General features: G+C 50.9%; 42 protein-coding genes, 1 tRNA gene and 2 pseudogenes. 29 read left to right on the forward strand and 16 right to left on the reverse strand.

Annotated features, from left to right (window positions below; translation table 11 throughout):
- Positions 1 to 489: 489 nt before the first annotated feature.
- The 5 genes from IEX86_RS25415 (at position 490) to IEX86_RS15460 (ending at position 7,621) form a co-directional block, all read left to right on the forward strand.
- Positions 490 to 621 (forward strand): hypothetical protein, encoded by a 132-nt coding sequence (locus tag IEX86_RS25415; RefSeq protein WP_268239866.1) that lies wholly within the window; start codon positions 490 to 492, stop codon positions 619 to 621.
- Between the two features lie 270 nt (positions 622 to 891).
- On the forward strand, positions 892 to 2,040 hold the full coding sequence (locus tag IEX86_RS15445; RefSeq protein WP_188867040.1) for an acyltransferase family protein: 1,149 nt from the start codon (positions 892 to 894) through the stop codon (positions 2,038 to 2,040).
- 1,393 nt (positions 2,041 to 3,433) lie between these two features.
- Complete coding sequence (locus IEX86_RS15450; RefSeq protein ID WP_188867041.1) at positions 3,434 to 4,102, forward strand: ABC transporter ATP-binding protein; 669 nt, start codon at positions 3,434 to 3,436, stop codon at positions 4,100 to 4,102.
- A 2-nt stretch (positions 4,103 to 4,104) separates the two neighbouring features.
- Positions 4,105 to 6,573, forward strand: coding sequence for an ABC transporter permease (locus IEX86_RS15455; protein WP_188867042.1), 2,469 nt, complete (start codon positions 4,105 to 4,107; stop codon positions 6,571 to 6,573).
- On the forward strand, positions 6,563 to 7,621 hold the full coding sequence (locus IEX86_RS15460) for a lipocalin-like domain-containing protein (RefSeq protein ID WP_188867043.1): 1,059 nt from the start codon (positions 6,563 to 6,565) through the stop codon (positions 7,619 to 7,621). Before IEX86_RS15455 ends, IEX86_RS15460 begins: the two co-directional genes overlap by 11 nt.
- 38 nt (positions 7,622 to 7,659) lie before the next feature.
- On the opposite strand, the gene IEX86_RS15465 is transcribed toward IEX86_RS15460, so the two are convergent.
- The gene (locus tag IEX86_RS15465) at positions 7,660 to 10,485 is read right to left on the reverse strand and encodes a LysM peptidoglycan-binding domain-containing protein (protein WP_229685366.1); all 2,826 of its coding nucleotides are present in this window, start codon (positions 10,483 to 10,485) and stop codon (positions 7,660 to 7,662) included.
- 531 nt (positions 10,486 to 11,016) lie between these two features.
- Between IEX86_RS15465 and IEX86_RS15470 the strand changes: the two are divergent.
- A pseudogene (locus IEX86_RS15470) lies at positions 11,017 to 12,369 on the forward strand (glycoside hydrolase family 5 protein); the annotation flags it as partial.
- A 351-nt stretch (positions 12,370 to 12,720) separates the two neighbouring features.
- On the opposite strand, the gene IEX86_RS15475 reads toward IEX86_RS15470, so the two are convergent.
- Complete coding sequence (locus IEX86_RS15475) at positions 12,721 to 14,016, reverse strand: hypothetical protein (protein ID WP_188867044.1); 1,296 nt, start codon at positions 14,014 to 14,016, stop codon at positions 12,721 to 12,723.
- A 596-nt stretch (positions 14,017 to 14,612) separates the two neighbouring features.
- Between IEX86_RS15475 and IEX86_RS15480 the strand changes: the two genes are divergently transcribed.
- A complete protein-coding gene (locus tag IEX86_RS15480) occupies positions 14,613 to 14,885 on the forward strand; it encodes a hypothetical protein (RefSeq protein WP_188867045.1) in 273 nt (90 codons plus the stop codon).
- A 660-nt stretch (positions 14,886 to 15,545) separates the two neighbouring features.
- Complete coding sequence (locus IEX86_RS15485) at positions 15,546 to 15,791, forward strand: hypothetical protein (RefSeq protein WP_188867046.1); 246 nt, start codon at positions 15,546 to 15,548, stop codon at positions 15,789 to 15,791.
- Between the two features lie 47 nt (positions 15,792 to 15,838).
- Here IEX86_RS15485 and IEX86_RS15490 read toward each other — a convergent pair whose 3' ends face one another.
- The gene (locus IEX86_RS15490; protein WP_188867047.1) at positions 15,839 to 17,950 is read right to left on the reverse strand and encodes a hybrid sensor histidine kinase/response regulator; all 2,112 of its coding nucleotides are present in this window, start codon (positions 17,948 to 17,950) and stop codon (positions 15,839 to 15,841) included.
- A 272-nt stretch (positions 17,951 to 18,222) separates the two neighbouring features.
- Here IEX86_RS15490 and IEX86_RS15495 point away from each other — a divergent pair, with 272 nt between their 5' ends.
- From IEX86_RS15495 to bcsR, 3 genes are all read left to right on the forward strand, one after another.
- Positions 18,223 to 19,641, forward strand: a complete 1,419-nt coding sequence (locus IEX86_RS15495; RefSeq protein WP_188867048.1) for a short-chain fatty acid transporter — start codon at positions 18,223 to 18,225, stop codon at positions 19,639 to 19,641.
- A gap of 634 nt (positions 19,642 to 20,275) precedes the next feature.
- The gene (locus IEX86_RS15500; RefSeq protein WP_188867049.1) at positions 20,276 to 20,419 is read left to right on the forward strand and encodes a hypothetical protein; all 144 of its coding nucleotides are present in this window, start codon (positions 20,276 to 20,278) and stop codon (positions 20,417 to 20,419) included.
- Between the two features lie 231 nt (positions 20,420 to 20,650).
- Entirely contained in the window at positions 20,651 to 20,878 is a 228-nt protein-coding gene (gene bcsR, locus IEX86_RS15505) for a BcsR/BcsP family cellulose biosynthesis protein (protein ID WP_188867050.1), read from the forward strand.
- A 128-nt stretch (positions 20,879 to 21,006) separates the two neighbouring features.
- On the opposite strand, the gene IEX86_RS15510 is transcribed toward bcsR, so the two are convergent.
- Entirely contained in the window at positions 21,007 to 21,789 is a 783-nt protein-coding gene (locus IEX86_RS15510; protein WP_188867051.1) for a sulfite exporter TauE/SafE family protein, read from the reverse strand.
- 208 nt (positions 21,790 to 21,997) lie between these two features.
- Between IEX86_RS15510 and IEX86_RS15515 the strand changes: the two genes are divergently transcribed.
- On the forward strand, positions 21,998 to 22,264 hold the full coding sequence (locus IEX86_RS15515) for a ParD-like family protein (RefSeq protein ID WP_188867052.1): 267 nt from the start codon (positions 21,998 to 22,000) through the stop codon (positions 22,262 to 22,264).
- Positions 22,261 to 23,052 (forward strand): type I methionyl aminopeptidase, encoded by a 792-nt coding sequence (map, locus tag IEX86_RS15520; protein ID WP_188867053.1) that lies wholly within the window; start codon positions 22,261 to 22,263, stop codon positions 23,050 to 23,052. Before IEX86_RS15515 ends, map begins: the two co-directional genes overlap by 4 nt.
- Positions 23,053 to 23,396: 344 nt before the next feature.
- Here map and IEX86_RS25710 read toward each other — a convergent pair whose 3' ends face one another.
- The 4 genes and pseudogenes from IEX86_RS25710 to IEX86_RS15535 all read right to left on the reverse strand — a co-directional run bounded on the left by IEX86_RS25710 (position 23,397) and on the right by IEX86_RS15535 (position 26,626).
- Positions 23,397 to 24,260: a methyl-accepting chemotaxis protein gene (locus IEX86_RS25710; RefSeq protein WP_373290450.1), complete on the reverse strand. Its 864-nt coding sequence runs from the start codon at positions 24,258 to 24,260 to the stop codon at positions 23,397 to 23,399.
- Positions 24,255 to 25,070, reverse strand: a pseudogene (locus IEX86_RS25715) (MCP four helix bundle domain-containing protein); the annotation flags it as partial. The gene IEX86_RS25710 and the pseudogene IEX86_RS25715, both read right to left, overlap by 6 nt.
- Positions 25,071 to 25,549: 479 nt before the next feature.
- Positions 25,550 to 25,626 (reverse strand) — tRNA-Arg (locus IEX86_RS15530).
- Positions 25,627 to 25,840: 214 nt separating this feature from the next.
- Positions 25,841 to 26,626, reverse strand: a complete 786-nt coding sequence (locus IEX86_RS15535) for an IclR family transcriptional regulator (protein ID WP_188867054.1) — start codon at positions 26,624 to 26,626, stop codon at positions 25,841 to 25,843.
- A 543-nt stretch (positions 26,627 to 27,169) separates the two neighbouring features.
- Between IEX86_RS15535 and IEX86_RS15540 the strand changes: the two genes are divergently transcribed.
- Positions 27,170 to 27,610 (forward strand): MarR family winged helix-turn-helix transcriptional regulator, encoded by a 441-nt coding sequence (locus tag IEX86_RS15540; protein ID WP_188867055.1) that lies wholly within the window; start codon positions 27,170 to 27,172, stop codon positions 27,608 to 27,610.
- A 38-nt stretch (positions 27,611 to 27,648) separates the two neighbouring features.
- On the opposite strand, the gene IEX86_RS15545 is transcribed toward IEX86_RS15540, so the two are convergent.
- Together IEX86_RS15545 and IEX86_RS15550 are read right to left on the reverse strand one after the other, a co-directional pair.
- On the reverse strand, positions 27,649 to 30,375 hold the full coding sequence (locus IEX86_RS15545; protein WP_188867056.1) for a beta-glucosidase: 2,727 nt from the start codon (positions 30,373 to 30,375) through the stop codon (positions 27,649 to 27,651).
- Positions 30,376 to 30,396: 21 nt separating this feature from the next.
- A complete protein-coding gene (locus IEX86_RS15550; protein ID WP_188867057.1) occupies positions 30,397 to 30,648 on the reverse strand; it encodes a hypothetical protein in 252 nt (83 codons plus the stop codon).
- A gap of 630 nt (positions 30,649 to 31,278) precedes the next feature.
- On the opposite strand from IEX86_RS15550, the gene maiA reads away from it, so the two are divergent.
- The 4 genes from maiA to fahA all read left to right on the forward strand — a co-directional run bounded on the left by maiA (position 31,279) and on the right by fahA (position 35,790).
- Positions 31,279 to 31,911, forward strand: coding sequence for a maleylacetoacetate isomerase (gene maiA, locus IEX86_RS15555; RefSeq protein WP_188867058.1), 633 nt, complete (start codon positions 31,279 to 31,281; stop codon positions 31,909 to 31,911).
- Between the two features lie 129 nt (positions 31,912 to 32,040).
- A complete protein-coding gene (hppD, locus tag IEX86_RS15560) occupies positions 32,041 to 33,117 on the forward strand; it encodes a 4-hydroxyphenylpyruvate dioxygenase (protein ID WP_188867059.1) in 1,077 nt (358 codons plus the stop codon).
- A gap of 61 nt (positions 33,118 to 33,178) precedes the next feature.
- Positions 33,179 to 34,489 carry a homogentisate 1,2-dioxygenase gene (hmgA, locus tag IEX86_RS15565; protein WP_188867060.1) on the forward strand — a complete coding sequence of 437 codons (1,311 nt, stop codon included), beginning with the start codon at positions 33,179 to 33,181 and terminating at the stop codon, positions 34,487 to 34,489.
- A complete protein-coding gene (gene fahA, locus IEX86_RS15570) occupies positions 34,486 to 35,790 on the forward strand; it encodes a fumarylacetoacetase (RefSeq protein ID WP_188867061.1) in 1,305 nt (434 codons plus the stop codon). The genes hmgA and fahA overlap by 4 nt, the downstream gene beginning before the upstream one ends.
- A gap of 51 nt (positions 35,791 to 35,841) precedes the next feature.
- Here fahA and IEX86_RS15575 read toward each other — a convergent pair whose 3' ends face one another.
- Positions 35,842 to 38,547 carry an EAL domain-containing protein gene (locus IEX86_RS15575; protein WP_188867062.1) on the reverse strand — a complete coding sequence of 902 codons (2,706 nt, stop codon included), beginning with the start codon at positions 38,545 to 38,547 and terminating at the stop codon, positions 35,842 to 35,844.
- A 762-nt stretch (positions 38,548 to 39,309) separates the two neighbouring features.
- Between IEX86_RS15575 and IEX86_RS15580 the strand changes: the two genes are divergently transcribed.
- The gene (locus tag IEX86_RS15580) at positions 39,310 to 39,531 is read left to right on the forward strand and encodes a hypothetical protein (protein ID WP_188867063.1); all 222 of its coding nucleotides are present in this window, start codon (positions 39,310 to 39,312) and stop codon (positions 39,529 to 39,531) included.
- 715 nt (positions 39,532 to 40,246) lie between these two features.
- Here the strand turns inward: IEX86_RS15580 and IEX86_RS15590 are convergent.
- Positions 40,247 to 41,923, reverse strand: coding sequence for a Na+/H+ antiporter (locus IEX86_RS15590; protein WP_188867065.1), 1,677 nt, complete (start codon positions 41,921 to 41,923; stop codon positions 40,247 to 40,249).
- A gap of 782 nt (positions 41,924 to 42,705) precedes the next feature.
- Between IEX86_RS15590 and yghX the strand changes: the two genes are divergently transcribed.
- The 6 genes from yghX to IEX86_RS15620 all read left to right on the forward strand — a co-directional run bounded on the left by yghX (position 42,706) and on the right by IEX86_RS15620 (position 49,419).
- Positions 42,706 to 43,593, forward strand: coding sequence for a YghX family hydrolase (gene yghX / locus IEX86_RS15595; protein WP_188867066.1), 888 nt, complete (start codon positions 42,706 to 42,708; stop codon positions 43,591 to 43,593).
- Between the two features lie 306 nt (positions 43,594 to 43,899).
- Complete coding sequence (msrA, locus tag IEX86_RS15600) at positions 43,900 to 44,445, forward strand: peptide-methionine (S)-S-oxide reductase MsrA (protein WP_188867067.1); 546 nt, start codon at positions 43,900 to 43,902, stop codon at positions 44,443 to 44,445.
- Positions 44,446 to 44,689: 244 nt separating this feature from the next.
- A complete protein-coding gene (locus IEX86_RS15605) occupies positions 44,690 to 45,823 on the forward strand; it encodes an RNA ligase RtcB family protein (protein ID WP_188867068.1) in 1,134 nt (377 codons plus the stop codon).
- A complete protein-coding gene (prfH, locus tag IEX86_RS15610; RefSeq protein WP_188867069.1) occupies positions 45,823 to 46,437 on the forward strand; it encodes a peptide chain release factor H in 615 nt (204 codons plus the stop codon). Before IEX86_RS15605 ends, prfH begins: the two co-directional genes overlap by 1 nt.
- Positions 46,438 to 46,699: 262 nt before the next feature.
- Positions 46,700 to 47,740, forward strand: a complete 1,041-nt coding sequence (locus IEX86_RS15615) for a LacI family DNA-binding transcriptional regulator (protein WP_188867070.1) — start codon at positions 46,700 to 46,702, stop codon at positions 47,738 to 47,740.
- A 320-nt stretch (positions 47,741 to 48,060) separates the two neighbouring features.
- A complete protein-coding gene (locus IEX86_RS15620) occupies positions 48,061 to 49,419 on the forward strand; it encodes an MFS transporter (protein WP_188867071.1) in 1,359 nt (452 codons plus the stop codon).
- Positions 49,420 to 49,512: 93 nt separating this feature from the next.
- Here IEX86_RS15620 and IEX86_RS15625 read toward each other — a convergent pair whose 3' ends face one another.
- Positions 49,513 to 49,965 carry an Hsp20 family protein gene (locus IEX86_RS15625; RefSeq protein WP_188867072.1) on the reverse strand — a complete coding sequence of 151 codons (453 nt, stop codon included), beginning with the start codon at positions 49,963 to 49,965 and terminating at the stop codon, positions 49,513 to 49,515.
- 159 nt (positions 49,966 to 50,124) lie between these two features.
- Positions 50,125 to 51,033, reverse strand: coding sequence for a DMT family transporter (locus IEX86_RS15630; RefSeq protein WP_188867073.1), 909 nt, complete (start codon positions 51,031 to 51,033; stop codon positions 50,125 to 50,127).
- A gap of 135 nt (positions 51,034 to 51,168) precedes the next feature.
- Between IEX86_RS15630 and IEX86_RS15635 the strand changes: the two genes are divergently transcribed.
- Together IEX86_RS15635 and IEX86_RS15640 are read left to right on the forward strand one after the other, a co-directional pair.
- Complete coding sequence (locus IEX86_RS15635; protein WP_188867074.1) at positions 51,169 to 52,056, forward strand: AraC family transcriptional regulator; 888 nt, start codon at positions 51,169 to 51,171, stop codon at positions 52,054 to 52,056.
- A gap of 163 nt (positions 52,057 to 52,219) precedes the next feature.
- The gene (locus IEX86_RS15640) at positions 52,220 to 52,609 is read left to right on the forward strand and encodes a response regulator (protein WP_188867075.1); all 390 of its coding nucleotides are present in this window, start codon (positions 52,220 to 52,222) and stop codon (positions 52,607 to 52,609) included.
- 379 nt (positions 52,610 to 52,988) lie between these two features.
- On the opposite strand, the gene IEX86_RS15645 is transcribed toward IEX86_RS15640, so the two are convergent.
- Positions 52,989 to 53,735 (reverse strand): sulfite exporter TauE/SafE family protein, encoded by a 747-nt coding sequence (locus IEX86_RS15645; protein ID WP_188867076.1) that lies wholly within the window; start codon positions 53,733 to 53,735, stop codon positions 52,989 to 52,991.
- A gap of 125 nt (positions 53,736 to 53,860) precedes the next feature.
- Here IEX86_RS15645 and IEX86_RS15650 point away from each other — a divergent pair, with 125 nt between their 5' ends.
- The gene (locus tag IEX86_RS15650) at positions 53,861 to 54,772 is read left to right on the forward strand and encodes a LysR family transcriptional regulator (protein WP_188867077.1); all 912 of its coding nucleotides are present in this window, start codon (positions 53,861 to 53,863) and stop codon (positions 54,770 to 54,772) included.
- Between the two features lie 691 nt (positions 54,773 to 55,463).
- Here the strand turns inward: IEX86_RS15650 and IEX86_RS15655 are convergent.
- Positions 55,464 to 56,618, reverse strand: a complete 1,155-nt coding sequence (locus IEX86_RS15655) for a hypothetical protein (RefSeq protein WP_188867078.1) — start codon at positions 56,616 to 56,618, stop codon at positions 55,464 to 55,466.
- A 645-nt stretch (positions 56,619 to 57,263) separates the two neighbouring features.
- On the opposite strand from IEX86_RS15655, the gene IEX86_RS15660 reads away from it, so the two are divergent.
- Positions 57,264 to 57,530 (forward strand): hypothetical protein, encoded by a 267-nt coding sequence (locus IEX86_RS15660; protein ID WP_188867079.1) that lies wholly within the window; start codon positions 57,264 to 57,266, stop codon positions 57,528 to 57,530.
- Positions 57,531 to 57,671 lie beyond the last annotated feature (141 nt).

The following is a 57,671-nucleotide window of genomic DNA, read 5'->3' on the forward strand; positions in this document are numbered from 1 at the left end:
GGGAGGCGTATTCTACACAAGCCCAGGGGCTTGTCAACCACGCTTCCCTCCTCCGCTGCCATCAGGCCTGGACCTGAACGCTACCGGACAGCTAAGTCATTGATTTACAAGACTTTTTGCCGTTCCGTTGTAGCGGAAGTGGGGCGCATTATAGGCCTATGAATCAGCAGGTCAAGCTTTATTTTCCTGATTAAACCTATGTCAGGTGAGGCCTCAAGGCAATCTTTATAAATGGCTGAGATGGGCGATGCGATCTATTTAGAAAAAGATGAGAGTCATTTCGCATGAGCATAGCGGAATACTCTATGTCATGCGGCTGAAGCTGACTCAGTTCTAATTTTGTAACTGTTAGAAGGAACGGCTTTTAATCCAGTCAGTCCCTACTCCAGCCTCTATTGGTTTGAAAAATCTACCTTATGTATAGCGGCTGGTTGTTTGAACTTATAAAGACAGGACTCCTAGATGGCTCTCTTCTCAAGTAAAAGCAGAATGGCAACCACTACTACAAGAGACTGCGCCAAGAGCACCGCCAAGGCAGATGGCCTTGGTGCCTATCGTAAAGATATAGGAAACCAACCGCTGCCCATTCTCGATCAGCCTACAGGAACCTTTGGTATCTAAAAGTCAAATTGGCTTGGCCGCAACAGTCAATGCTTTGTCATTCGGCTGCTTGTTTTCCCTTGATGATACTCAACCTAGTGTGTGAGGCCTCATCATCATTCATCTCTTGGTCTTTACAGCTGATACATTTGTGTATGTCTTATAAATCTAGTCGATCGCTATGTCACTTGCTTTGCTGCAAGCACATGAACAACCCTTTCATTTCGACTGAAAAATTTGATAAGCACTGAAAAGGCTGAAAGAGCAACGCTATTACGACTTAAATCTGCTATGACTGCAACACTGGAATTATTGATTATTTATGTGCTGTCTATGGTTTTCTTAGACAGATTATTCAGACGCCTCAACATTCTTTCAGAGCAGGCATTGACCAGGTCCTCTCCAATCGACGCATTACGAGGCTTGCTCTCAACTACAGTGGTCTGTTGCCACTTTATGGTGACCTATCAGTGGAAAACTACAGGTGAATGGGCAGGCTCAGATAGCAGCGCATTGTTAAACAATATGGGAGCGGTCCCTGTAACGTTATTTTTCATGATTACAGGATTTCTGTTTTTTGGAAAAATTTACCAGCGCAAGCCCGACTGGCCACAAATATTTCAGTCAAGGTTCTGGCGAATCATGCCGCTCTATGCATTTGTTGTGGCAGTCGTTGTATTTATTAGCCTGTATCGAACTGAATTCGATCTCGTTTCACCTCTTCAATTAGTTAAAGAAAGCCTTAGATGGGCCGTTTTCTTAGGCGCCTCTTTTAATGGCTTTCAGGAAAGTCGTCTTATTACGGCTGGAGTCCAGTGGACGCTTAAGTACGAGTGGTTCTTTTATCTGGCTCTTCCTGTGCTTGCAGCACTTATTAACCGCGAGAGCTATGGCCGCTATCTTGTCTTGTCGCTCATTGCAGTAGTAGCTGCCCTACCGGCAGCACAGCTGGAAGTATTAAAGCTACATTTCTTACTGTTTTTTCTCGCTGGCTTCATTCCTGTACTGATCAAGCGACACCGACCCGTCTGGATTGACTATATGAAAAAACCTATCTTTGGCGCTCTCGCAATAGCGCTCATTACCTATAGTATGACTATGCCAGATTACTTTTCTCTACCCCAGATTTTGTTGCTGAGCGTAGCATTTGCCATTATTGCTTTAGGTAATGATCTATTCGGCATGCTAAGTAGTTATGGTCTGAAAGCCCTTGGTGAAATCAGCTACAGCGTTTATCTAATTCACGGTCTTGTACTTTACAGCCTTTTCTCCTGGCTAAACGTTTATCCGTTTACAGGCAGTAATATTAATCACTACATTATGCTTTTACCTTTAGTGCTACTAGTAGTATGCGGGATTTCCCTAATAACTTTCTTAGGGATAGAAAGGCCTTTTATGCTCAAACCTAAGAAAGGTTTAAATACTATCCCTCCTCTATAAGCAGTCCAGGCGCCATAGCTTAAGCTATGGCGCCTTCATATCTGCCTATAGCGAAAACAACTCCATTAGACATGGCCGGATAAAACTTCATAAAATTTGTCACCCTAGAGTATAATTACTAGATTTATTGAAATACCATAAGCAAGCCGTTACAGAAAAGATAATCAAAAGGCGACATTTGATGTTTGTTAGCAGACACTAAAAATAGTGGCCAGACAGAAAGGACAAATAATGAAAACTATTACACTATTTATAGTTACCCTATTGCTTAGTGGGTGCGGGCACTATAGTGGATCAAGAAATACTACGGGCCCTTATGATCCCATTCGCCTGAGATGCAATGATACGCCGATTAATCAACCTGGCTGTCACCCCTAAAATTTTGGTTGCCGAGACTCCGTCATAACGCGCCCAAAGCTTTGCATGGTCTTTACCTAGAATTGACATCATCTTTACAGAATCATCTGAAAACCAGAAGAACTAGGTTCTGTGAGTATCACGCGTGCAAAGCTAGCTGCCAGACAGCAGCCTTGCCACGATAGGGTGGAAACCGCTTACCTTTAACAATAGGTGACGCTGTACGAGGAGCGCCAACAACAGTCCATATACCACTTTCTGGACAGGTCTGGCCTGTTGTGCACTGAGTGCCAACAGGTATCGCCGTAGGCGTATCTACTACTTCCGCAGTACTACTTCTCATGACAATACAAACGTAGCTGACTAGGGTTTGGTGAGATTAACGCAGCGCTTACTTTTTGCAACTGGCATACATCGACTAACTTACCGAAGTGACTAGCGGCATAGCATTTAAACAGGAAAAGTATGAAATGTGTTTATCTTGTTAGCGCAAAAGTCAAATGTAGAACGTTACGATTCATTTCTACCAAAGCACCATGATATCATATTGATATTAAACTCTATGAGATTAATTGCTAACCAGAAATAGTTGCTAGAGCATTCCTAGGGGGTTTCTTCTGACCTCTTAATAAACTTCATATCGGATTAAGCGGAACTCTATTCTGAGCTATGCGGCGCTAAATAACTGAAGGGTATGAGGAAAGCAAACCTAAAGAAAGCCAAACTGTTTTCGAGTGAGCCAAGAAAACATTGAACGCTAACGCCTTCTCGCAAGGTAAGGTTGCAGGTTTCTGCACAAGCAGACTATGCACATCAAACCAAATCTGTCTCTAGACTTTGTTGATCCAGAGCCGTACTACCTTTAGTTCGACAAGCAGTGTTTTACTCGTTTTTGGTTACATTCTTCCAACTATCGAAACCAGCTCAAGAACCAATTCGCTGAGCTAGGGTTCGATATGTCCTCGTCGCAGGCCATCCCACGCTGCCTCTTAGTGGTGGTTTGCTTTGCGTTTACCAGACATGCCAAGGCTCAGTTATGCTTCATGTACGACAGCTTTATAAAAGCTACTCCACCCCTCAAGGCTCTCTGCCAGTCCTCCGTGGAATAGACTTGACGCTACAACGTGGTAGCAGTCTGGCTTTGATGGGCGAGTCGGGAAGTGGAAAAAGCACTCTACTTCATCTAATTGCTGGACTCGATAAGGCAGACAGCGGCTGCATTAATGTCGATGGCAGGGCCTTACACACGCTTAATGAACGTGAGCTAGCCGATTGGCGCCGTTGCGAAATAGGTTTGATCTTTCAACAGTTCAATCTTATCGGAAGCCTAACGATTGCAAACAACCTGGCGTTTCAAGCACGTCTTGCCGGACGATATGACCCACTATGGCAAGCTCAACTCGCTGAGCAACTAGGCTTGAGTGAGTTATTACAACGTTATCCCGAGCAGCTTTCAGGGGGACAGCAGCAACGCGTGGCGCTAGGTCGAGCATTGGCATCACGTCCTACATTGGTACTGGCTGATGAACCTACGGGCAACCTAGATGAAGCAACTAGTGCCCAAGTGCTAAAGCTGATCTTAGAGTTGGTAGATCACAGCGGTTGTACATTACTGATGGTGACGCATAGCCCACATGTTGCAGAGCAGTTACAAGAGCGTGTCGTACTGCGTGCAGGACGAATTCTCGATAACGAAGGGAATTGACCATGAGCGTCGTGTATTGGACCTTAAGCAGTCTAGTCAGTCACTGGCGCAAGCATCCTATACAGTTTTTTAGTTTGTTCACTGGGCTCTGGCTTGCAACGGCATTGCTGACAGGCGTTCAGGCTCTTAATAGTCAGGCAAAACAAAGTTACTCGCTGGCGAGTCAACTGATTAGTGGGCTGCCACAAGCAACGCTCTCTGCACGTAATGGTGGGTTAATCTCCCAAGAAAGCTTCGTTCTCCTACGACGCCTAGGGTGGCCTGTGTCACCTGTGCTACAGGGTAGCGCCATCATACAAAGCCAAACACGCCGATTGCAGATCATGGGGATCGAGCCAGTAAGCCTGCCAGAGGGTTCGTTTATCGCAGGTGAGCCGACTGACATACAAGAATTAATGGATTTTATTAGCCCATCTGGGCAAACCTGGATAGCCAGTCAGACGCTTCGTGAGCTTGGACTAAAGACAGGTGAGCAACCCTATCTGGCTAACGGCCAACGACTCCCGCCTTTGGTAGCCAAACCACGCATGGCCCCGGGTATGTTACTAGTAGACATTGGTGTTGCCCAACGCTTGCTTGAGGCTCCAGAGCAACTTTCGCGGCTTGTTCTCCCAGCGGAGTTTCAAGCACCTCTTCCATCTCCTTGGAACGAGCAACTGCAATGGCAGCACGATAATAGCGAGAACGATCCAGGACAGTTGACCGAAAGCTTTCATTTGAACTTAATGGCGCTGGGACTACTAGCATTTGCAGTAGGGCTATTCATTGTGCATGCAGCTATTGGGCTAGCGCTGGAGCAAAGGCGACCACTTCTGCGTACATTACGCGCCAGCGGCGTGAGCGTTCAGCGCCTCCTGATAGCCCTTACTTTAGAGCTAAGTGCGCTAGCATTGCTGGGCGGTCTGGCCGGTGTTGTCAGCGGTTATGTTCTTGCTAGCCTACTCCTACCAGACGTAGCCGCTAGCTTGAGAGGTCTTTATGGAGCCGAAGTTTCTGGAGAACTCACCCTTACCCCAACATGGTGGTTAGGTAGCCTAGGTCTAAGTCTGCTAGGTGCTCTGCTCGCCGGTGCGAATAGTTTATGGCGTGCTGCACGATTGCCTCTGTTAGCGCTTGCCAACAGCGAAGCCTGGCATCAGGCACACCTCGCATGGCTTAGACGCCAGGCGTGGGTTGCGGCTATTGCTGCTAGTGTAGCGCTCCTTGCTTGGCTAACCGGCGCTAGTTTAGCGACAGGGTTTATCATGATGGGAGGCCTACTGTTGGCAGCAGCTTTAGGTTTACCAGTACTGCTCAGCAGCTTGCTAAAGTTGGTACCCATTTCTACAGGCTCTCCTTTGCTCGGCTGGTTCGTCGCCGACTGTCGTCAACAGTTACCTGGTCTTAGTCTGGCCCTGATGGCCCTGCTACTAGCACTTGCGGCTAACATTGGCGCTGGTAGCATGACAGAGGGCTTTCGACATACGTTTACCGTCTGGCTGGATCAGCGTTTATCTGCCGAGCTTTACATTCGCCCGGCGAATCCTGATCAAGCGCAAGCGTTGTCAAGCTGGCTATCGGAGCACGCTGAAGTCGACCGTATATTGCCTGGCCTAGAGCTCGAAACGCAGTTGGGTGGTTGGCCTTTGACTATTGCTGGAGTAGAGGATGACCCGCTCTATCGCAATCACTGGCCATTATTGGATGCACTGCCTGATAGTCCCTGGAATGCTCTGTTCAATAGCAACAGTCTCATGCTTAGCGAGCAGCTTGCTCGGCGTATGAACATTGAATTAGGCGATACCGTAAAGCTGCCTGCTGCTCAGGGTGCATGGCTCGCTAAAGTTGTAGGTATTTATGCGGATTATGGAAATCCTCGCGGCCATATTCTTGTCAATGCTAAAACCATGAAAGCACACTGGCCTAATCTATCGATAAGCCGTTATGCGCTTCGTATGGACCCCGGGTCCGTTGCTGAATTAAAACAAGCCATCAAGACTGAATTCGGCCTGGATGACTCTCGCCTCGTAGATCAGGTACAGCTCAAACAGTGGGCAACTCAGGTATTTGAACGTACCTTTAGCGCAACTTCAGCACTTAATACGCTGACATTAGGCGTGGCAGGGGTTGCCCTCTTTATCGCTTTGCTCACTCAAAGCCAAAGCCGCCTTGGACAGCTTGCACCGCTGTGGGCCATGGGCGTTACAAGGCGTCAACTCATGCTGCTCAACCTTGGGCAAACGTGGCTATTAGCGCTACTCACCCTACTTCTGGCCATTCCGCTGGGCATTCTGCTGGCTTGGTGCCTGGTTGCCGTTATCAATGTACAAGCCTTTGGCTGGCGCCTACCTCTTCAAATCTTTCCAGACCAGCTGCTGCATTTAGCTGGGCTTGCGCTGTTGGCTACCTGGCTGGCCTCAGCGTGGCCCCTTTGGACCCTATGGCGGAGTCGCCCGGTAGATCTGCTGAGGGTACTGTCTAATGATCGTTAGGATGATATGCCTATTTCTAGCCCTTTTTATTAGCGGGTGCGATGACTCTACACCTACACAACAGGGCTTTGCAGGACTAGGTCAGGAAAGCAATGACTTTGCTCAGGTTATCCCGGGCAAGGTGTTTTTCTTTCCCGCTGATCATGGTGCCCATCCTGATTTTCGTATTGAGTGGTGGTACGTCACAGCCAACCTCAAAGATGCTGACGGACATGATTACGGGGTACAGTGGACACTTTTCCGTAGTGCCATGCGCCCCGCTGCCGATATTCGTGGTTGGGAAAACGGTAATCTTTGGCTAGGGCATGCAGGGCTTACCACGCATACCCAGCAATTTTATGCTCAGAGACAAGCACGAGGTGGCGTTGGTCAAGCAGGTGTAACAGTCGCGCCCTTTACTGCCTGGATTGATAATTGGTCAATGCAAGGCGAGCCCACATCTAATGTTACCGTACAGGCTCAGGGCGAAAACTTCTCGTATCAACTTAGCCTCACCTCAGACCGGCCCTTGGTGCTTCAAGGTAATGAGGGGCTGAGTCGCAAATCTGCTAGAGGACAGGCGTCCTATTATTACAGTCAGCCCTTTTTTCAAGCGCAAGGTAGGGTGAATGTTAATGGCAAATCTGTCGAGGTAAGCGGAACCGCCTGGCTTGATCGTGAATGGAGTAGCCAGCCACTGGCAGCGGATCAACATGGGTGGGATTGGTTCTCGCTGCATCTGCAGGATGGCCAGCAGCTTATGGTGTTCCGCCTACGCCAAGCCGATGGACACAATTACCTGAGCGGTAACTGGATCCAGGCCAACGGACAAACCGACTCTCTGGCAGGAGATGAAATCGAGTTAAAGCCACTTGATGAAAGCGTGGTGGCCGGACGGAAAATTCCAACACGCTGGTCCCTCAGTTTGCCTGGGAGAGGACTTCACGTAGAGGTAGCAGCTATCAATCCCAATGCCTGGATGGATGTGGGAACGCCTTACTGGGAAGGGCCAGTACGTGTAAGTGGCAGCGAAACTGGTATCGGTTACTTGGAAATGACGGGATATTAACCCTGCGTCGCGATTTTAAGGACGCAGGGTCAACAGCATCAGCTGACAGCCAATCGATCCAGGTTCAGCATGTCGAGCGTACGATCTAGTTGATAGACTGAATTAGGATAGGCAACACCCATTTCTACAAAATGTGGATTTTCCTTGAGGCGCTGGCTGAAATAAGCATCAGATGTATCGTAAATCCAGGAATCTGATCGAGCCTGGAACTCTGAAAAGCTTTCATATGCTCCCTTTCGTCTATCCAGCACGTAATGGAGGTTATTCCGTAATAACTCCAAGCTTTCTTTTGGCATACTATTAATCCAACTTACAAATTCCTGCTGGCCCCGGCTGCTTTGCAGGTCAAGCCCTTTGAGCTCTGCATAGCGTGAGAGCAGAGGAAGGACGTTATAGCCGTCACCACTTTGGTTTGAGAGTACTTCAGATGCCTCTGCAGTGAGTCCTGCATAGCTTAAGAATTGGCTGGTTTCTGGCGTTTGGAAGCGGTTGGCCATCTCATGATGCTTGATAACATCTCGGGCACCTAGAGTAATCGTTGAAAGCAGCACTACACCCATACCAATAGGGCCAAAAACAGTCCCGGTGCCCAAGGCAGATGTAACGCCTCCTGCTGCAGATAATGTATAGAGAGACGCTCCTACTACATCGCCAACTTCAGCTGCCTTGCCGGCGTTGACCAGATCGAACATTGAACTAGCCACACCCAGTACTTTTACTGCAGGACGGGAGCTGCCTCCAGCGAGTTTGTCTGCCCAGCCATGCTTGGAAACCTTGCCCAAGCCGATCAGAAGCTCGGTCGTTTTTTGTGTCATGCCAGCAGCATCAAGACAGACCTTCAGAAGGGCTTCAGGACTTTGATTTTTGGATAGCGCAACTCCAGAGCTCGCTAAGACGGCCGCAGCACCGGCTGCTCCAATCATTCGTAATGCCTGCCCTGCCTGCGTCTGGCTATCGAATGTTCTAGCGCCATTAGTTGATTTAAGGTCGTCTAGTTTGAGGTTGAAACGGACAAGACGATCAGAGATCTGCTCAGCTGTTTCGCCAGGCTTTGGCAGAGCCTCCTTTAAAGCATCAATAGCCTTATTGAAATCCTTGTCAGTCACGCCAAACATAGCTGCTATCGGCCCCCCTTTGAACCGCTCCAGCCTATCGAGAGAATCTTGCAGGCTAGTAGCATCTCCTGCTTTTATATTCTGGAACTCCGGCATTACCTGATGCCGCAGGAGCTGAGTTGCCACTTCTTCAAGAAACTTTCTGCCCCGATCAGATGTTTTGCCAATCTGGCCAATCAACTTCCACTGATCAAGATTATTTGTCAGTTCTGGATACTGAGTAACAGCTGCGCTCATGGCAGTAATTGCATCAGGGTTGTCCAACGTCTTGCGAATTTGATCTTCGATTGCTTTACGGTCGCCCGTAAAGTCTGCTGGAAGGTTTTGCAACGCTTGTAACTGATGGACGAGATCACGTCCATCCTCAGCAATCTGATCTTTTAGCGCCTGGGTCTCCTTTTCCCACTCCGGTGCGCGTGAGCTGAGATAATCTTGAACAGCAGCGTCCCGTTGCTCGGGAGTCATAATAGTGCTCCCGTTCATGGTCAACCAGTTGAGCTCTTCCATTTGTTTGCCGTAAGCCTGGATGTCTTCTGTGACCTTTTTCTGGAATTGATCCAGTCCCGGCAGAATATCGCCCTCCAAGACGTATCGAGCATCATCCGGCCCTGCAAGGCTTAGCACCTGTAAGGGATACGCAGGGCTTGCACCGTCAGCGATGCTTTGCACCGTTCCGGTCCGCTCGTAAAGGCCAAGATCAACCAGACGCTTGATGGACACGTCAGCACCGGGCTGGCCCGCAATATGTCCGGTTACGTTAACCAGATGATAGGCCCCAGACGAGCCAACCATGGCAGGGATCGGATTATCGCTAGGCTCAAGCAATACCTTTTCCAATCCAGGAATAGTTGTATCGATAACCTCTGCCGCGAGACGCGGATCAAGTGACTGAGTCATATGATCCAACCGCTCGAACACTGTTTTCATGGGCACTAGCTGGCCGGACTGATTATCCTGCACGTTCAGGGCATCAAGCGCGTATTGCCCTGCCTTTTGTAAAGTCTCTTGGGCCGCCGAAGATTTCAGCAAGGCATCTTTTATGTCAGGCGTGGCTGTAGAGTAAATCTTTCCTAGCGTTTCTAATGCTATGACAGGATCTGGCGACGCAGTGATCTGTAAAATCGCCTCCCTAACCTGTGTTTCTACTTCTGGTCCCTTATGACTCGAAGACTCCAATGTTAGCTCAATAGAGTCGGCGCCCTGCTCAATCGCAGTCTGAGCCGGCCCGCTATCCATCCAGTCATGATCGAATAGCCACTGTGCAGTGTCCTGACGCTCTCCAGCTGGTAGTGCAATTAAAAACGCCTGCACGTCCTGAGTCAGTTTTTCGATTTCTACAGCATAATCGACCGCTGCCTTTGCAGTGTCGGCATACTCGATTGCATTACCTCGGGCCTGAAGGTTTTCAAGGAACAACAGCTTGCCATCAGGCTGGACAGCCAATTGCTCTGGTGCAGGAGGAGGCAGGAAGACTACGTCTCCAACATTAATATAATCAAGATCAGAAATCTGCGGGTTATGCTGAGCTTTCTCTTCCAGCGAGACATAATGCGTCTTAGCGATGTCCGTCAGCGTATCACCCGACTCGACAACGACCTTCTGTTGCTGGAGCCGTGATTCAGACGCTATAGGAAGATCTATCTTAGGGCGCTGCATTTCTTGAGAGCGTCTGATAAATGCAGTAAATGGATTAAGAGCGGTCCGGAGGTTACTGCGGGAGGTACTGGCATTATCGATCAGCATCGCCATAGCATTAAGGTCCTCGGTAGGCTTCAGTCGTCAGCGTTATCAAGGATGCGTGGCTTTAATGAATGCTAAATGACAAAGCATCTTTAGTTGAGGCAGTTAACTGAATGACCTTCCTGTAAAAGAACATCGCTCTTCTGTGTACTCACCTCTTTCGAGATAAAGAATTTATAGCCATAAAATCATCACTTGCCGGATTTCAGGGTGATTGAACAAACAGAATTCCGGCGAACAGTGAAATCACTTTGCCATTAGTTCTATCAGAAAACGTATGACCGACGAACGGCTCATGCGATTTTTGATTTTTAAAATCAAGTTAAATCAAATAGTTATGGATAAGCCTATAGCTATTTCTGGCTTTGTTTCAATCTATGTCAAGGTTTTGGCATATCGCTTGTATAGCTCAGTGGGCACAGCACATAAAGCGCTTTGCTTGGCAGCGTCCTGGCCAATTTCCTTTTTAATATTGAGCTTCCGCCTGATCTTGCAGTACAGGAGATGGTCGCGGTTGGTCACAGTAGTATGGTGATACCAATGTTTTTTTCAAAGAAAGCGTTAAAGAAGAGTCTACCGCTTGTAGCCGCTCTGGTTTTGGGAAGCGCTTCTGTACAGGCGGAACCCATTGACCTGGTGAGTCTTAACCTCTCCGGTGCGGGCTTTGCCCCTCATGTGCTTCCTGGCATCAATGGTACCAACTACATCTTCCCGATCGAGTCGTATTTCCAGCAGTGGAGCGCCCGGGGTATCAAGACGTTTCGCTTTCCCATTATCTGGGAGCGCTTACAGCCCAAGCTGGGTGGACCACTAGATCCTACCTATGTGGCCCTGATCGACCGTACGTTTGGCTATGCCCAAAAGCACAACATCAAGATCATCCTGGACCTGCATAACTATGCGCGTTATCGCGGACAAGTGATTGGTACCAGTAGCGTCCCCTATGCGCGCTACCAGGAGATCATGACCAAGATCGCGCAGCAGTGGAGCAAACAGCCTGCGCTGTACGCCTATGACATCATGAACGAGCCCAATGGCGCACTGGCCTATTGGGCAACGGCTGCCCAGTACGGTATCAACGGCGTACGTGCAGTAGACAAGACGCGTCCGATCATTGTGGAAGGTAACGGCTGGTCGAGCGCGACCCGTTGGGCCGAGTGGAACGATCCGCTGCTGAATCTGAAGGACCCGTCCAACAACATCATCTTCTCGGCGCACTCCTATTTTGATGAGAACGCCGGTGGCAGCTATGGCGATGTGAACGTTAACACGCTTGACGTGATGTATGGCGTCAACCGGGTCAAGCCTTTTGTGGAGTGGCTGAAAAAGCATGGTCAGCGTGGCTACATCGGTGAGTTTGGCGTACCGGATAACAACCCGCGCTGGAACATCCTGATGGACAACATGCTGGCGTACCTGAAGGAGAATTGCGTACCGGCTTCCTATTGGGCAGCAGGCCCAGGCTGGGGCAACTACTTCATGTCGGTTGAGCCTATCAATGGTGTAGAACGTCCGCAGTGGCCGATTCTCAAGAAGTATATGGACAGCAGCAGCTGTACGGAAATCGGTCCAAAGAAGGCAACAACCTCACCGGCCCCTGCTCCGACTATTATTGCGCCTGCACCTCCGGTAGCGACAGGTTCTGTAAGCAGCACCATCAATAACTTTACCAACACCGATTGGCTCAATGGGGTGTATCGCAAGAAAGCTGGCTTCTCAGTACCGGGCACAGCAGCCAACAAGGCAGCCTTCCAGGTAGGCAAGTCGGTCAAGCTGGCTGATGGCCAAGTCAGGAAGATCACCTATGTGCAGGCTGGTACGAATCTAGGTGTCTATCTTGATGGCGCAGCGGTTAATGGCGCTACCGTAGGTCATCCCAAGACGCTGACTGTTCTTTCCAAATAACAGCTCTTCGGAGCACTGATGGAACGTATCTGGGAGCTAAGGATAGCTCCTCACTCTTTGCCTTCTCTCTTACTTGTCAGTCCAACGAAGCTTCAGCTGCTTCGCATGGCATACAAACTCACTAAACCTTTGGCTGGATGATTTATTCCAGGCAAAAAAATGCGCCTATAACGGCTAAATCAACTGATGTGCTGTTGCCTTCGGCTTTAGGCCAATAACAGGCATCCCATACACATGCAAATTACCCTTAGTCTATCTGTACAGACGTCTGCCTTTGCTGCCTGCGTTAAAAAGAAAAGGCCGGGTATACACCCAGCCTTTTGGTTATGGACAGGCCAATCACGTCATGCCACGCATGCCTTTGATTGCAGGAACATGTGAAAGCGGCATTGGATAAGGATATGGTACCTCTGCTACTTCATCAGCTGTATTGGCTGTATTTCGATAATGTGTCTTGAGTGCTTGCAGCGCGAGGAGAAAAGCCGTAGGCGCCTGGTACTCAAACACGCCTACCAATGGCCACATGGCAAGGTTGGCTAAAAAGAAGGCCAGCGTAAAATCCAAGTTGGGACTCAACTTGGTCGCAACCTTATAATGAATGAACAGGCCGATTGGGATGATGGCGAATGTCAGAAATCCGAAGCGGAACAAGGTACCCATCACACCTACATCAGATAAAAAGAAGTAGTTGCTGAAGAAACGCTTAAAGCCATCATTCCACATCAGGCTGAGGCTACCGCTAGGCACCCAATTGTACTGATGTAAATGATTCATGATCGCGGCAATCGTATTCTCCCTTACGTTATCCGTAGGCCCGCTTTCTACTGATTGCATATAGAAATCAAGATTTAGCCCCAGGCTATCGAGAATGTGCGGGTTCACTACTATTGGGAGCAGTACGATGCCGCCCAAGATCATAGGCATCACCATGCGGCTTTTAAGACACATCGCGGTAAAGAGAAAACAGATCACAATGACCTGACGTGTCTGCATAACAAAGACAATGGTTGCCAGGAAGACAAAGGCCAGAATGCCATAGAGTACTTTTGATTTCGGCGCGCTGTTTAGAGGCGATCGTCCATGGCCCATGAAATAAACACTGAGGCAGTACGAGAATATGATGGCTGCTGCACCAGGCGAAGCGCGTCCAGGCCGGCTGAGGTCTAGTACCTGCTCGCGAAGATCAGGCAGCACGCCGGCATAGGACAGCCAGGAGAGTGCAACAGAGATAAGGCCGACAAGCAATATTAATTGCTCAAATTGAGTAGCGGTTACGCGCTTTGCAAAATAGACGATGACGAAAAAGCTGAAACAGAATAGTACACGGCGCTCTTCGATTAGTCCGTATGCTAATGGTTGTCCATAAAAGAGATTTGAAAACAGCGCGGGCAAAAAACAGAAAACGACTGCGGAAAACAGACAAAAGCTCAATCCAAGGTTGTAGTCATGCTTATTGCCTGGAGGCGTTCCAGTAAGAAGCAGGGCTGTGAAACCCAGGCAAATCGCCAGATACAATTCACTGACATACTTTACGCCGATAGGGTTTGTATGCCCTTGTTCAAATACACCAAATTGAAAAATAAGAAGAATAAACAAACATGCGTAATAGACGTTACGCTTGCTAACCGTGATCATTAATTCTATGTCCTTTACATGCGGTTTATTTTCGAAACCACCAAGCGTGCCAGTCCCCCACCAACCTATCGAAGGGACATAAAGCTGGTAGCGACGCAGACGCTGTCAAGGCAGGCAATGGACTACTTAGATCAATGCTTGGAACAGACAAGCTCAGTATTGCGGGCAATTATTACCGTCATATTGACTAGAAAAGCCAGTTTACTACGGTGATACAATTTGATTTCGAAAGAGTACTGGCTATTTGCCTTCTAATGTTGGATAACTTATATAAGTGAATTAAATAAGTTCACAATACTTTCAATGCAAAAACAATTTTCGAAAAAACTCTCTTTTTGTGAATTTGCTAGCACATTTATTTTGAAATCGCCCTCTTTCTCTAATGATATATCACTCCAAATGTTATCTGTCATAGGCGATTTCAGTCATTCCCAATTGCGGCTGCGCTTAATAGCCAGACAGAAATCCTAAGTCAGGCAACCGAGGCCCGTTTCGATCAGACAGAGATACCTTTAGACGAGCGGGGGCAGTATTCAAGAATCTCTTTAGGCGGGTTTGCTCTAATCATATAACTGCCTATTGATGTAGCTGATTTTATGAATGCCTTGATCATGCTTGTTGATTCAGCCCGCGAACGTTATCAGGTCGATACGCTGTTGAAAGCCGATGGTACGCTTGTCATAACTGCCCTTCCCTTTGAGGAAGGCCACACACTGGAGTGGGTGTTAACACCCGACCAGGCACGTAACCGAATGCTGCTGGAAACGGTTCTGATGGATATACAGCGCAGACTCAGCCAGCCGGCGTCCAATGGCCATAACTTTACTCTTGGCGACGCTTCCTTGAAGCATGATTCATTTAGGCAATAATTGCCTTTCAGATAGCTTTCCGGTGTGCCATCTGGCCCATAAGCCATATTGGTCATGATGATGCGCTGACCCTGCGCATGTTGCTGATAGAGATCGGTGAGAGGCTTGGTTACTACACGCTGACAGCACTCTGGGATTTACCAATCCCAAACCTGATCTTCTACTGCCACTGGATATAGTGGTTATCAGGAAGCATGAGCAGCAGCCCAAGACGACGCATGCGATGGTTGATGGTGCTTGAATACCCGAAGTGCCTATGATCAAGCCTTTACAGTTGATGCATTGACCAGTCAATCAAAGTGCTTATCGCCAGCGGTTAACTGTCTAGCTCTTACCTCTTATGGCGCAACCACGTGGCACGACTCGGATAACCGATACCCGCCTATAAGTGCAGTTGCAACTTTTTCAGACACCTTACGAAGGTCAGGACTTTCAAGCAGGAGCCAAAGGAAGGTTTGCATTAATCACACCGATGAGTGATTCCTTGGTATCCCTTACCGAGCAAAATATCCAACATCGTGCTTACAGAATGATATCTATTCACCCTAAAGCCCTCTTAGGCTCTTATCTGGTAGCAATATTTCAAGAACCCTCTGGTTTATAAAACAGGATGGAGGAAGAACAGTGGCCTATGCTTAAGGGATGCATGAGGTAGCACCCATGAATCTGATAGCCGATAAACTCGCTCATCTTGATCCACCGCTTAAGTTTCTTTTTGAGCCACGAGGTCCAGACATACTTCTGACCTTGATTGACCCAGTTGTTCCTGCACGCGTTCAGCGGCGGCTGGACCCAAAGCTTATGGCCAATAAAGACGCGCTAAACCTGACACTGGTCTATGCCGTCAACGAGCTGCGAGCCAAAGGCTCGCATATACCATTGGATAAGGATTACATTTTTGTCTAATGCATCCTTATCCATCCAGCCGTACAAAACGCATTACTCTTACCGGCTTACCCTCTCAAGGCAGTACGCACCATAGTTGAGAGGTCCTCAGGCCGATAAGGCTTGGTCAGTAAATGGATGTTGGGAGTCAACGTATTGTTCTGAGAAAGGATGTCCCGGGTATGACCTGATGTAAACAACACGGGTATCGTCGGCTTCTGCATCTGCGCCCAGGCTGCAAGATCCGTACTTTTGAGTCGACCCGGCATTACAACGTCCGTAAAGATCAAATCGATGCGCGCCCCACTTTCAAGCAATTGCATGGCTACGTCTGCATCAGGCGCTTGCACTACGTTATAGCCGGCCTGTTGCAACAGCTCGACAACCGAAAAGCGCACCCCTTCGTTATCCTCTACAACCAGAATGGTTTCCTGGCCTTCAAGTGTGTAATCACGCTTGTTCTCGGCGCTTTCCTCAGCCGGCTTATGGCTGCGCGCAAAATACATCCTTACCGTAGTTCCCTGGCCAGCGGTGCTTTGAATATCGATATGGCCGCCACTCTGCTTGACGAAACCAAACACCATACTGAGGCCAAGACCTGTGCCCTGTCCCTCGGCTTTAGTTGTAAAGAACGGCTCGAAGACATGCTCCAATACTTCTGGCTCCATACCTTCGCCCGAGTCGGCGACAGAAAGACAAAGGTAGTCGCCAGGATTAATGTCCTTGTTTGCACAATAATCTTCATCCAGGACAACATTGTCGCCATGGACGCTAATCAAACCTTCGCCGCCCAAGGCGTCACGGGCATTGATCGCCAAATTGAGGATGGCATTTTCCAACTGATTACGGTCGACGTGAATGCACCAGGCATCGTCAGGTAGTTGCATATCGATCTGAATAGTCTCGCCCAGAGCACGTTGCAACAGCTCCTCCAAACCCTCGAAAATCTGGGCCGGATTGTAAACGCCCGGCGACAATGCCTGGCGACGAGCAAAGGCCAATAGTTGGGAGGAGAGTTTTGCCCCACGCTCTACTGCGTTAATAGCTGCTTCTACGCGGCTTTGTACACGCGGGTTGTCTTTCTCCTGTCGGGCCAGCAAGTGCAGGTTGCTTGAGATGACCTGCAGAACATTATTGAAGTCATGCGCAACGCCACCGGTGAGTCCGCCAATAGCCTCAAGCTTCTGTGATTGTCTGAGCTGCTCTTCTGCCAACGAGCGGGCCTGCACTTCAGCGGCAACCCGCTGTTCCAGATTGCGCGTTAGCTGGTACAGCGCTTCTTCAGCCATCTTGCGCTCATGAATATCGATCAGCACGCCCGGAAAGCGGAACGGCTCTCCACGCTCGTCAAACTCGCATAGCCCGCTGGCCAATACCCACCGGAAGAGGCCGTTCGGGCGGCGGATACGGCACTCCGCGTTAAAGGCACCACCCTGATCGAAGGTCTGCCTGATATGCATTCGAATTTTTTCCAGATCGTCTGGATGAATGAAACCACTGGCAACCTGAATAGGAATTCCCTTCTCCACTTCATCGACGGGGTAGAAAAAGGTTCGAGCAAAGCGCTCGTCACCTGTCAGAAACTGCGCCTTGATATCCCAGACGAACAATCCAAGCAGTGCACCCGAGTTCAATGCCAGTTGCAATCGCTCATTTGCCGCCCTGAAGGAGCGCTCAGTTTCTTGGCGTCGCCGTTCGGACAGCACGTGTTGAGTGGTTTCGATAACAATGGACATGACCCCTGCAGGAGCGCCGTCATCATCAGGCACCGGGCTGTAATAAAGGTCCATCGAAACCTCCTCCGGGCGCCCGTTGCGAAACAAGACAAGCTCCTTGTTTCGGTAGGACAGTGTGCCGCCGGCCAGACATGTATCAACTACGTTCCGATTAAATGCGGCAACCTCAGGCCAACCGATCTCGACGGGTGAACCTAGAAGAAAGGGATGGCGCCCTCCTGCAAACACTGCATAGGCATCGTTATAGATCATATAACCGGCTTGCCCCCACAGCATGACGAGCGGGACAGGAGAGGCCAGCAAAAACTGGACGGCAGCACTTAGACTTTTAGACCACTGCCCGATAGGGCCGAGATCGGTACGAGACCAGTCGAAGGACTGGATGCGCTCAGCCATCTCGCCGCTCCAGCCCTGGCAGCCATGATCGTCCCTTAGAAATTGCATGAATCGTCTCTTAGGAAAAAGGCCTGTTTAGTCTGTTGATGTTCAAGTACGACCACAACAACAATCAATCATTCTAAACAAACGAAGCGGCTGGCATACCAATCCATTGGGACAACAATAGCAGTCTTTTGATGTGCTCGTCCTTTCCACGCTGGAAAAACCACCAAGTAAAATACGCAGCCAGACGCTACCCTCTAAAGGTTCTCGGCGTGGCTGCACAACTGACAAAACGCCGTCCGGGTAATCAATAACAAAAGCAACAAGGAGATTACATGTCCGTGCATATTGAAGAACGGTTTTCCGCTCGCCTCGCTTTACGATGTGCTCAATGGGCCGAGCGCTGGTTTCCCGATTCATGGGTCTTTGCCGCGGTAGCCGTCGTCGTGGTAGCGCTTGCCGCCACCCTACTCGGCACGCCTGTCTCAGGCACGGCCAAGGCATTTGGGGACGGGTTCTGGAGCCTGATTCCCTTCACCATGCAAATGGCATTTGTCGTCATTGGCGGCTACGTCGTGGCCAGCTCAAGTCCCGCGGCGCGCTTGATCGACCGGCTGGCCCGCATTCCACGCAACGGACGCTCGGCGGTTTGCTGGGTAGCCCTTATCTCGATGCTAGCCTCCCTGCTCAATTGGGGGCTTAGCCTGGTCTTTGGCGGTCTTCTGGTAAGGGCGCTGGCGCGGCGTACCGACCTGAAAATGGATTACCGCGCTGCTGGAGCAGCGGCCTATCTTGGACTAGGTGCTGTGTGGGCATTGGGCTTATCATCTTCTGCAGCCCAATTGCAGGCCAATCCGGGAAGCCTACCGCCTTCTGTACTGGCGATCACGGGCGTAATCCCCTTCACCGAAACTATTTTTCTCTGGCAATCCGGCGTCATGCTGCTCTCGCTGATCATTCTGTCGCTGATCATTGCGTATGCTACGGCACCAGGAGATCTCACCGCCCGTACGGCCAGAGAGTGCGGGGTCGATCCTGTAGTAGAAACGCCTGCCCGGCTGGTGCGAACCCGGCCTGGCGAGTGGCTGGAGCATAGTCCGCTTCTGACTATTGTCATTGTGCTGCTTGCCCTCGGGTGGTTATGGCAGGAATTCGCTTCCAAGCCTGCAATCGAGGCTATTTCGGGACTCAACACCTACAACTTATTATTCTTGACGCTTGGTGCGCTCCTGCATTGGCGGCCTCGCCATTTTCTTGATGCCGTCGCGCGCGCCGTACCGACAACGACCGGCGTGCTGATTCAGTTCCCTCTTTACGGCTCCATTGCTGCAATCATGACAAAGGCCACAGGCAGTGATGGTCAGACCCTTGCCCATCATATCTCTGCCTTTTTCGTGCAGCTGGCCTCGCATGACACGTTTGCAGTACTGATGGGTGTCTACTCGGCTATTCTGGGGTTCTTTATCCCTTCTGGCGGAGGCAAATGGATCATTGAGGCACCCTACGTCATGCAGGTCGCCAATGACTTGCAATACCACTTGGGTTGGTCGGTCCAGATCTATAATGCGGCTGAAGCACTGCCGAATCTGATCAATCCCTTTTACATGCTGCCTCTACTAGGGGTCTTGGGGCTTAAAGCTAGAGACCTCATTGGCTTCACGTTTATGCAGATGCTGGCTCATATTCCTCTTGTACTGATTCTTTTATGGGCGCTAGGGAAGACCTTGACGTACTTGCCTCCCGTCATGCCTTGAAAGGCGGAAAGCTGGAAGGATGAACGGTTGTTTGAACAGACGAGACTGCTGTACAGAGTGATAAATCCAATGTCATATTGAGATCAAATTTGCTAGCCACTTCTCGATTTGGTGGCTAGCATCCTCTCATGCCCAAAAGCGTTAGCTATGGGTAGGTTCCGCTCTGGTTCAAGCATGTCTTTAGGGGTAAATAAGGTGTTGTACTGCCTCGGCCTATTCTTTACGGCAGTGGGTGTGGCGTGTCTGCTTTACAAGCCCAATGACACCATGCTCCAGTTCGAAGGATACGGTCTTATTATCGTTTCTGTATTTATTCTTCGAGAAGCCTTCCTAAGCAGGAAGCCCCCCAAGGACTAAGCTTATCCGTAGGCTCTCTCAGCCAGCAGATACCTCTATCAAGTATGGGTATAGGCTCGCCTTAGAGCGTCATGTGGCTTGAGCCTTTGAGCTTTATCGCAGCCATTGATATCATAGTGGTAGCCGCTAGAGACCCAACGTATACCGTTGGACTACCTGCCTATAACAACCGATACGGAAAGATTCTGGTTACGCGTGGAGCTTTGTAAGGCTCACCTTACGGAACAAGGACGGATTTTCCCTCACCCTTCATAAGGTACTAAGCAGGATGCTGGATATGGATTTCTTCGCAAATCTCACTGCGATCTGTACGAGCCAGGTATTAACCCCTGGGCGCCCTATCGCCTGCCTGGCCGTACTTGGGCTTGTCGCGACTGGACTGGCGATCCATACCGAACTTAGGCGCCATCGGGATGAGTAACTTGATCGACTCGATCTGCAATTCGCTACTCAAGTCTTCAAGCGGCACGACTGGCGGTTGAGGTGGATGAATGGGATCCAGTGGACCTTCTGCTAATAGTCATTAGTGGATTATGTCTCTTGTCAGCGTTTGGCTTGATGGTTCTCTGGCAGAGATAAATTGGCATACAGGTTGCTCTAGAGACCAGAGTAATGACCCTTGCGTCAAAATCTCTGCAGCCTGGAGAACCAGATGAACACCCTTCAAGTACTCGACGCCTCCATTCACTCTCTGGATACCCGTGAAGACGTCACTAATTTGGCTAAATGCTTTGATTTGCAGGGGCTGCAGTATCTCGAAATCCAGGCCGCACAGAGTTTTCAAACCGCTATGGCAAACTGGCCGCTGCTGATGGAAACCCTTCAGCCTTCTCCAATGGATTACGAAACGATTATCAAGCCGCTACCTCCTCATCGGTGATGAAGGCTGGTCAAGCGACTAGAAATTCTGTGGCAAGGATCAGGAAGCCGAAACAACTTCTTGGATAAGCCCGTCAAGCACGCTCGCGAGCAGCTGGCTATGTCCAAAGACTGCTCGCCTGAAAAGTATCAGATCAGCTTGTAACCGATCACCATCAACATAACAGCAAGGCAGGGACGCAATATTCCGTCTGGAATACGGCCAGACAGGTGACTACCCATGAATATGCCGGGCAGCGAGCCTATCAGGAGATAACCTAGAATAGGCCAGTCCATATTGCCCATGCTGGCGTGACCAAGCCCTGCGATCAGTGTCAAAGGTACGGCATGGGCGATTTCCGTTCCTACCAGGCGCCGGGTAGCCAGAAAAGGATAGAGCATAAATAATGCTACAGTCCCCAAAGCACCTGCTCCGATAGACGTCAATGTCACCATGGCACCCAGCACAATGCCGGTAATGAACGTCAGGGTATTAAGCTTCTTCGGGCTCAGATGGAACTGATCGCTGGCATGGCGACCGACAAAATCAAACAGCTGCTTTTTGAAGAGAATGGCAAAGGCTGTCATGAATAAAACAATGCCCAAACCGTGTTTGATGATCGCATTCAATGCATGCGGATCAGAATGTAGACGACTCAAAAGCCATAGGGTCAATGCGGCAGCCGGAAGGCTACCTAGCGCCAGCCAGCCTGTAATAGACCAATCGATATTTTTATTGCGCTGATGCACCCAAACACCACCAGCCTTCGTCACGGCGGCATAGAGCAGATCGGTTCCTACGGCAGCGGCTGGATTGATGCCAAACCACAAGAGTATGGGGGTCATCAGGGACCCACCGCCCACGCCTGTCATCCCGACGATAAAACCGACAACCAAGCCTGCGACAATAAAACCCCCAGCGCCGAAATCCATGATTACTTCCTAAAGACACACGTTTTACAAAACTGGCGCGCAGCATAACGGCTTGGAGAGAACCTGCTTATATAAATATGATCTTGCTTATAACGTTATGTTTTAAGAGCGCTCTGATAAACCACGTTTATTGAAGTGAACGCCCGTTTGTTGTAATAGTAATACCCGTTAATATATATACCGTATACGTTTCATATAGGATGAGCGGATGGGTATTGTCAAAGTCTCGGAAGGTATGCACGAGAACCTGCGTATCGCCAGTAATGCATTATGCCGCTCCATTAATGCTCAGGCGGAGCATTGGCTGCGTGTAGGTATGCTGGCGGAGCTCTATCCTGAACTTAATCATCGGGATATCTGCAAGCTGCTCATTACATTGGAGCAAGCAGGTGGTTTCGACCTGAGCCGCCTGAGCGCGGCGGATGATGCTCCTTATGCTCATGCAATGATCAAACAGGCGGGAGCCGAACGATGAGAAAAGCGGTTTCGATAAAGACACCTGAAGAAGTTGCAATGGCCCGAACGGCTGGCAAACTGGCTGCGGACGTATTGGCAATGATCGCTGAGCATGTCAGGCCTGGCGTTACGACCGAAGAGCTGGACCGCTTGTGCCATGACTATATCGTCAATGTACAAAAAGCCATTCCCGCCAACGTGGGTTATCACGGGTTTCCTAAAACCGTCTGCACATCGGTCAACCATGTGATCTGCCATGGCATCCCCTCCTCTGAAACGCTAAAGGATGGCGATATCGTCAATATCGATGTAGCGGTTATCAAGGACGGCTGGTACGGCGACACCAGTCGTATGTATTTCGTTGGTGAGCCTTCAGCTCAGGGGCGCCATCTGGTAGAAACGACTTATGAAGCCATGTGTGCTGGTATTCGTGAGGTCAAGCCTGGCGCTACGCTGGGCGATATCGGCTATGCGATTCAAACCGTTGCGCACCGTGAAGGCTTTAGTGTCGTGCGCGAATACTGCGGGCACGGTATAGGCAAGGTTTATCACGACGACCCTCAAGTGTTGCATTTTGGTAATCGTGGCGAGGGAATGAAGCTGCGAGCCGGCATGATGTTTACCATTGAGCCTATGCTCAATGCAGGTAAGCACCAGACCAAAACACTGGGTGACGGTTGGACTGTGATTACCAAAGACCACTCTCTCTCAGCGCAATGGGAGCACATGGTCGTTGTAACGGAAAGTGGGTTCGAAGTATTAACCCCATGGCCGGACAGCCCTAGTGGCTACACGCCTATCGTCTAAGGAGTGATTGGAAGAGAATTATGCAGGGCCGCAATAGGGCCCTGCCTCGACGTCACACCGCTTTGTTGCGGGTCATCCCGCTAGATGTGTCGAGCCGAAAGCTCCCCCATTGAACAATGCCGCCTCAGGATCCTACTGATTTTCAAGGACCTCCTACTGGTGCCCTTGAGCAGCCTTGTATGGGTTTGTCACACCTTCATGAACGGGAGCAACAGGGCAGTTGTTATAGCAAGGGACAGAAATCGCGATACAGATATACTCAACTCACCGGTCAAAACGTCACCCGTCTGGAAAGACAACACCACATTGAGTTTCTTCCCAGCCACAATACGTTATTGGTTAGGTCACAGACGAAACCGCTGAACTGCCTGGTTTAACTCTGAAGCCAATGCCAACAACTCTACACTTGAGCCACTGGTTTGCCTTGCGCCTGCCGCTGTTTGCGTAGATAAATCGCGAATACTCATCAACGCGCTATCGACCACATGGGCTAGCTGTACCTGCTCGTTTGCCCCTGCAGCAATCGTCTTGTTTTGTTCCTTGATTGCCTCGCTGGCGGTAGCTATCTCAAACAGTGCTCGGTCAGTAGCCTCTGCCTGTTGCAAGGTGATGCCGGCCTGCTCGGCAGAAGAGTGGAGACTGGCTACATTTCTCTGAGTCCCTTGGTTGACGTCGTGCACGAGCGCCTCGATTTCGTTGGTAGAGGCTCGTGTGCGTAGCGCCAAGGCACGCACCTCATCAGCCACTACCGCAAATCCTCTGCCTGACTCACCGGCGCGGGCGGCCTCAATGGCTGCGTTTAAAGCCAACAGGTTAGTTTGTTCTGAGACGGCTCGGATAACATCCAGGATTCGCGTAACACTTTGCGTCTTTTCTGCTAATGCAGCGGCTTGCCCAGAAGCGTCCGATACACTGCTCGCCAGTTGCTTGATAGAGGCTATGGTACTTGTAAGCTCACGCTTACCCACCATGGCCGCTTCGCTGGAGGCAAGGGAGTTCTGCGAGGTATTAGCAGCGCTAAGTGCAACCTCTTCTACGGCTTGACTCATTTGCGTCATGGCTTTAACCGCTTGTCCAACCTCATCGTTCTGCTGTTGCAGATGAAAAGCGCTGCTTTCCATGACGGCACTCATTTCATGCGCCGCAGTGGTTAGTTGTGATGAGGCAGATTCAATGTAAGACAACGTCCCGTGCAAGTTACTCTGCATGCGCGCCAATGCCTGGAGCAGCCTGGCGGACTCATCATTGCCTTTTCCCTGAATGGTCTGGCTCAGATCACCCTCAGCAATGATTTCGGTGATCGTCAAGGCTTCGCGCAGTGGAGCTAGAATACTGACACTTAGTTTCCAGGCCAGGGCTAGCATGAGAAGCAGCACAGTGCCAATGGCCGCAAAAGCAATCCACTGTGTTTGCTGATAATGCCCCTGAGCAGATTCGATAGCCTGGGCGGCACTCTGCTTGTTCAGCTCCCTTAGCAGTTGGACCTGCATATCCATCAAATCGCCTTGCATGCTTAAGGTCGTATCGGACAGCATGCGCGCCTCCTGCGCCTTGCCTTGCTCAATCAGGTCCATCTCGTCTCGCAGTCCAGAGATGAACACCTGATAAGCTTCCTGAAGTGCCTTTATCGAATCATGTTGGGTAGGTTCTGATGTTTGTTGCAAATAAAGCTGAGCATTTTGTTCAACCTGCCCGGTCAGTTGCTCAACAGCAATCTTCACATTGATCAATGCAGACGCATCTTCCGTATTGGCCAAAAGTCGCAGGGATTCTGTTCGTAGCTTACCCATGTCAATGGCAATGGCATCTGCCAGTGCGATATTGGCAAGTGATCCGCTTTCAATCGTCTCTCCTTGTCGGCGGATCTCATGCATCTGCAACAGACAAAAGCTACCTAATATCACAAACAGCATGGCCGTTACGCCAAAACAGGCAATCAGTCGATTTCTGATGCCCATACGACGCAATAGCGGAAGAGATGCAGATGACTTGGAAAAGCTCAGGACATTCAAAAGCATGTTCACGGAACGGCGACAACCATAGCAATTGAGACTGCCCGCTTATATCAATCGTTTGTGATAGCTTAATGACAGCAACTTCTGCTGCCTTGTATGACGCTGGTCTACCCACTTTCCCGCTAGCATCAACAAGCTGTTCAGCCCAGCAATGGTGGCAAAATATCGATTACTTCAAACCAGACCTCATTTCATCAGTGCTGGCTTAACGTGGCGGTATCACCCAGACCAGTGGCTGCCTGGCCACCCTATTCCGTGCCTTTAGCCTTCAATATCCGTTAGTGATTAGGTAGACCGGATAAGTCGATCAGTGCAGATAAGCTATGAAATGGGAACATTACAGCTTTCGGTATTATCGCTGTCGCGCCAACCATCGCTCCGCCTAGATCGTTGCACTTACATCGCTGGGGCAATAATTGATTTGAGCTTTTTTTCACGGGCATGAAAAAAGGGCTTGTATTTCTACAAGCCCTTTTAGGATATGGCGCGCTCGAGAGGATTCGAACCTCTGACCGCTCGGTTCGTAGCCGAGTACTCTATCCAGCTGAGCTACGAGCGCGCTATGGGTGCCAGTATAGAGATATTTCTGAGGTTGTAAAGCAGTTTTTCCAATAAAATCAGCTAGATAGAAATTAGCCTTGATAAAGGGATTCAGGCTAAGCCAATTGTCCCTTCTCAACCTGCTAGTCAAGCCGGAGAAACGCTCGTATATCCTGTTATACGCGGTTGGACATGGATAGCCCCGGTCCGCTGGCAACCCTACGCAAGGGCAATTATTTAAAACTTCCCCCCATTCGCTGACTAATTGCCTCAACCGTCTCCAATAGCATTCGTGCAGCCGGACTATCCGGTTCAGCAGAGAAGCTCTGCGCCGCACCTACGATGGTCAACACGCCCATAAGCCGATCCCCCACTGCAAAAACCGGTGCCGAGAGCGCGTTTACACCTTCCATGAGCAGGCCGTGGATCGAGTGAATATGATGAGCTCGGATAGAGGCCATGGCATCAGCAAGCATTTGCTGAGTAGGCGAACCGGCCTGCCGTAGTGCCTGCGTTCTTAATGCAGCCGTTTCACTCTCTGGCAAAAAAGCATTAAAGACCAGCCCTGTTGATGAGCCTAATAATGGCAGCACAGAACCGACCTGGGTTACCAATGTCACCGCACGTATGGCCTGCTCCACATGTACCACTGCCGGGCCATGGTTCCCCCATACGGCTAAAAAACACGTTTCATTGACTGCATCGCGCAAGGCAGCCAGTCGGGGGATGCTGGCCTTTACTACGTCCAGTCGCCCTAGAGCCGCCATGCCAACGTATAACGCTGCCGGTCCCAAGCCATAATGATTGGTAGTCTCATCCTGCTCCGCAAACCCACTAGCGATTAGCGCTTGCAGATAACGATGCACCTTGCTGGCGGGCATCCCTAAATGTTCTGCAAGTTTGGACAATGACGTTGCAGGCGCCAGATCAGCCAAGCCCTTGAGGATATCGGTGCCAACCTCAGCCGACTGAACCTTCTGCCGCCGGGGCGATTCAGAAGCCTTCGCTTCGTTTGCCATGTCTACAACCGCTATTGTGAAGAGGCCGTGTTATAGCGTGACGGCCTTCAAGATTCAATTCGCATGTAAGTGATGTCATTACGCTACAGTAAGCGGTAGGCCAGTGGCTTAATGAATTGCACAAGACTGAAACATGACTCAGGCTGGCTGAAACGAAGATTTCAATAGATAAGTGAAAGGCCCGCTGGGCTTAACGTGGTAGAAACTGCCAAGAAAGGGTAGCTAGGCGCAAAGACATTCTACAGCCGCAACAAGCCTGCCTTCCAACAGCTTCAAGGGAGTCAGTGAACGGCTGAAATGCAGGCTTAATTGCCCTCCACCTTTCAATCCTTCTAAGGCAATAGGACAGTTTTGGCTCTTTCTACCCAGGCTCTGTACGAAAAGTCTTCGAGCGAAGGTCAGACGAGGCAAAAAATCGGTAAGGAAGCGGAGTTTACGTGTTGCAAATGAGCATTCCGAGTCGATTTTTAACGACGCATCACCAGGCGCAGATGTTTTTCGTACAGAGCCTAGAATATTCAGCAAGTACGTAAAGAGACGACCTTGAAAATAGCTAACTACGGTGCACTATTGACGTTGATCGGCCGCCGCTTAAAAAGAGGGGCTCAAGTAGGTCAATTAAGCTTGAATGAAATGCTGGTTATGAGCGCAGTTGAGCAGCTTGGCAAGGAGGCGACTCCCTCTGCAATAGCTGCTCATGTAAGTCTTCGCTCTTCCAATTTGGCTGAGTTGTTAAGTGATTTGGAAGCCAAGGGCTTTATAGTGCGTAGGCAAGCCTTGCCTGATCGGCGCAAAACACTTGTTGAACTGTCACTTCAAGGGCTGAGAATATTAAAACAGTGCCAGAAACTTCAGACAGACTGGCTGCGGCAAGCTATCAAAACACGTCTTACGCCAGATGAGCAGAACCAGCTGCTTGCAACAGGTACGCTGCTGGAGAAGCTTTATGCCTATACAGAAGCTGATTGCAATGCCAAGTCTTGAAACGGCAGCACTAGTGCTGCCGTTTTGAACGCTATCCGTTAGTAAGCGTGCGACTTACTTATCTGAACAGCCTTTTGCAGAGGCTTAGGTAGCGGGTTAGAGGTAGTGGTGCTTAGCTGGTTGTCATAAAGAGTTACTAACGCTCGACTCAAGGGAAGGTTTTCTGACGAGGAGCCAACCTTGACCATGTACCTCCCAGCGTCCACCTGCCAGGTATTGGCTTTTACATTGAAATAAGCCAATGAGCGTTCATCCAGTGGAATAGTCACTACTTTGGTTTGGCCAGGCTCCAAATAAACCTTGTCGAACCCTTTTAACTCCTTCAGAGGGCGGTCTACCTTGGAGTTAAGTGGCTTAACATAAAGCTGCGCCACTTCATACCCCGCGACTTTGCCAGTGTTGGTAACAGTGAAGCTTGCCTGAATTCTCTGGCCCGGCGTCATCGCGCTTGAGGAAAGCTTAAGATTCCCGTAGCGGAAGTTTGTATATGAAAGGCCGTAGCCAAACGGATAAAGCGGACGAATGTGGTTACGGTCGTAGCCGCGATAGCCAATGTATAGCCCTTCGCTATAGGTCATTTCTGTGGCGGGATCATCTCCACGGAACGCCATGATATCCGGATAACTTGCATAAGCAGGGTTATCTTCGATATTCCGCTCAATGCTGATTGGCAGTTTACCGGACGGATTGACGTCACCATACATCACTTCGGCAAGTGCCTGCCCGCCTTGCTGGCCTGGATACCAAGCCTCAAGAACAGCACCCGCTGTGTTAACCCAGGGAATCATCTTATGCCCGGCACCGCCATGAAGAACCACGATGGTTTTTCTGTTAGCCCTGCTCAGGTTCTGAATTAAATCGGACTGATACTCTGGCAACTCGAAAGGATGATCGAAAGCCTCTCCTTCGTATTCGCCATTCAGGCCCGCAGCGACTACAACAGCATCATATTGCTTAAGCTCATCTGGAGCCGTAAGGGAAGCCCAACTCATCCGCACTCCGGTAAAACCACCGTTCCAGCCGACAAAGTCAGTACGTAAACGACGGTACTCCAAACGCACAGAGTATTCCTGACCAGCCTTGAGATTTACGGCCTTACCCGAGTTAGGCGTGGTGTAAACAAGGTCAGCAGCAACAGGCTCTCCACTATCATCAATGATCAGCTTATTGTTTACCCATAAACGATATGGCCCATCGGCCTGGACCTTGAAGACATGGTCACCGCTAATGGTTGGCTTGATCATTCCCGTAAATCTTGCAGAGAAGTTGCCTGCCGTTGGCTCTATATCAGGCTGACGATAAGGGCCTGTGCCCTCTTCTGTGGGTACTTCAAAACCGTCCGTAGTCGTCTTGCCATGAGCCGTAGCGTTCATCGAAGCTAACCAGTTCCAGTTCAACCCTGGCTCAACTCGAGTAACAACAGGTTCACCGGAAAGATCAGCATTGTTGAAATACTCTGCCTTCAGACCAAAGCTCTCTTGCGAACCCTTCTGGCCTGGCTGGTACCACACGGCAGTTTCTGGATTCAAAGACAACGCGTCCAGAAAGTCTATCTGGGCGTTTTCGCCAGCAAGCGCCTTTAGTCCACTCAGCTCATTAACGTATTGAGTAGGTATTGTGTAATGAGAGCCAAACGGGGATGGCGGAACACTATTTGCCATCGTACCTACGACAGCAATTCTGGCATCACGTCCAAGAGGCAACAGGGGTTTACCCTGACTTACCCTGCTGTTCTTAAGCAGAACAATACCTTCACGCGCCATATTGAGCGCAGCTGCAGCGCCATGGCTCTTGTCTTTGATTCCGTCAACATCAGGTAAGCCCTTGTCGAAGCCATAACTCACCATGGCCCGCAAGTTGCGGCGTGCCTTATCTTCCATTACAGAACGGCTCAGCTCACCGCTTTGCAGATAGGGAAGCAGATTAGCCTGCGTGAAGAACTTACCGTTTGGCATTTCAAGATCAGTGCCTGCCAGCGCTGCCTTGATAGGACTCTCCATGCCGTCATAGTCAGTCATGACGAACCCTTTGAAAAGCCATTCCTTTTTCAGGATGCCGGTCAATAGATGATGGTTTTCGCAACCATAATCACCATTGATTTTGTTGAAGCTGCACATGATGGAGGCTACGTTGGAATTCTTCACAGCAGACTCAAAGCCGGGAAGATAGAGTTCTCGTAGCGTACGTTCATCAACCTTTACATCAAGATAATGTCGGTTCGCCTCCTGGTCATTGACAACAAGGTGCTTACCAACCGCCTGCACCCCTTGTATCTGAAGGGCGTTGCTGACCGCGGCCCCCAATACGCTGCCGATGAAAGGATCCTCTCCGCTTAGGTACTCCCCCGAACGCCCCCCATAAGGAAGACGATAGAGATTCAAGCCAGGCGCAATCAGCTGCTGCCCACCAAGCTCTCGAGTTTCATAACCAATGGCCAGGCCGTATTCCTTAGCCCTGTTTATGCTCCAAGACGCGGCCAAGGCAGAAGGCGAGGGAAATTGGGTACCGGGAAGGGGATCTGTAGTGTGCACACCCATTGAGGAATCATATGTGATACTTCCGGGTAGACCCAACTTTGGCTGAGGCGGAATCATGTATCCATCGACCGCTCGCGTATAGTTGATCAGATCTTTTATGCTCATCTGACCAAGATATTTTTCAACCTTGGCTTCAACTTTATTGCCAACAACCGGAGTTGCAAAGCTATAACTCGCCTGTGCAATACAGCATACAAGAAGACTTTTTTTGAAGGTTTCCTTAAACATCAACATATCCCTAACTTTGTACTATTTGCTTTCTGCCATTGGAGAGTCCTGCTTAGGGACTTCAACGTTTACAAGCGATGTGTTGATAGCCGTCTCTTTAGTCAAGCTCGGTACGCCACGTTGCTTAGCGATTGAATTACGCTTTGCTTCATAGGTATGAATGGAGTCAGCATAAGTATCTGTTTTGGATGCATTTACTGGCTCATCGCTGAATGCAGACGTCAATGGTGATAGGAATATAAAACAAGTAACTGCGAGTAATTGTTTCTTCACAACAAATCTCCTAAGTTCTAACCATTCATGCATGCAAGATTTAAGCAGGCGCAACTATCCTGTGATTTTTTGAAGAAATAAAATTGAACTTGCTTAAATAGCTTGTCGATTATCTGTAGCCGTAGCTGATGTATATCGAGGCAGGAGGATATTGTTTTTCATCACAAAAAAAGTAATAGCACCCATCTTCCGGTGACACAGCTCTCAAATTATTCGATATTCATAAAATTAAAGAGAGCTTTCGCACGTAACAGCCCAGGCGAAGAAATTCACCTATTGTTTAATACAAAGCAACCTGTTCGAAAAGCTATGTTAACGTAGCTAATAAGTATCGGGCTTCTTGCAAAGCGTACACACTTCATGTCACTGATAAATTAGCCTGCCAAGATGTCAGCCCTTTTCTCTCACGATAATGTTTTAGTTTAAGGCGCCTGTATTCCTATTAGCCTCATTTGAAACCTTAGCGGCCTGTTCGGCCATATCCCCTCAAGCCGTGAATGACTGGGGCAATTTTGGGTAGCGTAGAAAACAGTTGACAGCGCAGAAGCTTTACTACAAATTTCACTAAACGTAACTGATTTACGCATTATAAAAAGACTCTCGAAGTCGCTAATAACAGCGGTGTAAGTCATGGATCTCTTTACCTATTACCGTTCCACCTCGTCTTATCGCGTGCGCATTGCCTTGGCCTACAAAGGTCTGTCTTATGAGGCAGTGCCCATCAACTTGATCAAAGACGGCGGTGAGCATCGGCGCCTGGACTATCTTGCGCTCAACCCTCAGGGCCGCATTCCATTGCTGCGCACTGATGAAGGCATGCTGATTCCCCAATCTCCGGCTATCCTTGAATACCTGGAAGAGCGGTATCCTGAAACACCTTTACTGCCTAAAGACGTACTGGCACGCGCTCAGCATCGGAGCGTAGCGGCCATCATCGGTTGCGATATTCATCCCCTGCATAACGTGTCGGTGCTGAATCGACTGCGCCAGCTAAATGTCGGTGAAAAAGATGTATCGGCCTGGATTGCACATTGGATCAGCGAAGGACTGAGGTCTGTAGAGGCCTTGATTGGTGATGAAGGTTTCTGCTTTGGCACAGTAGGTCTTGCTGATGTGTACTTGCTCCCACAACTCTATGCAGCGCGTCGCTTTAACGTCTCACTGGAGCCTTTCTCACGCCTTGCCCGGGTTGAGCGTCTCGCATTAGCACATACGGCCTTTCAACAGGCTCACCCGGATGTTCAGGTGGATCGGCCAATATGAAAATTTACGGCTTCACGCTTTTAATGGGCGCCCACCTCGCCCGTAGTACCCGCGGCCTTTCCTGTGCACCGCCCTGGTTCAGGTAATGATCTTCTTTGCCTATCCATTCGTTTATACAGGAGCCATATCATGGCCGATCTTTTTGAAAACCCAATGGGGTTGATGGGTTTTGAGTTTATTGAATTCGCCTCTCCCACCCCTAACGTCATTGAGCCTGTACTGGAAAGCATTGGCTTTACCCATGTAGCGAACCACCGCTCCAAAGACGTTGCCCTTTACCGTCAGGGCGAGATCAATGCTATCGTCAACCGCGAACCCAATAGTCATGCGGCCTACTTTGCGGCCGAGCATGGGCCTTCCGTGTGCGGCATGGCATTTCGTGTACGTGACGCCCATCAGGCGTACTACAAGGCCCTGGAGATTGGTGCTCAGGCCGTCGATATTCCTACCGGTCCGATGGAGCTGCGCTTGCCAGCCATCAAGGGTATTGGTGGCGCACCGCTGTACCTGATCGACCGCTTCGAAGAAGGCAGTTCCATCTATGACATCGACTTTGTTTTCCTGGATGGCGTTGATCGCAAGCCGGTTGGTGCAGGACTCAAGATCATCGATCACCTGACCCACAACGTGTATCGGGGCCGCATGGCCTACTGGGCAGGTTTCTATGAGAAGCTGTTCAACTTCCGCGAGCTCCGTTACTTCGACATCAAGGGCGAGTATACCGGTCTGACGTCCAAGGCCATGACCGCGCCAGACGGCATGGTACGGATTCCCCTGAATGAGGAATCGTCCAAAGGGTCGGGGCAGATCGAGGAGTTCCTCATGAAGTTCAACGGCGAAGGGATCCAGCATGTTGCTTTCCTGACCGATGACCTGATCAAGACCTGGGATCAGTTAAAGGCCTGCGGTACTCGTTTCATGACTGCGCCACCCGAAACGTATTATGAAATGCTCGAAGGACGCGTACCTAATCATGGCGAGCCTACCGAAGAGCTTCGCTCGCGGGGCATCCTGCTGGATGGCACCTCCGAGGGCGGTGAGCGACGTCTGCTGTTGCAGATTTTCTCTGAAACATTACTCGGTCCGGTGTTTTTCGAATTCATCCAGCGCAAGGGTGACAGTGGCTTTGGCGAAGGTAACTTCAAGGCACTGTTCGAATCGATCGAGCGCGACCAGGTCCGTCGTGGCGTTCTAGCCACCGAGTAAGGCTGTGGGCAGCCGGTTCACCGGCTGCCCTGTCGGACATGCCTCGAATGAGAGTTACGCCATGAACATACATACACAGGGCCTGGATACCCTTCCTTACCAATCCGGCTTTGGCAATGAATTTGCCAGCGAAGCACTTCCAGGGGCGTTGCCGGTTGGGCAGAACTCACCTCAAAAGGTCCCGTACGGACTTTATACCGAATTGTTGTCAGGCACTGCCTTTACCGTTCCCCGAAGCGAGGCTCGGCGCACGTGGTTATACCGAATTCGTCCCTCGGCCAACCATCCCCGGTATCAGCGCCTGGACAGTCAACTGGTCCATGGCGGCCTGGGAGCCATTACGCCCAATCGTCTACGGTGGAATCCGATTGCACAACCGCAGGGACAGGCTGACTTTATTGATGGGTTGGAATGCCTTACAGCCACTCATGAGCCAGATCAGACAGCTGGCGTAAGCGTGTATCGCTATGCGGCTAATGCCTCAATGAGCCGGGTCTTTTTTAATGCTGATGGCGAGTTGTTGCTCGTTCCCCAAGCCGGGCGCCTGCGTTTAGTGACTGAGTTGGGCATCCTGCAGGTTGGGCCGCTGGAAATTGCCGTTGTACCCCGGGGTATGCGCTTTCGCGTGGAATTGATCGAAGACGTCGCTAGCGGGTATGTTTGCGAAAACCATGGGCAGGCACTTCGTTTGCCTGACCTAGGCCCTATTGGCAGTAATGGCCTAGCCAACCCCCGAGACTTTATGGCGCCGGTGGCCTATTACGAAGAGCGCGATGAGCCAACGGAGCTGGTACAGAAATACCTGGGCGAGCTCTGGTCGACAACCCTGGATCATTCCCCATTGGATGTTGTGGCCTGGCATGGCAATAACGTGCCTTACAAATACGATCTACGCCGCTTCAATACCATTGGCACCGTGAGTTTCGATCACCCGGACCCCTCTATCTTTACGGTGCTGACTTCGCCCGGCAGCACCCACGGTATGGCCAATATCGACTTTGTGATTTTTCCGCCGCGCTGGATGGTGGCTGAAAATACATTTCGTCCTCCCTGGTTCCATCGTAATCTCATGAATGAGTTTATGGGGCTAATACAAGGTGCCTACGATGCCAAAGCCGATGGTTTCTCTCCTGGCAGCGCATCCTTGCATAGCTGCATGAGTGCACATGGGCCGGATCACGTGTCGACGACTCAAGCCATCAATGCAGAGCTGAAACCACACAAGATTGATAACACCATGGCCTTTATGTTTGAGACTGGACCCGTGTTACGACCAACCCGCCATGCTCTGGATACCACAACGTTACAGGCTGACTACGATGCCTGTTGGTCCGGACTGGAAAAGACGTTTCGTCGTGAGAGCCCCCTATGAATCCAGAGAATACGCGTCTGAGTTGGGTCACCTCCGCTAACGGCCATCCTGATTTTCCCTTGCAAAACCTGCCACATGGCATATTTAGTCCTGCCGGGGAAACGCCTCGGGGTGGCGTTGCGATTGGTGACTACATTTTTGATGTAGGTGCCGCCTGCCGGGCGGGCCTTTTCAACGATACTGCACAGTACGCCGCTGAGCAGGCCGCAGGCAGTACGCTAAACGCCTTCTTTGCCTTGGACGCAACGGAGCGCCGTGCATTACGGGAAGCGTTACTGGCGCTATTAGACGAATCCAGCCCACACCGTGAGCGGATGCAGGCATTAGGCGATTCATTGTTATGCCCCATGGCGGCCTGCCACTTACACTTGCCAGCCAAGGTCGGTGATTACACCGATTTTTACGTGGGAATCCATCACGCTACCAACGTTGGCAAATTGTTTCGTCCAGACAACCCCTTATTGCCCAACTACAAATACGTCCCTATCGGTTATCACGGGCGGGCCTCGACCATTGATGTGTCTGGCGCTCCGGTAATAAGGCCGAAAGGACAAACACTGCCGCCAGGACAGGCCGAGCCGACTTTTGGCCCCAGCAAACGTTTGGACTATGAGCTGGAGCTCGGTATCTGGATAGGCCAAGGCAATGCCCGAGGCGAAGCCATTTCGATAGGCAACGCCAGGAAACACATTGCCGGCCTTTGCTTGCTCAATGACTGGTCGGCCCGCGATATTCAGGCCTGGGAGTACCAGCCACTAGGACCGTTCTTATCCAAGAGCTTTGCCACTACCGTTTCGCCCTGGGTCGTCACCGCTGAAGCGCTTGAGCCGTTTCGCTGTGCACAACCTGCCAGGCCGACCGGCGATCCCAAACCATTACCTTATCTACTTGACCCAACCGATCAGGAAACGGGCGCGCTAAATGTGGAACTGGAAGTGCTGCTGCGCACAACTGCCATGCGTGAACACAATCTACCGGCGCAGCGAGTGGCCTTGAGTAGCACTTTGAACATGTACTGGACGCTAGCGCAGCTGGTTACGCACCATACTGTGAACGGATGTAGCTTGCAGCCGGGCGATCTTTTCGGCTCTGGCACTTTGTCAGGAGAACATCCGGACAGCTATGGCAGCCTTTTGGAAACAACCGTAGGCGGCAAACAACCACTGATGCTACCCAACGGTGAGACCCGAACATTTTTAGAGGATGGTGATGAAGTCATCCTGCGAGCCCGTTGCCACCGAGAAGGCTATGCCTCGATTGGATTTGGCGAGTGCTCCGGCATTATTCAGCCGGCGCATTAATTACTGATATTAAAAGGGCGCTGCATGGCGCCCTCTTTTTTACACTGTCTTTTACAATATCGCGTCCATCAATGCGTTCAAAGCTTCAATTCGCATAGGTCGAGCCAGGTAGTAACCCTGTGCCTGGTTGCATTTCAACCGAGCCAGCACGTCCATCTGCCCTTGGGTTTCTACGCCCTCAGCGGTCACAGTAAGCGACAGGGCACGCCCCAATCCGATAATGGCCTCAATCACCGCTTCCCCATTGGATGAGGTGTCCAGGCCAGCAATAAAACTACGGTCGATCTTGATTCCATCAAATGGATAGGTATGGAGGTAACTCAGTGAAGAGTACCCGGTTCCAAAGTCATCCATGGCCAAACGAACACCCAGCGCCTTGAGTCGGTGCATGACTTCTCGCGCGGTATTAGAATTGTCGAGCACTACGCCTTCAGTAATCTCGAGCTCCAGCTTGTGAGGCGGTAGCCCCGTCTCCTGTAGAACAGCCATCACCCGAGCGACTACATCGCTACGCTTAAACTCAAGAGGTGAAAGGTTCACTGAAACGAAAGTGGCTGGCGCCCATTGCAGCGCCTCAAGACAGGCTTTGCGCATCACCCAGTCGCTCAGGGAAACAATCAGGCCGGTCTCCTCTGCAACGGTGATAAAATGATAGGGGCTCAGATAACCCCGACTGGGGTGCTCCCAACGTACCAGGGCTTCGGCTCCCACCATACGCTTTTGCGCGGTATCGAAGCGGGGCTGGAACTCCAGCCGCAATTCGTCACGCTGCAGGGCCAGCTTTAAATCACTCTCTACCCGACGCCTGGCCAGGATACGAGTGTTCATCTCTTCGGAGTAAAACTGCCAAGTGTTTCGGCCGGCAGCTTTGGCTTCATAGAGTGCGATATCGCCAAGTCTGAGCAGTTCATCGGTCCTGTGACCATCTTGAGGCGCACATACAATACCGATACTGCTTCCGATGATGACTTCCTGGTCGCCAATCTGTACTGGCTCGATAATGGCATCCAGTGTTTGCTGACAGAGTTGCTCAATAGCGGAGCGCTCCACCAACCCTCGCAGAAGAATAACGAACTCGTCTCCCCCCATTCGAGCAATAAATGTCTCACGGCCAAGGCTGCTTGTTAGCCGGTGTGCAATTTCCATCAGTACACGGTCGCCTGCGGCATGGCCTAGCGTATCGTTTACCGGTTTGAAGTTATCAAGGTCCAGGCAAAGTAATAGCAGAGGGTTGGCTGGCGAAGGCTTGGCATCAAGCTGATTTTTCAGGAATTTGTAGAGAGCCCGCCGGTTCGGCAATCCGGTCAGGCTATCCTCCAGTGCCTCACGCTCTCGACGCTCCTGCTCGGCCCTGCGCTCGGAAATATCATGAAGAAAGGCACTGTAAAGCTTGTGGTCCAAGGCATCGACGGCGGTTACCTTGAGTTCCACCGGTATGCGTGCACCGTTACGGTGGTGAACCATGATCTCCAGTGCAGCGGCATCACCCAAGTCCAGCTCCCCTGAAAGATAACGGCTCAAACCGGCCTGATAGTGCTCACCTATCGATGACGTCATGACGAGTCGATCTACGGGTTGGCCGACGGCTTCCCTGCGGCTCCAGCCAAACAATGCTTCAGCCTTACGGTTCCAGTCCACAACGCGGCCTGCCTCGCTCATACTAATGTAGGCGTCGCTGCTATTTTCCAACACGGCACTTAGCTCAGCCTCGCGCTTGCGAAGCGCCTGCTCAGACTGCTCCTTCTGCTCGATAATGTTGGTCAGTCGTTCATTGGCTTGTTGAAGGTCCCTGGTACGGACTTCGATGCGCTGTTCCAAATCATGGTGCAGAGCCGCCAGTGATAACTCAGCTTCCTTGCGGGCCTGAATATCCTGCCCCACACGAACGAAGTAATCCAGCTCGCCTTGCTCATTGATATGCTTGGTACAGGTCAGCCGTACCCAACGATAGTCCCCACACTTATGGCGGTAGCGCTTCTCGATCTCATACCGGTCGATCTGCCCGTTACTCAGTTGCCTCAACAGCTCAAGGTCTGCGACCCTATCATCGGCATGGCTAAGCTCGGCAAAGCGCATGCTCAACACCTCATCGCGCTCGAATCCCAGCATGGCGCAAAATGTCTCGTTGATGTCGAGCCATTGCCCTGCCGGCGTTACTAATGAGATTCCTACGCCTGCTTGCTCGAAGATCGCTCGAAATCTGGCTTCGCTGGCCTTGAGCTGAGCGGTTGACTGTTGCAATTGCTGCCATGTCTGGACCGCTGTCTCACGGCGTTGAATTTCACGACTGATAACACTTGCCAGCGCCTCAAGGGTTTTTAGCTGCTGGTCCGTCAATACTCTTGGGTAAGTATCAATTGCACAGAGCGTACCCAGAGGATGTCCATTGACGCTATTGACCGGCACCCCGGCATAAAAGCGAATATAGGGCTCGCCAATGACTAACGGATTATGGGCAAAGCGAGGATCTTCTAGCGCATCGTTCACGACAAGGGGGCCCCGCCGCTGAATGGCGTAGGAGCAGAACGCTTTCTCACGAGGCATTTCGTTAATGGAAACGCCCAGCTTGGATTTGAACCATAACCGCTCGGTATCTACCAGCGAAACAAGCGTAATGGGGAGGTCAAGCGCATCGGAGAGTAACTGCGTTACCTGGTCGAATACGGCTTCGGCCTCTGTATCGAGTATTCCAAGCGCCTTCAGGACAGCAACTCGCTCAGCCTCAGCCATCAGGTCGTTGGTATACAAATCACTCATGAGCCAATTACTCTCATCCGACGGCAAGCTCGTAGTCAGCAGCAACAGCGGTAGCTCATCGGCCTCGGCATGCTGCTAGTGAAGTTATCACTTGGCGGTACATATAGAAGATAGGATTACGTCAGAGTATCGACCGCCACCGTAATAGCTTTATGCCGTTCGTCCTGAAACGTCTGGATCCTATACAGGGGCTATGACCGTGAACTTACCCTTAAGTCCAACATAGGCGACAAATTGCAGCCGCTCCACTTTAATTATCGCAACAGTAGTAAATGGGGATAAGGTTGGGTACGCCTCGCAGCCTAGAGTAGGCACACGTTAAAGGACGCTATAAGGCGCTCTTCACAAGTACGGCGGTCTGATCCTGTTTGCTCGCTGTTATATCCGGTAAAACGGCCCTAAGAACAGTGCGCGCAGCACACTATTCCGCGCCTCTAACCATTAATCTTTCTTTGCGCGCTTACACGTAAACGTCTGTTTGGGAACGCTCCCGCCTACGTGTGAGTAGTATCAGCCCAGGGTGTCAGCAGGCGTCGAAATTTTAAAGCTCGGAACCACACCTGCTGTTTCACCACTCAGTCGATCAAATTATCGATGGAATTTGAGCAGGAATGGTGGAATAACCTGGCACCCGCCGAAGAGACCGCTACTCGAACAACTGGGGGCTCCGAACAAGCCTCAGCACACCAAGATCAGGGCCATATTTCAAGTGCTGCGCAACAGGCAGCATCGCATCTGCCTCCCAACAGGCCTGGACAGCATATGACCCTATCGTCAACTCAGGCCTACCTTACAGCTGCTCAACACGCTCAATCCGGCACATCGGTTTCCTCTAGCGCGCGGCCGCTTTCACAGCAAGAGATAAACATGCGTGGCGCACAGTTAGTTGGTCATGCGCAAGCCAACATGCGTCATGGTCAACTGATTCTCACCGCGCAACACACCAGCGAGCGCGGCCAACTGCACTACCAAGGGCATTATTAACCCAATAGAGCAATGAGCGTTGCTGGAACGAATTTTTCGGACTTCGCTCCAGGACAGGCCCATCTAATTAATGAGCACCTAGAATTTTACCGGGAAGAATTTAACGAAGGTGAACACGCTCAGCTTGAACCAGTACAGCTGGCTCCGACAGAGCAGGGACAGCTCGGTGTAATAGACGGTCACCACCGTCTAGCCGCTGGGTTGAGTCTGGGCCTTCCCATACCTATTTCGATCAATCTCGATACAGAACCAGCCGAAGCGACAAATTGGGCGAATGTGAGGTTACGTGATGCCACTCCCGAGTAACAGGGTGCTGATCGCCCTGCCTTATTCAGGCTCGATGCCGTGACGTTCGCAGTACAACTCTCCCCAGTATTTGAGCAGGATCACGTCATGTGGGTGAGCTTCTGTCCCTTTGAACTGACCCGAAGGTAGTGTCCAACATTCGGGGGTCAGTTCATCAAAGGAGGCTGGCATCAACGTAGACGCTAAGCAGTGAATGAAACGCCTTTGGCTACGCGGGCTTTACCTGCTTCGACAGGATCCTATTGAGCGTTAATCTATCGGGAGACTTTAGTCTCGCAATTGCACAGGCGCTGTCGATGCCAAATAGCCTTTCATTTCTGAGCAGGCCAGGGCGAGAGCACGGTGATGTTGATCGTTTGTAATAATTGAGCGCGACAGGCTCCGTTACAACGGAGCCTGAGTTAGTGAACTAATGGCTCTGCTTGCTTGCGCTTGCCGTCAAAGCGGCTTCGATCAAGTCCAGCTCCCTCACGAGCTTTTGTAGCGTACTGTCATTGATGTGGTGGCGGCTACGCAATTTGTAATATTCGCTACGTTCCGCCTTGAGTGCCTGCAGACGTGTTTCTCGCTCCAGATCACGCCGTGCCTCAAGGAGCGGGGTTGGCAAGTCGTGATTATTGATTTCCATGCGCTTGTGGTAGTAATCCATCAGCTGCAAGGTAATCTCGTTGAACGCGACAATGATCGCCTCATCTCCCTGGTGATCCGCCAGCACGTTCGCCTTTTCCTGGTGATAATTCTCGATATGCCGAATAGCTGCCTCAGCTCCCCGAATGCGTGCATGACGCTCTTCTTCGTACTCACGGCTGTCTTCCGGCAGATCCAGGCGACGCAGTACCAGAGGAAGACCTACGCTTCCGGTAATCAACGTGAAAAGAATAACCCCGGTCGCCAGGAAGATCAGTAACTCCCGGGCAGGAAACGGTGCGCCGTCATTCAAGACCTCCGGGAGCGACAGCGCGGCTGCCAGCGTAACCGTGCCTCGAATACCGGCCAGTGTCCCAGCCAGCATAACGCGTGTAGAGACAGGGCGCGTCGATTTGCGGCGTAGCAGCCGGGGCAAATGCACTGCGCTGAATATCCAGAGAAATCGCATTCCCAGAAGCGCAGTGGAGATCAATACTACAAAGCCCAGCAACTCAATGAATGGAAGTGTGGTCCCTGCACGGGTCGTTGCGCTAAGAGCGCCTCCAATGATTTCAGGCAATTGGAAGCCCAACAGCAAGAACACCAGCGCATTTAGCACAAACTCCAGCATTTCCCAGACACTGCGGGTCTGGATACGCGACGTGGTTTGATCCTGACGCTTAAGGTCAAGCCGGTTGATGACCATACCCGCCGCCACCGCGGAAAGAATACCGGACAGATGAAAATGCTCGGCCAATAGAAACGCAGCAAACGGCAGCAACAGGAGCAGCAAGACGATCTGGACTGTGGAGCCCTCGCCTAGATGCCGTTCGATCAGGCGGGTTCGCACAATGTTAAAGGCCAACGCCAGCAGCGCACCAACCAGCAGCCCACCCAGCGAAATCAACAGGAAACCCACCGTTGCCTGCGACAACGAGAACGCACCGGTCAAAGCAGCAGCTACCGCAAACTTGAACGCCACAAGGCCGGACGCATCATTCATGAGCGACTCGCCCTCAAGAATATGCATGAGCCGCGGTGGCACAGGAAGCCGACCGGAAATAGCCGATACCGCTACAGCATCCGTAGGCGACAGAATGGCCGTCAGTGCAAAGCAGACCGGCAGCGGCAAGCCTGGGAATAGCCAGTGAACCACATACCCCACACCGATAACGGTCACCAAGACGAGTCCTAATGCCAGTGCCAGAATAGGCCCACGAAGCAGCATGAACTCACGCTGCGGAAAGCGTCGTGCATCAGCAAAGAGAAGGGGTGCAATGAACAGGAGCATGAAGAGCTCAGGCTGAAGCTCTACATGAAGCCCACTGGTAGGCCAAGCGAGTAAAGCACCAAAAGCGATCTGCACGAGCGGCATAGGTAGGGATGGTAGAAAGCGTGCCGCAACCCCGGTAGCCGAAGCGACAAATAAAAGGATTAGAACAAGATAAACCGTATCCATGAATCTCTAGAAAAGTCCCTGCTAATAAAGAGCCGTAAAGCCTTGCGGCTCTATGGAGGAGGCGTTGTTGCCAAATGAAATGTAATTGTACTTACGCGGCCTGAGAGGTTTTATTTTATAAGGCCTTTTGCGGTATGTTCGGTGCTGCGTACGTCAAAGCTCATAGGCTTTTACACACATCACACATAACGGCTAGACAGTACTGTACGTCCTGCACTTACCCTCATCACCCTCAAGTGAACCGAACAGAACGAAGAGCTCAACCTCAAGGTAAGCTCTTAGAATGCATACAAATATTTCAGAAAACACGTGTCTAGTCGACAGGAGATACTGCCTGGATAGCGTTGCGAATCAGGCGTTGGCAGGGTAGTGGATTGGCCAGCACCACGATTACCTATATTGCTATCGCTGAAACACAAGATGGAAAAGGTGTGAGCCAGCTTAAGCACATTGCCGATAAGTAAGAAAGCAAGGCATGTTAAGCCACCCCTGATTAACGTCTAACCACTGTCAGCAGACATCTAGCGCACAAAGCCTGCGGTGGCTGTAGAGCACCTCCGTCTTGGGTCTATCGACTTCCAGGACAGAATAAACCACTGGTCCTACCGCCCATCCAGGCCTGCTCGCAGGCACTGTCGCCTTCATACAACACCTGGAAACACGATCAACCATTGCCGTATGGATGATTTTCCGATAACTACTCTAAGGCAATGCCGTTGAGGTGTTCGTCCACCTCATGAGCCAGAACCTTTTTCCGCCTGCGATTAACAAGGAGAACATGCATGGCCCGTCTTACCGCAAAAGATTTCGCGCCTGAACTGCTTGAGCTGTACGACTATTACGTGCATGGGCGAATCAATCGCCGAGAGTTTCTCGACCGTGCCAGCAAGCTCGCGGTTGGAGGGTTGGCCGCCACGACTATCCTCGCGTCACTGAGCCCTGATTATGCCCTGGCGCAGCAGGTTGAGTTTACCGACCCGGATATCATTCCTGAGTATATCTCCTACCCTTCGCCTAAGGGACATGGGCACGTACGCGGTTATCTTGTGCGGCCTGCACAGGCCAAGGGAAAGGTCCCTGGTATTGTCGTTGCGCATGAAAACCGTGGGCTGAACCCTTACATTGAAGACGTTGCACGACGGCTGGCAAAGGCTGGATTCGTGGCGCTGGCCCCTGATGGCCTGAGTTCTGTAGGCGGCTATCCAGGTAACGATGACAAAGGGCGTGAGCTTCAGCAAACCGTTGACCCGGAAAAGCTGATGAATGACTTTTTTGCTGCAGTCGAGTTGCTCATGGGGCATGAGCTTACAACCGGCAAGGTAGGTATTACCGGTTTCTGTTATGGCGGGGGCGTAGCCAGTGCTGCTGCCGTAGCCTATCCCGAACTGGGCGCAGCCGTACCGTTTTATGGAAGGCAACCCAGAGCCGAGGATGTGCCCAGAATCAAGGCACCTTTGCTCATTCACTACGCTGAGCGAGATGAGCGCATTAACGAAGGTTGGCCTGCCTATGAGAGCGCCCTGAAAGCGGCTGGCAAGACCTATGAAGCCTATATTTATCCAGGCACGAATCATGGATTTCATAACGACTCGACCCCACGCTACGACGAGGCTGCGGCAAACTTGGCCTGGGAGCGAACACTGAACTGGTTCCGCCGCTACCTGTCCTGACAGGCATCATCCGTTTAAGCTATTGAAATAGCGGCTACGAGGCACCATTTCAATCATACGTAAGCGCTACATGCCATTTTAGGCAGATCACCTTAAGGGGTGGTCTGCTCGTGTCCAGTACAGCTAGCGGCAGTGCCTTGCAGGAAACAAGATGCTTGCCAAGCACTTGACTCATAACGATATTGGAAACCTCTGGCCACAGAAGCGCTGATCGAAACAGCGTAAAGTAAGCACCAACCGGTTGTTATGTGCTTCACACAAGGTTGATCAGCCAGTCATCCCAACACCAGCTTTTAGGAGAATTTTATGGCGACCGAATACATGACCGTTGCAGGAGGCTGCTTCTGGTGCGTAGAGGCAGTATTCAAAGATGTCATCGGGGTCGTTTCTGTCGAGAGTGGTTATACCGGCGGCAAAACAGTCAACCCCACCTATGAACAAGTCTGTGAGGGTAATACCGAGCACGCCGAAGCCATCCGTATTGGTTATGACCCTGAAGTTATCAGCTACGGTGAGCTGCTGGATATTCATTTTGCAACCCATGACCCAACCCAGCTCAACCGCCAGGGCAACGACATGGGTACGCAATACCGCACCGCCCTGTTCCCGGCGACACCTGAACAGGAAGCCGAGGCCAAAGCTGCCATCGCACGTGCGCAGGAAGGGCTTTCCGCCCCCATCGTGACCACTATCGAGCCATTGGGGACGTGGTATCCGGCCGAGGGCTATCATCAGAATTACTGGGAAGAACGCGGACGCGCTAACCAGTACTGCATGGCGGTGATTCCGCCCAAGCTGCAAAAGCTGCGCAAGAGCTTTGCTCAGCGGTCCAAGGCATCAGCCGAGGGCTAAGCCGCCCAGGGTAGTCAGTGGCTTGGCTACCCTTCCCTTCGCCGCACTGGATTTTTCATCATCAAGCGGCTACTCTTTACCTCCCTTTTCATTCTGTCTTGCAAGGAGCCCGATCATGCGACGCACTATCTCTCTTTGCAGGTCATGCCAGGCGTAAACGCTTTTCTGCGCATCTAAGCGCAGCGCTTTGCCCGGCTTCGGCCTGCCATTTCCTTGAATTTTCTTTACCCATCAGGAATTGGTTATGGGCAATTGCATTCGTACTGTATCGGAGCGTGTCAATCTTATCGCCTCCGATAATCTCTGGATCGAAGGTACTGCGATCCAGCAACTGGAAACAACTTCAAAACTTCCCGGCATGGTTCGGGTCTCAGGCATGCCGGATCTTCACCCCGGCCGCGGCTATCCTATCGGCGCAGCCTTTTTCTCTGAGAAGATTATTTATCCGGCTTTGGTCGGGAATGATATTGGCTGCGGCATGGCTCTTTGGCAGACGGATATCAAGACAGCCAAGCTGAACCTCGACAAGCTTGAGCGGCGCCTGGGGAGCATCGATGGACCGCTGGACAACAGCTGGGCCGAAGAGATACATGCCTTTTCGCTTTCAACAACAGGCCATGAAGCCTCATTGGGTACGATTGGAGGCGGCAATCATTTTGCCGAGCTTCAGGCCATCGACACCGTTCATGATGAAGCATTGGTCGCGTCGCTGGGGCTGGATCGAAAAAACCTGCTCCTGCTCGTTCACAGCGGATCACGAGGATACGGCGAATCTGTGCTGCGTAGGCATGTAGAAGCGTTCGGACATGCAGGTATTGCCCCGGACTCCCCCGAAGGGCTGGATTATCTGGCACAGCACCAACAGGGCTTGCGTTATGCCGAGGCCAATCGCCAGCTTATTGCAAGACGCCTCCTGGCAAACCTGCGCGCAGAGGGCAATCAGGCACTGGATATCAATCATAACCTTGTATCCCCTGCCAATATTGAGGGAACACAAGGATGGCTCCATCGCAAGGGCGCTACGCCGGCGGACGAGGGGCCCGTCATTATCCCGGGCTCCCGCGGTGCCTATAGCTGGCTGGTCAAGCCGAATCCATCGGCAATCAGCCTGTTTTCCCTTGCCCATGGCGCTGGCCGAAAATGGCTTCGGACCGATTGTCGTGACCGATTATCCAACCGCTTCTCTTTCGACCAACTGAAGCGCACCACTCTAGGTAGCCGGGTCATTTGTGAAGACAAGGCGTTGATGTACGAAGAAGCACCGGAAGCCTACAAAGACATCGACAGCATCATTGATACCCTGCACGGAGCCTCTCTGATTACGGTCATAGCCCGGCTTAAACCCGTGCTGACCTACAAACGCAGGGGTTGCTGCTAATGCGATTACTGCAACTCTCATCAGCACAGGGACCAGCTGAATGCGAGCTGGCCGTTACCAAGGCGCTCCAAACCTTACAGGCTGAAGCTGAAGCAGCAGGCGTCTCGCTGTCGATATTGGAAGACTCCGCTGGCCACAATCGCGATACCTTTAGTTCAGTGCTCCTTGCGCTCGAAGGTGAGCGCAGCGAGCAACTGGCCAGCCAATGGAACGGTAGCCTGCTGTGGATATGCCAGAGCCCTTATCGACCCACGCATGGCAGGAAGAACTGGTACTTCGGCGCCAAGGTGTTTGCCCCTCCGGCACCCACCTTGGCGGGCGAGATATGCTTTGAGTTTGTTCGGGCTTCGGGCCCTGGCGGTCAGCATGTAAACAAGACGGACTCAGCCGTAAGGGCCACTCATAAAGGGAGCGGCTTCTCGGTCAAAGTCCAAAGCGAGCGCAGCCAACATGCCAACAAGCGCCTGGCGGTTGCGTTGATTGGGCAAAAGCTTGCCCAACATGCCGATGATACCCAGGCAGCCCAACGCATGGATCGTCGCTTGTTCCACCATCAGATAGAGCGTGGCAATCCGATTCGTACATTTCGCGGGATGCGCTTTATTGAAGAGTGAGGTCTGGCGGCAGGTGCAGACCTGCCGCTCTTTTGTTGATTACCGTCTTTAACGGCCCATAAAATCAAGCATTAAACCCTGATTGAGATTGTCCTGATAGAGCTCATCATTAGGGCCTGTAGTGCAGGAAATCCATCGCCAGACAAGGACCGTCCACTCATGAGAACTCAACGGAAGGTTTTCAGATAGGCCCTACAGACACACACAAGAAAAGCGTAAGCCGTTAAGATGGCGCTCTGCTTTAGTATTGGCCTTTAAGGTAATGGCAAGAAAATCATCTAAAAATACTTCCGGGCCCTCCTCGGGCACTCCTGCCTTGACCTTGATTGATGTCGCCAAGGTGGCAGGTGTCTCGCCTATTACTGTTTCCCGAGCGCTTCATCGCCCCGAGATTGTGAGCGAGGCGGCCCGCGAAAAGGTCCTGGCTGCCGTTAAAGCTACGGGCTATGTTCCCAATATGTTGGCAGGCGGCCTTGCGTCCAATAAAAGCCGATTGGTCGCGATTTTCTTACCGACGATTGCACATTCTATTTTTGCTGACACTGTACAGGCTCTGATCGATCAGCTAACGGTGGCCGGTTACCAGACCATGATAGGCCTGACCGGCTATTCACCCGAGCAGGAAGAGAAACTGTTAGGGGCCATACTCGGCCGGCGCCCTGATGGAATCGTCCTGACCGGTACGCTTCATACCGAAGAAAGCCGTGATCGATTGTTACGCTCATCCATTCCAGTAGTCGAAGCCTGGGAACTGGGTACCGAGCCTATCGATATGCAGATCGGCTTTTCCCATGAGGCTGTTGGGCAGGCTATGGCCAATTACCTTTACGGTAAGGGATATCGCCGCTTCGGTCTGGTTTCAGTAAATGACGCGCGCGCGTTGAAACGGGGTCGTGCTCTCCTGGATCAACTGACGTCACTAGGGATTACAGACGTACCTGTCGAGATCATGCAAACCCCCGCCACGCTGCTAAGTGGCCGTGAAGGCCTGCGACAGCTTAAAGAAAGAGGCCTGCTACCAGAGGTAGTGGTATGCAGCTCCGACACGGTCGCTCAGGGTATTCTCGCGGAAGCCGCCAGCTTGGGGCTTAAGGTGCCTGAAGAGTTGGCTGTTCTGGGATTCGGGGACCTTTCCAGTGCAGCTCACGTGTACCCGGCTCTCTCAACAGTGAATGTGGACGGCGCCCGAATGGGAAAGCTCATTGCAAAAGCGTTGCTAAAGCGCTTTCAGAACCCAGACGAGCACACCGAGCCGATGCGGCTGGATACCGGCTTTACAATTGTGGAACGCTCCACAACCTGAGCGTATTGTAACAGGCTATCCGTCAGTCTCTCCTGTTTTAATGATTGCGCAATCACATTAAGATCGGTTATCAATAGATGTACCTAGTGGGCGTGATATCGCCTTTAATGATTGCGCAATCAGCCAAGGCGCAGCCTGATCACTATAAAAAGGACAACAACCGTGAGACTTATCGAACCGCATACTCCCTTACCTGTTTCCTCTCGCTTGTTGCCTGTTAGCCAGTTAGGCGCATAGCTCCCGCTCGCTTTTCTTTCTGTCGCACCGTCTGCACGCGGTGAGGCTGTTCATCGACAACAATAAATATCGAGGTGAAAGTCATGGGCGATACACGGCAAACCCGGGTCCGCTATCTGATTCTCCTGATGCTGTTCCTGGTTACAACGATCAACTATGCGGACCGAGCCACCATCTCCATTGGCGGCTCCAGCATGCAAAAGGACTTGGGAATCGATGCCGTTACACTCGGTTTCGTCTTCTCTGCTTTCGGATGGGCTTACGTGCTTGGTCAGATTCCAGGCGGCTGGCTACTCGACCGATTCGGCTCAAAACGCGTTTATGCCGCTGGGATCTTTATTTGGTCGCTGTTCACTCTGCTCCAGGGCTTTGTTGGCATGATGCCGGTCGCCTGGGCAGTCATTACGCTATTTGTTCTACGTTTTCTGGTGGGTTTTGCCGAGGCGCCTTCTTTCCCAGGTAATGCTCGCATCGTTGCGGCATGGTTCCCTACCGCCGAGCGTGGTACGGCTTCAGCCGTATTCAACTCTGCACAATATTTTGCAACTGCACTGTTTGCACCACTGATGGGCTGGATTGTTTACAGCTTCGGCTGGGAACATGTGTTCATCGTGATGGGCGTACTCGGCATCATTTTCTCCGGCATCTGGATGAAAACGATCTACAACCCCAAGGACCATCCCAAGGCAAACGCCGCTGAGGTGGCGTACATCGAAGAGAACGGTGGCCTGGTGGATATGGATCAGGCACGCGGTACCAACAACGGTCCCAAATGGCACTACATCAGCCAGTTGCTCACCAACCGCATGATGATAGGTGTCTATCTTGGCCAGTATTGCATTAATGCCATCACCTACTTCTTCCTCACCTGGTTCCCGGTTTACCTTGTCCAGGAACGCGGAATGACCATCCTGAAAGCCGGCTTTATCGCCTCCTTGCCGGCTATCTGTGGCTTTATTGGCGGCGTGCTGGGCGGCGTTCTTTCCGACTGGCTACTGCGTCGCGGCAATACGCTGACCTTCTCTCGCAAGCTGCCTATCGTTTGCGGGCTGCTGCTTTCCACGACGATGGTGTTCTGTAACTACGTGGATGCCGAATGGATGGTAGTGGGCTTCATGACACTGGCATTCTTTGGTAAAGGCCTGGGCGCACTGGGTTGGGCGGTTGTATCGGATACCTCACCCAAGCAGATTGCAGGGCTTTCGGGCGGTCTATTCAATACCTTCGGCAATATCGCATCCATCACAACGCCGATCATCATTGGCTACATCATCGCGGTGACGGGTTCGTTCCGGTGGGCACTGGTCTACGTAGGTGCCAATGCGCTGGTCGCCGTCTTCAGCTACCTGTTCATTGTTGGAAAGATCCAGCGTGTTGAGCTGCGTGACGAAAACGGCAAGCAACTGGCAGATGTTTCGGCGCCAGCACCCGCCTCCGCATGATGCTGCAAGGGCTAGCTGAGCATCAGCTGTAACAGAGTCAAAACCGCTATACATGCAAAGGGCGCCCTAAGGCGCCCTTGCTGTCTTTGTCGCTTACGCGGCCTCGTCCTTTAACGCCGGACGAGCCTCGCTGGCAATGGAAATGCGCTTTGGCTTGGCCTCTTCCGGGATCCGGCGAACTAAGTCAATGCTGAGCAAACCATCCTTGAGGCTAGCGCCGTTCACCTCGATATGATCATCGAGTCGGAAAGACAGTCTGAATGCTCGCTGAGCGATGCCTTGGTGCAAATAGGTCACACTCTCGGCACCATGCTCACGCCGATTGGCAGCAACTGTCAGCACACCACGCTCAACCTGAATATCCAGATCGTCTTCCTGCATACCCGCTGCCGCAATTACGATGCGATAGTCGTTTTCGCCACGCTTCTCAACATTGTAAGGCGGATAGCTCGGTACTGAATCACGCAGTGCGGACTCAAAAAGATCATTGAAACGATCAAAACCAACAGAGCTACGGAACAAAGGTGCAAGGGATAAACCAGTCATGATGAATCTCCTGAGAATCAGCAAGTTTCGATAATCCGGGACCCGACTTCGGCGTCCTGCAAGGCCTTAGATAAGGATAGTGAAAGCACTTTCAAGCACACTGCCGACGAACGGTATAGCTTCCCTATAACCCTTTATATTTCATATACTTAACTACCCTTAACGCCCGGCTGATAACACAGGTTTAGCCAGTACAACGGCCTTGGGTTTACGAAACACCAAGATGTTGCCGAGCAGCACCAGTACCAGCCCGCCTAAAGCAGGCAGTGTCCATTGATAGCCTTCTACCCACGCCGAAATATTCAGGGCCACTACTGGAAACAGAACCGTGCAATAGGCGGCACGCTCTGCGCCCAGACGGCCAACGAGGGTAAGGTAGGCGGTAAACCCGATCACTGAGCCGGGAATAGCCAGATACACCAGCGAACCGATATAGCGTGCATTGACATCAAAGGTGAACGGTACGCCTTGAACAAGACAGACCGCCAACAGAATCAGCGCACCGTAGAGCATGCTCCAGGCATTGCTTGTCAACGGACGCACACCCGTTCGCTGTTGCAAACTCGAAATCATGTTGCCGGCCGAAAAACACAACGTTCCCAGTAATGAAAAGCCAAGCCCCAACCAGGTTTCATGACTAGCCGTGTGCTCCCCTAGTTCGGGCCAGAACAGCAAACCGAGTCCCAGTAACCCTAGTGCACCACCGACCAAGACGTTAGTTGCAATGGTTTGTTTAAACCAGAGACGCGCATTAAGCGCATTCCAAAGCGTAGCGGTTGAAAAGACGACTGCAATCAACCCGCTGGCAATGTATTGGCTAGCCGAATAAAAACAAATGAAGTTCAGACAGAACAGGCAAACACCTTGGGCCATACAGAGCGCTTGCCCGCGACGGTCCAGTGATTGCAAACGGCCGGTCGGTATCAAGAATACAAACAAGACCAAGGCTGCAAGGGCGAAGCGATAAGCGATCGAAAGAGAAATGGCTACGGATTCAATCTGGAATTTGATAGCAATCCAGGTGGTGCCCCAGATTAGAACAGTTAACAGATAAAGCGTAAGGTTCATGATAATCTCCAACGGTCGAGCACCCAGTATGGAAAGCCGAACCGCCAGCGGGTTGTACATTCTTGCGCTTTTTAATTCGCCAGGCAGTAAACACCCGCCTTAGCCTTATAAGATGAGGCCTCAGGAGAGGTAATCATGCAGCAAGCCGCCGACTTTCAAGTTTTTCGTACCCTCGACCAGGCCTCCAGCGCCTGTCAATTACGCCATACAGCGCTGGGCAATGGTATGGCGCTGGCTCATTGGTACCGCAACGATGCTGATGTCTTGGGTTACAGCAGCCCTGATCATCACACCCTATCGCTTTACCTGGAAGGCGGCTGGCGTACGTTTCGCCGTGACTTGCCAGGCCACTACGGTGCACCGGATCGGTTCTGTGTGCTGCCTGCCGGACACGACTCTGACTGGTCGGTTACGCAGGGGTTAGGTTTTATGCACCTGTACGTTACACCCGAGCAGCTGATGCTGGAGATTGTCCAAGTACTGGATAAGGAGCCTAGGGCGATCTGCCTGCAAGAACGTACTTATATGGAAGACCCTATGCTGGTTGCCATTTGTCGCACTCTGGAGCGTAGTAACTGGCAGGAACCTGGAGAGCGTCTGCTGTGCTCGAGCCTGGCGCAGGAAGCCGTCAATCATATGCTATTGAACGGATGCGGGCCGCGGCAGCAGGTCAACTGGCGGGGCGGTCTCTCCTCCCCTGTCAGACAGCGGACCCTGAACTATATCCATACCTACCTGGATCAGCCGCTTGAGTTGTCGACTCTCTCAGAGGAAGCGGCGTTGTCGGCCTTTCATTTCAGCCGCATGTTTACCGTGTCCTTCGGTATGCCTCCTCATCGTTATGTACTGGCTAAAAGGCTAGCCAGGGCTCGAGAGCTGCTGGTCACGACAAATCTCTCCCTTGCTCAAATTACCCTGGATTGCGGATTTTCCAACGCCAGCCACCTGAGCCGTCGGTTCGTCCAGGCACACGGAGCAACACCTGGCCAATACCGCACTGCGTTATCACGCAAAGCCTGCTAGCGCCTCGAACTTACTCTCCGCTAGCGCGCAATAACTCCACTCAATTACGTTATATCTGCTTTTACCTGCCTCAATGCTATTTAAACACTGATCTAAAAGCCCTCTAACAGGCAGCTTCTCATAAAGCATCTATGCTTTGAGGAACCAAGAGGGATTATGCGAGATGGACAGACACACCGCTGAAACATCACCGCCCTACGAACCCATTGCGCTTGTGGCCGAAGATGAAATCATGCTTCGCGAACTCATGTGCGATGTGCTACACCATGAGGGGTTTGATGTGGCAGCGTTCGGTACTGCTGACGAAGCCCTACACTTTCTGGAAGGTAAAGCGTTGCTGGTCAGCGTAGTCGTCTCAAATGTGAGAATGCCTGGGCATATAAATGGGATTGACCTGGCTCATATTGTTTCAAAACGATGGCCGTTTCTTCCAATCGTGTTGATGTCTGGCTATACCGGCCTTGAAGTACAACTTCCCAAAGATGTCCCTTTCCTGCGTAAGCCTTGGACAATCGACCAGTTAGCTACCGCCGTCAAAGAGATGAAGCGCTGATCACATCTCCCTGGCTTTCGAGACCGCCCGTCTCTTCTTATCTCTGGCCTACCCCCAACAGTCTTCTGGACTGGCTCTCAGGTGGATTTAAGCCTGGTCAGCACTAAACTCCATCGCGTCCGAGGCTTAGAATATATCCAAATGGCAACTGCCATTCTCAGTTTCATACCTAGAGGACTCGGTATACAGCCCGCCAAGGCAAGCGCTTAAAAAGTCCAATCACCAGGTCTTCTCCTGTACGAACCGCCTCGATGACTACATACAAGCCAGCAGGTGATCTCGCTCAACGACACGCCAGATAACTCAATTCCTTACGTACCTGCTTCAAGGCGATTGATTAGCTGTTGAGTGGGAGCCTCCGGTCTTGGATCACGCCGATTTATGCTATTTGCACCCCTAAAAAAGACCGAATAAGCAAATACGGGCCAAGCAATAGTAGCCCTATAAAGAAAAGCCTGAGAAAAAGCGTCTCGCTTAGTTTGGCGCGTATTTTTTGCCCAGCCGCCAGGCCCACTAGAGCAGGAAGCAGCATGACTAAAGAGGCTCTGGCGTCTTCAGTCACCAAAGCGCCCTGCCAGAACATGCCAAGGGCTAGCGCCAACGTCGAAACGGTGAAGGAAAGCCCAAGCGCTTGGATCAAGCGCTCCTTGTCAAGATTCATGGCTTGAAGATACGGCACCATCGGGACTACAAATACACTCGTAGCCCCTGTTATCAATCCTGTAATAAAGCCTACGATTCCCGAAACAACACTGTCGTATCCGGGCACATTAGGCAGGCGATAAGAAAGCAGCCCCATGCAACCATAGATCATCAATATCACTCCCAGGAGCGTAGGTATCTGGTTGTTACCTGTCTCGACGAGCCAACGCACGGTCAATAGCGTCCCCGCACATAGCGTGACCATCATTAACCAAAGTTGCCTGATTAATTGGCCTAAAGCCGGCCCGCTACACAGTTGCCAGACATTGGTGACCAGTGAAGGAATCAACAACAGTGCAGAGGCTTCCCCAGGAGACATAACCAAAGCCAGCAAGGCGACCGCCACTGTTGGCAGTCCCATTCCTAAAAGACCTTTGATCATACCGGCGAGCAAAAAGACCAGGATGCAAAACAGGACAGTCATCAGTCATACCTTCGATTAGCGGCCTGATAACCATGCAGGATGAATGCATCACTGAAAATCAGGATTTCCCTGATTATGGGTTAGGCTGAGACAAAGCCAGATGCGTATCGAAGGAAACCGAGGCCATGCGCTACGATCTTGTCGACCTTAAGCTCTTCATGCATATCATCGAAGCACAAAGCATTACGGCAGGCGCAGCCAGAAGCCATCTATCCCTCGCCTCGGCAAGCGCTCGTATAAAGGGAATGGAAGAGACACTTGGCACTCCCCTGCTTGAGCGTCATAGGAGAGGCGTTGCCCCAACGCCAGCGGGCAGAACACTTGCCCATCATGCTCAGACCGTCCTCCACCAACTGGGGCTCATGAACGGTGAGCTTGGCAATCATGCAACGGGGTTGAGATGCCGAATCCGCCTGCTGTGCAATACTGCTGCGCTGACGGAGCATTTGCCTGACTTGCTAGGCCGCTTTCTGCTCCGGCATCCCCAGCTTGATCTGGATATAGAGGAGCGGTCCAGCCACCAGATTGTGGAGGCCCTGACCAGACGGCAGTCAGAGCTAGGTTTGCTTGCAGATAACACTGCTTTTAACGCACTCGAATCTCGCCCTTTCCGCACGGATCATCTTGTAGTCATAACGGCCAAGCATCTTCCGCTGCCTACCTATGAAAAGGCCGTAAGATTTGAATCCTTACTGGCTGAGCCTTTTGTAGGGCTGACGTCCACCAATGCGCTTCAGCAACATCTCGAAGAAAAAGCAAAACATGCTGGTAAGTGGTTAACTCTTCGAGCGCGGGTTGCCAGCCTGGATGCGGTGGGCAGCTTGGTTGCACAAGGGGTAGGAATAGCCGTTGTGCCTGAGGCGGCTTATCGCCGTAGCCAGCTAAAAAATTCACTTTCAATGGTCAGACTCCAAAATAGCTGGGCGACCCGCTTATTGCATTTATGTGCCTATCGCTTTGATGCCCTATCACCCTATGCAGCCGAGCTGGCTGAACACATCCTTGATCGGTCTAACATGAAACCTGCAGAGGGATGAACCGGCACTCACTGCCAACGCGGCAGTGATATTTAAAAGTTGCCTAAAAATCTCTTTAGGCAACTTAGTGCTTTGAAATGGTTACTATGTGGCAATGCTCTTTAGCAAATCTAAGAGACTGAAACTGATGGTGCTGATGGATTAGGTCACGTCTATTTATATTATGGAATTGCTGATTGATAAATCTATAGAGAATTAACTTTGGACAGACTGCTTTAGTGTTCAATTAATGTTATCAATATTTTATATTCCTGAACTTATGGTAAGGGATACGAAATATAGAAAAAGCGCACCCTGAAAGCATAATAGGTAACCTTTAAAAGTAACATTGCTAAGCTACCAACGCTCGGAATCGCCCAACCTAGCCACTGAAAACGAGTCGATTTGTTGGGATAGCCAAAAAGAATTGCGCCGCTTTATCACGTAGGCCGAGGCGCCGGCTAGCATTGAGCAGCTATAGATTCGTTATTAGCCTCCTTAGGAGCAATATTACCCTTATAAGCTTTCGCGAATGCCTTCTATCTCTTAATTCTAGTTTCGGCAGGAAGCCAAATAGATCGACAAACAAGTAAGAATACTTTTTGCGGACAAACTCTAAATATGGAAAATGCAGTCTGCCCTACGATGAAAGGCTTAGGGCGCAACGAGTGGCCATGGAAACATAAGACTCCCATGGCCACACCTCAATGACTCAGTGTTGAGTGATTGTCGCCGTATTCATCATACCGGTTTGAGACACAGCAGCCTGATTGCCTTGGCCGGTACGCTCAAGCGTTACAGAAAGGCCTGAGCCTTCCTGAGTGAGTGTAAAGGCATCGTTAACGGTCTGGCGCTGAGTGATGCTCATATAGTTATCGTCACCCAGTTGTGCAACTTCTAATGAGCTATCAATCACCCTATCCTGTACCAGATCCATGGTATTGCCATTACCCTCCTGTGTAGATGTAATTTCGCTATCACCTTGCCCTGACGATTGAGCTACATTCAGAATATTGTTATCGCCTGTTTGAGAGGCACTTAGTCGCACGCGGGAGGAAGCAAACATCCCCGAATTGCCTTCCTGCCTTGAAGTAATAGTATTGTTATTACCATTCTGTGTTAGCCCTGTCGATGTAAACAAAATCTGCGTAGCATTAATGCTATTTCCATCCCCTTGCTGGATAAAGTTAAAGCCGTTACCGCCATCTTCAGGATACTTGGGATTACTACCATCCTGATCAACGACTACGATATTTCCATTACCAAGCTGCTCGCCAGTGATAGAGTTATTCATATAACGTTGGGTAGCGGTAACGGCGTTATTGTCACCATTCTGGGTAACTGAAAATCCGCTTCCTACGCCGCCTGTATCTTGCTCTACAGTGATGTTATTTGTATTACCGGTGGTGTAGGCAAAGATGGGGGCATAGTAAAACCCAGTTTGAACGATGTTATGAACATTACCATCACCAATCTGCTCGCTTGAAGCTACGCCTCTGGAGCCACTAGAACCCTCGTAGTTATAAACGTTGGCGTTGCCTGACTGCGTAACATCTGCATAGGAGCTGCCTGACTGGTAGAGGGTAGCGAGGTTATTATCACCTGTCTGATAGACCCTTGCCTCAGCTTCGTTGGTATTTTCTCCTTGATACACCGTAGCCGAGTTACTATTTCCATTCTGCTCAACCAACTGCTTGCTGTTGTTCCCAAGTTGAGTCTGTACGGCCTGGTTAGAGCTTCCGATTTGGGTTAGCTCAGCAGTATTACCATCCCCAACCTGGTTGATTTCAGACTCATTCATTTCAGCCATAGCAGTCGCAGTTGCAAGGGTTAAAGCTGTGGCAGTAAATAGGTGGTGAAGACGCATATCGATTTCCTTGTCGTTATACCCAACATATGGCCTCAAAGATGGCAGGAGGCCAGCCAGCCAGAGAGACAGCACCCTTCATCTGACATTGATAGTTACCAGAAAAACTGGTAACAACAGCGTAGATTCAAAAAAACCAAATGCCATCAAACCCGACAAATGGATAGACACCTATATTATTCTATAATATACACTACTACTAATAACCAAAACTAGAATAAATATTAAATTACTATCAATAAAACAACTTAATATTTATTAAAATGCTGAAGCTTTAACTTCCATTAACTTCAAGTTTTATTAAGCAAAGAAACTTTATAGGTAATGCAAAATGCGTCAGCATTGATGCCGCCCCCTTCATGTAAAACATCTGGGTTACTGGTACCACAAGCCGGTTGTCGCAAGAAGCATCAATAGCCCCATAAATAATTATCTATCGGATTGTGTTCCATTCGTCCGTTCGACAAAGCTTCACCTGTAGCGGTTGCGCACAATTTTCGTTATGTATGAAGTACATTTCTACGAAAAAGGCTACTCTAGCGGCCTTTTCTGTTGCTCAATGGAAATCATCACCCTTCGGTCTGGCAAGCCAGAAGAGGCCTACTGAGATTGAGCAATCTACTAGCTATTAATTGAGAATCATCCATGACAGCTTCGTACGACCCTTCTGCCGCTTATAACGTGAAAGCCCCTGAAGATGCTTACTCAATTGGCCGGCTTATTGAGGGAAAGTACTACGATTATCAGCATCGAAAAGCAGATGGTTCAATGGGACCGATGAGTGCCCATCTAGAAGGTGATCGACTGATTAAAGACGATCAGCCAGGTGCTGGTGAAGAAATCGGCCGTCTCGTCAATGGTCGCTTGGTCAATAATGGCGGTAAGGTATTTGATTTGGTGAAGTTGGGTTGATTCACCAAACCGTCCAAAGGGGGTTGCTCGCTAATTCGTACTACGGCGGGCTGGGTAATAAGGGCTAGAGACTGACGTCAGCCCCTATCCATTTAGCTGCCCGTTTGATCATGAAGTTAACTGCTGTGTGCATGGGCTACC

The sequence above is a fragment of the Pseudomonas asuensis genome, assembly GCF_014646755.1.
Classification (GTDB): domain Bacteria; phylum Pseudomonadota; class Gammaproteobacteria; order Pseudomonadales; family Pseudomonadaceae; genus Chryseomonas; species Chryseomonas asuensis.

What these genes read in the sequence shown, in the direction of transcription:
- IEX86_RS15455 (WP_188867042.1), top strand. Translation starts at nt 4,105, where the DNA reads ATGAGCGTCGTGTATTGGACCTTAAGCAGTCTAGTCAGTCACTGGCGC.
- IEX86_RS15575 (WP_188867062.1), bottom strand. Translation starts at nt 38,547, where the DNA reads ATGAGTGATTTGTATACCAACGACCTGATGGCTGAGGCTGAGCGAGTT.
- IEX86_RS15660 (WP_188867079.1), top strand. Translation starts at nt 57,264, where the DNA reads ATGACAGCTTCGTACGACCCTTCTGCCGCTTATAACGTGAAAGCCCCT.
- hmgA (WP_188867060.1), top strand. Translation starts at nt 33,179, where the DNA reads ATGAACATACATACACAGGGCCTGGATACCCTTCCTTACCAATCCGGC.
- IEX86_RS15475 (WP_188867044.1), bottom strand. Translation starts at nt 14,016, where the DNA reads ATGATCACGGTTAGCAAGCGTAACGTCTATTACGCATGTTTGTTTATT.
- IEX86_RS15650 (WP_188867077.1), top strand. Translation starts at nt 53,861, where the DNA reads ATGCGCTACGATCTTGTCGACCTTAAGCTCTTCATGCATATCATCGAA.
- IEX86_RS15460 (WP_188867043.1), top strand. Translation starts at nt 6,563, where the DNA reads ATGATCGTTAGGATGATATGCCTATTTCTAGCCCTTTTTATTAGCGGG.
- IEX86_RS15480 (WP_188867045.1), top strand. Translation starts at nt 14,613, where the DNA reads ATGAATGCCTTGATCATGCTTGTTGATTCAGCCCGCGAACGTTATCAG.
- IEX86_RS15580 (WP_188867063.1), top strand. Translation starts at nt 39,310, where the DNA reads ATGACCCTATCGTCAACTCAGGCCTACCTTACAGCTGCTCAACACGCT.
- IEX86_RS15635 (WP_188867074.1), top strand. Translation starts at nt 51,169, where the DNA reads ATGCAGCAAGCCGCCGACTTTCAAGTTTTTCGTACCCTCGACCAGGCC.
- IEX86_RS15630 (WP_188867073.1), bottom strand. Translation starts at nt 51,033, where the DNA reads ATGAACCTTACGCTTTATCTGTTAACTGTTCTAATCTGGGGCACCACC.
- hppD (WP_188867059.1), top strand. Translation starts at nt 32,041, where the DNA reads ATGGCCGATCTTTTTGAAAACCCAATGGGGTTGATGGGTTTTGAGTTT.
- IEX86_RS15510 (WP_188867051.1), bottom strand. Translation starts at nt 21,789, where the DNA reads ATGGATTTCGGCGCTGGGGGTTTTATTGTCGCAGGCTTGGTTGTCGGT.
- IEX86_RS15500 (WP_188867049.1), top strand. Translation starts at nt 20,276, where the DNA reads ATGGATTTCTTCGCAAATCTCACTGCGATCTGTACGAGCCAGGTATTA.
- IEX86_RS15485 (WP_188867046.1), top strand. Translation starts at nt 15,546, where the DNA reads ATGAATCTGATAGCCGATAAACTCGCTCATCTTGATCCACCGCTTAAG.
- IEX86_RS15640 (WP_188867075.1), top strand. Translation starts at nt 52,220, where the DNA reads ATGGACAGACACACCGCTGAAACATCACCGCCCTACGAACCCATTGCG.
- bcsR (WP_188867050.1), top strand. Translation starts at nt 20,651, where the DNA reads ATGAACACCCTTCAAGTACTCGACGCCTCCATTCACTCTCTGGATACC.
- IEX86_RS25415 (WP_268239866.1), top strand. Translation starts at nt 490, where the DNA reads ATGGCAACCACTACTACAAGAGACTGCGCCAAGAGCACCGCCAAGGCA.
- IEX86_RS15545 (WP_188867056.1), bottom strand. Translation starts at nt 30,375, where the DNA reads ATGTTTAAGGAAACCTTCAAAAAAAGTCTTCTTGTATGCTGTATTGCA.
- IEX86_RS15450 (WP_188867041.1), top strand. Translation starts at nt 3,434, where the DNA reads ATGCTTCATGTACGACAGCTTTATAAAAGCTACTCCACCCCTCAAGGC.
- maiA (WP_188867058.1), top strand. Translation starts at nt 31,279, where the DNA reads ATGGATCTCTTTACCTATTACCGTTCCACCTCGTCTTATCGCGTGCGC.
- IEX86_RS15535 (WP_188867054.1), bottom strand. Translation starts at nt 26,626, where the DNA reads ATGGCAAACGAAGCGAAGGCTTCTGAATCGCCCCGGCGGCAGAAGGTT.
- IEX86_RS15605 (WP_188867068.1), top strand. Translation starts at nt 44,690, where the DNA reads ATGGGCAATTGCATTCGTACTGTATCGGAGCGTGTCAATCTTATCGCC.
- IEX86_RS15620 (WP_188867071.1), top strand. Translation starts at nt 48,061, where the DNA reads ATGGGCGATACACGGCAAACCCGGGTCCGCTATCTGATTCTCCTGATG.
- IEX86_RS15645 (WP_188867076.1), bottom strand. Translation starts at nt 53,735, where the DNA reads ATGACTGTCCTGTTTTGCATCCTGGTCTTTTTGCTCGCCGGTATGATC.
- IEX86_RS15490 (WP_188867047.1), bottom strand. Translation starts at nt 17,950, where the DNA reads ATGCAATTTCTAAGGGACGATCATGGCTGCCAGGGCTGGAGCGGCGAG.
- IEX86_RS15625 (WP_188867072.1), bottom strand. Translation starts at nt 49,965, where the DNA reads ATGACTGGTTTATCCCTTGCACCTTTGTTCCGTAGCTCTGTTGGTTTT.
- IEX86_RS15515 (WP_188867052.1), top strand. Translation starts at nt 21,998, where the DNA reads ATGGGTATTGTCAAAGTCTCGGAAGGTATGCACGAGAACCTGCGTATC.
- map (WP_188867053.1), top strand. Translation starts at nt 22,261, where the DNA reads ATGAGAAAAGCGGTTTCGATAAAGACACCTGAAGAAGTTGCAATGGCC.
- IEX86_RS15495 (WP_188867048.1), top strand. Translation starts at nt 18,223, where the DNA reads ATGTCCGTGCATATTGAAGAACGGTTTTCCGCTCGCCTCGCTTTACGA.
- fahA (WP_188867061.1), top strand. Translation starts at nt 34,486, where the DNA reads ATGAATCCAGAGAATACGCGTCTGAGTTGGGTCACCTCCGCTAACGGC.
- IEX86_RS25710 (WP_373290450.1), bottom strand. Translation starts at nt 24,260, where the DNA reads ATGCAGAGTAACTTGCACGGGACGTTGTCTTACATTGAATCTGCCTCA.
- IEX86_RS15465 (WP_229685366.1), bottom strand. Translation starts at nt 10,485, where the DNA reads ATGGCGATGCTGATCGATAATGCCAGTACCTCCCGCAGTAACCTCCGG.
- prfH (WP_188867069.1), top strand. Translation starts at nt 45,823, where the DNA reads ATGCGATTACTGCAACTCTCATCAGCACAGGGACCAGCTGAATGCGAG.
- IEX86_RS15615 (WP_188867070.1), top strand. Translation starts at nt 46,700, where the DNA reads ATGGCAAGAAAATCATCTAAAAATACTTCCGGGCCCTCCTCGGGCACT.
- IEX86_RS15590 (WP_188867065.1), bottom strand. Translation starts at nt 41,923, where the DNA reads ATGGATACGGTTTATCTTGTTCTAATCCTTTTATTTGTCGCTTCGGCT.
- IEX86_RS15445 (WP_188867040.1), top strand. Translation starts at nt 892, where the DNA reads ATGACTGCAACACTGGAATTATTGATTATTTATGTGCTGTCTATGGTT.
- msrA (WP_188867067.1), top strand. Translation starts at nt 43,900, where the DNA reads ATGGCGACCGAATACATGACCGTTGCAGGAGGCTGCTTCTGGTGCGTA.
- yghX (WP_188867066.1), top strand. Translation starts at nt 42,706, where the DNA reads ATGGCCCGTCTTACCGCAAAAGATTTCGCGCCTGAACTGCTTGAGCTG.
- IEX86_RS15655 (WP_188867078.1), bottom strand. Translation starts at nt 56,618, where the DNA reads ATGCGTCTTCACCACCTATTTACTGCCACAGCTTTAACCCTTGCAACT.